Source organism: Reyranella sp. CPCC 100927 (assembly GCF_007859315.1).
In the GTDB taxonomy this organism is placed as follows: domain Bacteria; phylum Pseudomonadota; class Alphaproteobacteria; order Reyranellales; family Reyranellaceae; genus Vineibacter.
The window spans coordinates 56,021-97,526 of record NZ_VOHA01000025.1 but is presented as its reverse complement, the minus strand read 5'-3'; the positions used below and the strand labels follow the sequence as shown (position 1 = coordinate 97,526).

The window sequence follows — 41,506 nt, the reverse complement described above, 5'->3', positions numbered from 1 at the left end:
CTTCGTCGCCGATACTCGCTGCTCGATTCCCCTTGCGAAACGGGGGCCGTCCACACATGACAGTCTGGTCGGACTACCGCAAGAGGCTCACCAGTCCTGTTCGTTCCAGTTCATGTCCTCGAACGCCATGGGATCGGCCAGTAGCGCCTTGGCCGCTGCGAGGTCGCCGGCCCGCACCTTCAGCTTGACGCCGCCGACGGCATCACCCAGGCCGCTCGTGGCCATGGCGACATCGACCATCACCGACGGAATGCCGTTGGTATCGAGCAGGCCCCGCGCCATATAGGCCTGCGTCGCATCATTGAACGTCTCGAGCAGGACGAGTTCGTCACTGCGCACCGGCGCGTCCACCATTCCCCTTGGCTCTCCGTCCTTTTACTCGACCATCACGGGTTCGGGCGGCGCCGGCGGCTTTTCGGCTGCCGGCGGCGGGAAGTCGAAGACCAGCTTGTCGTCTTCGACCCGGATCCTGACGATGCCGCCGTCCTTGAGTCGGCCGAACAGGATCTCGTCGGCCAGCGGTTTCTTGACGTGCTCCTGGATGATGCGCGCCAGCGGGCGAGCACCATACAGGCGGTCGTAGCCTCGGACCGCCAGCCACTTGCGCGCTTCATCGGAAAGCTCGAACAGCACGCGGCGGTCAGCCAACTGCGCTTCGAGTTCGGCGATGAACTTGTCGACCACCATGCCGACGACTTCAGAGCCCAGGTTGGCGAACTTGATGATGGCGTCGAGCCGGTTGCGGAACTCGGGCGCGAACAGCCGATTGATGGTGTCGTCGTCCTCGTCCTGACGGACCTCGCGGCCGAAGCCGACCGGCGCCCGGGCGAGATCGGCGGCACCGGCATTGGTGGTCATGCACAGGATGACGTTGCGGAAGTCGACATTGCGGCCGTTGTGGTCGGTCAACTTGCCGTAGTCCATGATCTGCAACAGGATGTTGAAGACGTCGGGATGCGCTTTCTCGATCTCGTCGAGCAACACCACGCAATGCGGGTGCTGGTTGACCTGATCGGTCAGCAGGCCGCCCTGGTCGAAGCCGACATAGCCCGGCGGCGCGCCGATCAGGCGCGACACGCTGTGCCGCTCCATGTACTCCGACATGTCGAAGCGGATCAGCTCCAGGCCCAGCAGCTTGGCGAGTTGGCGCGTCACCTCGGTCTTGCCGACGCCGGTAGGACCGGCCAGCAAGTAACTGCCGATCGGCTTCTCCGGCGCCCGCAGGCCGGCCCGCGCCAGCTTGATCGCAGCCACCAGCTGCTCCACGGCGCGGTCCTGGCCATAGACGACGGTCTTCAGGTTACGCTCCAAGTGATGGAGCATCTCGGTGTCGTCCTTGGACACGCTCTTGGGTGGGATGCGCGCGATCTTGGCGACGATCTCCTCGACGTCGATGACATCGATGATCTTCTTGCGCTGGTCCTCGGTCTTCAGCATCTGCGCCGCGCCGACTTCGTCGATGACGTCGATCGCCTTGTCGGGCAGCTTGCGATCATTGATGTAGCGGGCCGACAGTTCGACAGCGGCCTTCACCGCTTCGTCGGTGTAGCTCACCTTGTGGTGTTCTTCGTAGACCGGCTTCAGCCCTTCCATGATCTTGATGGCGTCGCTCTGCGTCGGCTCCGGCACATCGATCTTCTGGAACCGCCGCACCAGCGCGCGGTCCTTCTCGAAGTGATTGCGGTATTCCTTGTAGGTGGTCGAGCCGATGCAGCGCAGCTCACCGCTCTGCAGGCTGGGCTTCAGCAGGTTGGAGGCGTCCATGGCGCCGCCGGACGTCGCGCCGGCGCCGATCACGGTGTGAATCTCGTCGATGAACAGGATCGAGCCTTCGCGCGCCTTGAGCTCGGTGAGTACCGCCTTGAGCCGCTCCTCGAAGTCGCCACGGTAGCGCGTGCCGGCCAGCAACGCGCCCATGTCGAGCGCGTAGATGATGCAGGCCTTCAGCACGTCGGGCACGCTGCCTTCGACAATGCGTCGAGCCAAGCCTTCGGCGATGGCGGTCTTGCCGACGCCAGGATCGCCGACATAGAGCGGGTTGTTCTTCGTGCGCCGGCAGAGGATCTGCATCGTGCGCTCGACCTCGAGCTCGCGTCCGATCAGCGGGTCGATCTTGCCGTCGCGGGCCTTCTGGTTGAGGTCCACGCAGTAGGCCTGCAAAGCCTCGCCACCGTCCTTCACGACCTTCTCCGCCCCCGAGGACTCCTCTTCGGCACCGCGCACGCGACGGCTCTCGCCACGCCCCGGTGTCTTGGCGATACCGTGGCTGATGAAGTTGACGGCATCGAGCCGCGACATCCCCTGCTGCTGCAGGAAGTACACGGCATGGCTCTCGCGCTCAGAGAAGATCGCCACCAGCACGTTGGCGCCGGTCACTTCTTCACGGCCAGACGATTGGACATGGATGGCGGCGCGCTGCACGACCCGCGAGAAACCCGCGGTCGGCTGCGGATCGCCGACGCTGTCGGTGACCAGGCCGGCCAGTTCGTTGTCAACGTAGCGGCCGAGATCCCGGCGTAAGCGCTCGAGATCGACACTGCACGCTTTCAGCACCGCCGTCGCGTCGGCATCATCCATCAGCGACAGCAGAAGATGTTCCAGGGTCGCGTATTCGTGCCGGCGCTCGTTTGCCAGGCGCAGTGCGCGATGCAGGCTCTGTTCCAGGTTCTTCGACAGCATTTCTCGGGACTCCCGGCGCAGAAGCGCCCCTAACCTACTCCTTTTCCAGCGTGCACTGCAGCGGATGCTGGTGCTTGCGGGCCAGATCCATGACCTGGGTCACCTTGGTTTCGGCGACCTCGTAGGTAAACACACCACAAATGCCCACACCCTTTTGGTGGACATGCAGCATGATGCGGGTCGCTTCTTCCCGGTTCTTGCTGAAGAAGCGCTCCAGTACGTGAACGACGAACTCCATCGGTGTGTAGTCGTCGTTGAGCATCAGCACTTTGTACATCGACGGCTTTTTGGTCTTGGGCTTGGTCAGCGTAACCGTGCCGGTGCCGGGCCGACCCTGCTGGTCCCCGCCGTCGCCATCACCATCGCCGTCCCGACGCGGCGGCTCGCCGGTCATTGCCAGCCCCGCCAGCCATCCGTGCTCCAGCGCGTCTTGCCTACGCCATCCGTCCAACATCACATCGTCCGATGCCACGATCGTTTCACCACGTCCCCAGACATAGGTATCGTAACCGGCGCCGGAAAGGTGCCGTCGACGGCGGACCATCATAGCGCGATACGCCGCCTCGCCCAACCGGTTCCGATATTACTGCAATTCCGCGATCCGTTCGCAAGCGCAGTGACCGCAACGCAACCGTGCTCAATAATCGCGCAAGCCTTCCCGGCCCACCGCCAGGCGCCATTGCCGGGCGCGGTCACCGCGGAAGATTGCCGGCGGCAGATCCTTGGGCGCGGCAACCGGCACGCCGGTCTTGTCGGCGGCAAACACAGCCTGGGCGAAACGCACGCGCGCGAACTTGTCCGTTGGATAGTGATAGGCCGCGAAACCCCAGCGGCCATTGCGGCAAGACGCGACGGTCCACCAGTAGTCGTTGGATGGCAGTTCCAATCCGGCCGGCGGCGGTCCGAAACCACCGCTCTCGTTCAGCAAGGCCGTCAATCGGGCAACGTCGGCCGCTGCCAGGCGCGTTTCGGCCCGTTTGGCCCGCCACGGATCGAGCAGCCCATTGACGTCGCGCACGTCGACACGGGCGAGATTGCCGAAATCGGACAGCACGCGAGCAACCAGCGTGGCGCTGCCATCGACCTGCAGCGCCACATCATAGGAACGGGCCTGCTCGTTGAAGGTCTCGTTGTTGGACCCGACTTGCTCGCCCCAGACCGCGTTGTACACCAGCCGGATGTGATTCAACCCACCCGCGGCGCAGCGCTCCCGAATGTCGGTACCCCCAACATAGCGGAACCAGTAGAAGCTGCGCGTCAAGGGATTGTCGACCTTGGGCTCGAATCTGGTCTGGCCCCAGGCCAGCGCCGGTATCGCCCCAAGGGCAGCACCAAGCAGTAGACGGGCGATCCTGCCAACCATCTCGACCTCCGGAGAACGACCAGACCCAATGTTGCAGAGCCATTTCGGCGTAAAAGCGGCGCGTCGTAAGCCATTGGTGCGACTTCGTTATTGCGACGCCTAAGCAATTCATTTAACGTGTCAGACAAGCGCCCAGGGCGTTGTCGAGAAGTCATATTCTATAGTAGCGGGTTGTAAATCATGTTGGTGCCGCGTACCGCTGGCGTCTGGCTGCTTCCTGTCGCACTGGCATCGGCGCTGGCGTTTGCCATTTCCCTGATGGCATCCCCGGTCGAGGCACAGACGCGCAAGACCGTCCGGCCCGCCGCAAAAACCAACGCCAAACAGCATACCAAGAAACAGTATACCAAGCGCGCGCTGCCGCGTCGTGCCGCAGCGGCCTCCGCTCCTGCTCCGGTCGCCGCCAATCCCAACGTCGTGGGACGCGACGCCATGCTGTTGATCGATGCCGAAGGCGGGCGTGAGCTTGAAGCGCACGCCGCTGACGATCTGCGGCATCCGGCGTCGCTGACCAAGATCATGACGCTCTACCTGACCTTCGGGGCGCTCGATGCTGGCCAGCTCAAATTGAGCGACCGCCTGACGGTGTCGGTCCACGCAGCCAGTATGCAGCCATCCAAGATCGGCGCCCCTCCCGGCAGCCCGCTGATGGTCCGCGATGCGATCATGGCGTTGATCACACGATCCGCCAACGACGCCGCCGTGGTGCTGGCTGAAGCGATCAGCAGCGACGAAGACTCCTTTGCCCGCCTGATGACCCAGAAGGCTCGCCAGCTGGGCATGAGCAGTACGGTCTTCCGCAACGCCTCGGGCCTGCCTGACACCTATCAGGTCACGACAGCCCGCGACCTGGCCCGTCTGGCCCAGGCCATGTTGCGCGACTTCCCGCACTACTATCCTCTGTTCGCGACCCGCGCCTGGCCGCTGGGCCGTCGGATCCTGACCAATCACAACCGTATGCTGGCGAATTACCCCGGCGCCGACGGACTCAAGACCGGCTACATCAACGCTTCCGGTTACAATCTCGTGATGTCGGCAGTGCGCGACAATCGCCGCCTGATCGGCGTCGTACTGGGCGGCAACAGCGTCGGTGAGCGCGACGTGGTCATGGCCGACATGATGGATCGCGGCTTCGATAAATGCCGCGGCCTGGGCGTTCCGGCCTGGCGGCAACCGTCGCAGCCGGCCTCGGCGCGCTATACCGCGATCAACTTCACACCCGGCGCGGCGCCGACCGAGCCGCAGTCCCAGGTGGCGCGCTCCTACAACCCGCCCAACGGCAGCCGGTCGATCGCCGACGTGGTGGGTGAGCAGGCGGCACCGACCACCGCGCGGCCGGCGCTCGCCATGACGAGCCCGCCCCCGCCTCAAGGCAGCCAGGCCGCCGACACGCCCGGTGGCTGGGCGATCCAGCTCGGCAACACCTATCCGACACGCCCAGCGGCCACGACCGCGCTCCGCACCGCACTGACCCGGCTGCCCGAACTGCGCAACGATGCGCGGCTGGCGGTCGATGCGCTGAAAGGCCCGCGCGGCCAGGTCACTTATCGCGCCCGCCTGGCCAATCTCGACGAGAGCGACGCCGCGCGCGGCTGCCGCAAGCTGAAGACGGCCAAGGTGTTCTCCTGCACGCCTGTGGCCGCTGACGTCCGCTGACGGATCAACGGGACGCAGCGGCTGCGGCTGCGTCCCGCCCGCCCTTGATCAGGGCGGCGAGGAATTTTTCCTTATGTTCCGCCTGCCACACGGCTAGCGACCATTCCGTATCGGTTGGCTTGAAAGCACCCGGCATCGGCTCGAACACGAAGACCGCCCGCGGCCCGCGCTCGGGAAAATCGGCAAAGGTCCGGACCAAGGTGTAGCGCGGCCCCTCGTAGGCGCCCAACCGCTCGCTTTCGGCCTTGGTGACACCGTCCAGGGTCAAGCCGTCGACCGCTCCGTCAGCGTCACGCAAGACGATCGGGTAGCTGCCCTCACGGATCGCAGTGCGCCGATAGCCGCGTAGAACCGCCGGTTTCAGCGCGGCTGCCACGACAGGTCGGCCCAGAACGCGCGCCAGCACATCGCGATCCATCAGCGTGCCATAGAAAAAGAAACGCATGTCCCACCGCTCGCTATGCTGCGGCCACGTCCGCGCAGCGACACCAGAAAACCCTCAAAGCAGCGGAGTCGCAACCACTGATCGCGAGTCCGCATCGCGGGCAGCGCCAGGCAAAGACGTGACGGCGCAGCCGGCGTGGCGCTTCCGGCCGCCGCGCCGCACCAGCCAGACGTTGGTCTTGTTTAGTGTCCGGCCGAGGGGTTGTCCGGCATCGCGACACCGCTGGCGGCCAGTGCCGCCTTCACAGCGTCCTTCAACCGGCCAAGACCTGCCGCATCCTTGGCTTCACAGCGCGCGACCAGCACGGCCTGGGTATTGGACGCGCGCAGCAGCCACCATCCGTCCGCCGTGCTCACCCGTACGCCATCGATGTCGGAGAACGTCGCGCCCGCCTTCTGCAGACCTGCCTTCACTTCGTCGACCACCTTGAACTTGCGGTCCTCGGCGCAATCGAAGCGCAGTTCCGGCGTGTTCACCGGCTGCGGCAGCGCATCACGCATCTGCGCCAACGACTGGGCCGACGTGGCCACGACATCGAGCAACCGCACGCCGGCATAGAGCGCATCGTCGAACCCGTACCAGCGGTCGGCGAAGAAGACATGGCCGCTCATCTCACCGGCCAAGGGCGAGCCCTCCTCGGCCATCTTCACCTTGATCAACGAATGGCCGGTTTTGTACATCATCGGTTTGCCGCCGGCGGCAGCGACCTCGTCGAACAGGACCTGGCTGGCCTTCACGTCGGCGATGATGGTGGCTCCCGGCCGTTCCTTCAGCACATCGCGCGCCCAGATCGCCAGCAACTGATCGCCCCACAGCACGCGGCCCTGCCCATCGACGGCGCCGATGCGATCACCATCGCCGTCGAAAGCAATGCCGAGATCCGCACCCTTCTCGCGCACCGCGGCCTTCAGATCCTCGAGGTTGGCTTCGACCGTCGGATCGGGATGGTGCGCCGGAAACGATCCGTCGACCTTCTCGAAGAGCACGGTGTGCTCGCCGGGCAGCCGCGCAATGACGTCACGGATCGAGACACCGACCGCGCCGTGGCCGGTGTCCCACACGACCTTGAGCTTGCGGCCCGGACGGACATCGCGCACGACCCGCGCGGCGTAAGCATCCAGCACCGACCGCTCGGTCAACCCGCCGCTGCCTGTCGCCACGTCACCCTTTTCCGACATGCTTCCCAGCGCCTGGATATCGGCGCCGTAGAACGGCTTCTTGCCGAGCATCATCTTGAAGCCGTTGTAGTTTGCCGGATTGTGCGATCCGGTGATCATGATGCCGCCGTCGGCATTGAGTTCGTAGACGGCGAAATAGAGCATCGGCGTCGCGCACAAGCCGATGCGCACCACGTCCACCCCGGCTGACCGCAATCCCTCGGCACAGGCCTGTTGCAGTTCGGGCGAACTCAGCCGACCGTCATAGCCCAGCGCCACCGTCTTGCCGCCGCCGCGCACCACCCGTGTACCGAACGTGCGGCCGATGGCGCGGGCGTCGGCAGCATGCAGCGTCTGGCCGACGATGCCCCGGATGTCGTACTCGCGCAGGATGGTCGGGTCGAAACGATGGACGGTCATTGCGCGTAGATCCTCTGTGCTGAACGTCACACGATACGAAGCGCGGACACGTCCGCGCGGAGAGCCGTTTCTAGTCGATCCTCGCGTCAGGCGCTGTGGCGAGGCTGTGGCCGGCCGATGCACTCATAGGCAAAGCCCATGTCACGCATTTCCACCGGATTGAAGACGTTGCGCAGGTCGACGACAACGGGCTGACGCAGAAGCTGCTTCAGCCGCTTCGGATCGAGGGCGCGGAACTGCGTCCATTCGGTCAGCACGACCAGGCAATCCGCCCCTTGTGCCGCGTCATAGGCGCTGTCCTTGAACGTGATCCCTTTCAGCAGCCGCCCCGCCTCGCCCATCGCCGCCGGATCATAGGCCTGGATCTTCGCCCCGGCGGTGACCAGCGTCGGCAGGATGTCCAGCGACGGCGCATCGCGCATGTCGTCGGTGTTGGGTTTGAACGCCAATCCCAGCACGCCGATCGTCTTGCCGGCCACCGAGCCGCCGCACGCCTCGACCACGCGTTGAGCCATGCGCTTCTTGCGCTCGGTATTCACCTGGATGACCTGCTCGACGATGGTCACCGGAGAACCCGCCTCGCGCGCCGTGTAGGCGAGCGCCAGCGTATCCTTGGGGAAGCAGGAGCCGCCGTAGCCCGGTCCCGGATGCAGGAACTTGCGGCCGATACGGCCATCCAGGCCGATACCCCGTGCCACGTCGTGCACGTCGGCGCCGACCTTCTCGCACAGATCGGCCATTTCATTGATGAACGTGATCTTGGTGGCGAGGAACGTATTGCCGGCATACTTGATCAGTTCGGCTGTCTCCAACGTCGTGAACACCATCGGCGTCTCGATCAGATAGAGCGGCCGGTAGATGCCGCGCATGACCTCGCGCGCCCGTTCGCTCTGCGTGCCGATCACGATCCGATCGGGCTTCATGAAATCCTCGATCGCGGCACCCTCGCGCAGGAACTCGGGGTTCGACACGACGTCGAACTCGGCATCGGGCCGCCGCTCGCGCACGATGCGGCTCACTTCGCGTCCGGTGCCGACCGGCACCGTCGACTTGTTGACGATCACCGTGTACTGGCGCATCGCATCGGCGACCTCGCTGGCCGCAGCGTAGACGTAGCTGAGGTCAGCGTGGCCGTCGCCGCGACGGGTCGGCGTGCCGACGGCGATGAACACCGCATCGGCCGTCGCCACCGCCTGGGCCAGATCGGTCGTGAACGTCAGGCGGCCGGCGGCGCGGTTGTCCTCGACCAGTTTGTCGAGGCCGGGCTCGTAGATCGGAATCCGGCCTGCTTCCAGTGCTGCAATCTTTTCCTTGTCCTTGTCGACGCAGACCACGTCGATACCGAACTGCGAAAAGCACGCGCCGGAAACCAGTCCGACATAGCCCGTGCCAATCATCGCAATACGCATGAAGTCCCCCCAAAACGACGGATCCGGCCGGATCCTGTCGATCTATGATTTAAGCAAAGAAGCAAGAAGCGCGCGTGACTCCTGAGCGATATCGGGCCGCGCCAGCGACACCGCCGCGTTGGCCTCGAGAAAGCCCAACCGGTTGCCGCAGTCGTAGCGCGCGCCACGGTAGCGCATGGCGTGGAACGGGCTGCGGCCGATCATGTGCGCCATGGCGTCGGTGAGTTGGATCTCGCCGCCGGCACCGGTCTCGTGTCGATCGAGGTGATCGAACACTTCGGGTAGCAGCACATAGCGGCCGATGATCGACAAGGTCGACGGCGCCTCGGCCGGCTTGGGCTTTTCGACCATGCCGGTGACCTCGGCGACGGAGCCGTCGTCGTTGCGGGTCGCCACAATGCCGTATCGATTGGTCTGTTCGCGCGGCACGTCCATGACGGCGATCACGCTGCCGCCGGTTTTCTCGTGCTGGGCGACCAGTTGGGCCGTGCAACTCGGTTGCGACAAGGTCAGTTCATCGGGCAGCAGGACGGCAAACGGCTCGTTGCCGATCCACGACCGGGCACACCATACGGCGTGGCCAAGACCCAGCGGCTGCTGCTGGCGGGTGAAGATGGCGTTGCCCGGCTTGATGGTGGCGGCCCGGGTGTGCTCGAGTTCGGCCTGCTTGTTGCCGCGCGCCGACAGCGTCGCTTCCAATTCATAGGCGTGGTCGAAATGGTCCTCGATCACATGCTTGTTGCGCCCGGTCACGAAGACGAATTCCTCGATGCCGGCCGCCCGGCACTCCTCGACAGCGTACTGGATCAGCGGCCGATCGACGATCGTCAGCATCTCCTTGGGGACGGCCTTGGTCGCCGGCAGGAAACGGGTGCCGAGACCGGCGACGGGAAAGACGGCTTTGCGAACACGGGCCATACCAGATCCAATCCAGCTGTTTCCGAGCAATTTCAATATTCTAACTCGCATCTCTCAGCATTCACTTGAGAGCAAGTCAGAACCCGCGCCATAGACCAGCAGGGTGCGGCAAGAGCAAGGCGCGATCCATATGTTTTCAGGGACTTGGGGCCGCCTGTCGAGCGGGACGTGATACCGCCGTCGACAATGGTCCGCCAGTCGCCTACTCGCCCAGCAATACCTGCCGGGCCCGGTTGATCTTGGCCGCCAGCCAGTCCGACCCGCCGCGGTCGGGATGGTTGAGCAGCATCAGCTTGCGATGGGCGGCCCGGATATCATCGGCCGTCGCGCCGGCCTTCAGGCCGAGGACTGCCAACGCTTCCTCGACGCTCATATCGGTCCGAGGCCCATGGTCGGACGCGCCAGCGGACCCGCCATCGCGGCTGGCGTCGCCGCCCGGCCGCTGGCGCCAATCCGGGCCAAAACGACGGTCGAGATAGGCTTCCAGGACCCGCACCGAGTCGGTGTCGGTCGCGCATTCCACCCGCAACGCCACCAGCGCCGCCTCCGCCAAACTGTCCAATGCCCGTCCCGCTTGAGTGCCCTGCAGCACATGGCCGTTCATGGCGCCGGAAGCATGGTCGAGCGTCATCTCCAGCCACGCCGTGCGCACGGTCGAGACGCCGTCGCCGGCAGCCGATTGCGTTCCCGGCGAGCCCCACCCGGCGCCCAGCCCCTGCGTCGCCCGGCGGCGGCGCCACCACCAGAACAGGAACGGCAGCGCGAACGGCGCGAACTGCAGAAACAGCAGCGGGTTGCGGGCCAGGATGGCGAGCACCAGGCCGCCGCCGGCGATTGCGGCCGAGCCCAGGGCAACCCGCCGCACGTTACCCGCCAGCGCTGCCGGATTGGCGTTGGCAAACCAGCGCAGCACCAGCACCAGACCGATCAGGAGCAGCAACCCGAGGAACAGCTGCGGCATGGTCGCCCTACCCTGGTCCGCTCAACGGCGTGCGTCGGTCAGACGCAAGGCCGTCACCCGGTGAAGCTCGACATAGTCCGCCATGGCCCGTTCGCCGCCGGCAGCGTAGGCCGCGACCGCGCCCAGCAACCGGCGCAGTTCATCCGGACTGGCGGCGTCGAACCGGCAATGTCGCCCGTTGGTCAGCGTAGCGAACTGGGCGAAGGCTCGCGTGGCCAGCGCATCGTTGCCTTCCTGGAACAGGAATGCCGGCACGCCCAGCAGGCCGAGTTGCCCGGCCAGTGCCGCCACCGCATCAAGCTGCTCCTCGAAGCAGTCGCCCACGAACACCAGCGCATCGAGCTTGCGCCGCCGTGTCTCCTCGGCCGCGAAGGCGAACACGCGGCCGATCTGGGTATTGCCGGCCAGGCACGCGACACGCGCCATCAGCCGTGCCAGTTCGACGCCATCCGATGTCCATTTCGAGGCCTTGAAATCGTCGAAGCCACGATAGAACGCCAGCCGCACATCCAGCCCGCCCAGGGCGTCGGCGGCGACGAACATCTCGCCCTGGATGCGGGCGGCGCGGTCCCAGGTCGGCTCGCGGCTGGCCGTGGCGTCCATGCAGAACAGGAGCCGTCCCCGGCCACGCGCGGCACCGGCCGTCGCCGGAAGCGATCGTGCCTTGTCAAGGAACGTGGCGACGGCATCGGCGCCATCGCGCCTGACTGGTATGGACGGCTTGCGGTCGCCACCCGGCATCGGTTTTTGGCCCTCCGTTACCCTCAATATGGTAAGTGCATACCGCGCGCGTCCAGTGCGTCAGAAAATAACGAATTGAGGGAACCCCGCCGGATGAGCGCCCCTGGCGCGTCGACGCCGACGCTGATCACGCTGCTGCGAGTCTACATCCCGTTCGCCCTCGCCTATGTGCTGTCCTACCTGTTCCGCTCGGTCAACAGCGTCATCTTCCCCAGCCTGGAGCACGACATTCCCGAGCTGACGGCCGGTGATCTCGGCTTCCTGACCAGCATGTATTTCCTCTTTTTCACGGCCATCCAGATACCGCTCGGCGTAATGCTCGACCGCTATGGCCCACGCCGCGTCCAATCCGGGCTGGTCCTGTTCGCGGCGCTGGGCTGCATCGTCTTCGGTACCGCTGCTTCGGTCGCCGGATTGGCGGGCGGCCGTGCCTTGATCGGACTGGGCGTCGCCGGCGGCCTGATGGCAGCGATCAAGGCCATCGCCATCTGGTATCCGCCGCAGCGCTGGTCGCTGATGGTCGGCTTGCACATGGCGGCCGGCGGTCTGGGATCGCTGGTCGCCACGCACCCGGTCGAGGCGGCGCTGGGGCTGGCCGGCTGGCGTCACGTGTTCTTCGGTCTGGCGGCGATCACGGTCGCCGTCTCGGCTCTGCTGTTCTTCGTCGTGCCCGAGCGCGACACGCCCGTGGCCTCGGCGCCGATCGGCACGCAGTTCCGCGTCGTCGGCCGCATCATGCGCGACGGCTATTTCTGGCGCCTGGCGCCGGTGGTGGCCTTGCAGCAGGCGGCCTTCTTCGCCTTCCAGGCGCTGTGGGCCGGTCCCTGGCTGCGCGACGTCGTCGGCCTGGACCGCAGCGCCGCGACCGGCCAGTTGTTCTGGCTGGCTGTCGGCATGACCGTTGGCTTCGTCATCACGGGCTGGGGCGCCGGCGTGCTTGCCCAGCGCGGCATTCCCTATGTCGTGACCGCCAACGTGGCGCTGGCCCTGTTCCTTGTCATCAACGCCAGCCTGATCGTCACCGGCTGGTGGCGTGGCGCGCCCGCACTGCAGGTGACGGCAATGATGCTGGCGTTCGGCTTCGGCGCCGCCGTCGGCATCATCTACTTCACGCCGATACAGCACGCCTTTCCCCTCGAGCTGTCGGGTCGCGCCACGACCAGCCTCAATTTCGTGGTGTTTCCCGCAGTGCTGCTGGGCCAGTGGGGCCAAGGCAAGATCCTCGACCTGTGGCCCAAGACGGCAACCGGCTACGCCCCGGAAGGCTATGCCGCGACGGCGTTCATCTTCGTGGCCCTGCAGGCCGCCGGCCTGCTCTGGTTCCTGCTCTCGCCGGCGCGACCTGCCATCGAACGCCCGGCTTCAGACCTTACCAGCCCGGTCGATCAGACGGCGGCGAGGTAGTGCACGCTGAAGAGTTCGTCCGGATCGGTCCAGGTCTGCGCACGAATGAAACCAGTCGGCGCCGCCAGCGCGTCCACATCACCCAGACTGTACTTGTATGAGTACTCCGTGTGGATGCGCTCGCCGGCCTCGAAGAAAAAGCGCTGGCCCGCCACGACGATGGACTGGCTGCGCAGGCTGCGGATGTAGATCTCGATCCGGCCTTCGTCGGAATTGTAGAACGCGTCGTGTTCGAAGGCGCCGATATCGAAATTGGCGCCCAGCTCGCGGTTCATGCGCGTCAGCAGGTTGAGGCTGAACGCTGCCGTCACGCCGGCCGAATCATTGTAGGCCGCATGCAGCATATCGGGGTCTTTCTTGAGATCGGCGCCCACCACCAGCGCGCCATCATCGCCCAGCAGATGGCGCGCGTTGACCAGGAACGCCTGCGCTTCATGCGGCTCGAGGTTGCCGATGGTCGAACCGGGAAAGAAGCCCAGTTTGGCGGCACCGGCTGCACCCGGCAGCCATGGCAGCAAGGGCAGTTCCATATAGTCTGCACAGACCGGCACGATCGCCAAAGCGGGGTAGTCCGCCCGCAGGCGCCGGCAGGTCGCTTCCAGATGTTCACCGGAAATATCGATGGGCACATAGGCCGACACATCGGCCAGACCGTCCAGCAACAGCCTGGTCTTGACGCTCGATCCGCTGCCGAACTCGACCAGCTGCCGTCCGGCACCGGCGCGCGCCGCGATCTGGTGCACGCCATCGCGCAGGATCGCGATCTCGGTGCGGGTCAGATAGTACTCCGGCAATTCGCATATCGCGTCGAACAGGGCCGAGCCCTGCGCGTCGTACAGGAACTTGGCGGGTATGGCGCGCGGCCGCTTCGACAGCCCGGCCAGCACATCGGCCTCAAAAGTGCCGTCGCTCGCCGTTCGGCCGATTTTCAGAGGCAGACCGGAATACATCACACGTCCTCCGCCAACCTGATTCCACCGAACATCCAGCGCGCGTCCGGCGGAAAGAAATTGCGATATGTGATTCGGATATGGCCCGGCGGCGTGACCACGGCACCGCCCCGCAGGACCATCTGGTTGGCCATGAACTTGCCGTTGTATTCGCCCACTGCGCCCTCGGGCTCGCGAAAGCGCGGATAAGCGACATAAGGGCTGGCGGTCCATTCCCAGGCGTCACCGATCATCTGCTGCGGACCGGTTCCCTGGGGCGCCGGCAACGGATGCAGGATGCGCTCGTCGCCCAGGTTGCCGTCGAGCGGCCCGTTGCCGGCGGCATGTTCCCATTCGGCTTCGGTGGGCAGGCGTCGGCCGGCCCACTTTGCGTAGGCCGCGGCTTCAAAGAAGCTGACATGGCAAACAGGTTCGTCCATGGCCAAGGGCCGCTGGCCGTTCAACGTGAAGACATGCCAGCGGCCACCGATGTCTTCCCAATAGAGCGGCGCCGTCCAGCCCCTGGCATTGACGGCAGCCCACCCCTCGGACAGCCAGAACTCGGCGCGTCGATAGCCGTCGTCTTCGATGAACTGGACGAACTCGCTGCAGGTCACCAGGCGCGATGCCAGGGCAAAGGGCTCGAGCCATACGCGATGGCGTGGTCCCTCGTTGTCGAAGGCGAAGCCGTTGCCTGCATGTCCGATCTCGACCAGGCCACCCTCGAAGCGTGTCCACGCCACTGATGCGATCGGCGCTTCGGGGCGCGACACCCCTGGTTGATATACCGGGCGCAGCGGATTGACCGAGAGCACGTGCTTGATATCCATCAGGATCAGCTCCTGATGCTGCTGCTCGTGATTGAGGCCGAGTTCGAGCAGGTCCCACAGTTCGGGATTCGCCAACCCGTCGTCGCGCACCATCAGTTCGCCCATCGCGCGATCGACATAGCGACGGTACCGCAGAATATCCTCGACCCCCGGGCGCGACAGCAGACCGCGCTGCGGCCGCGGATGACGGGCGCCGACGGCTTCATAGTACGAGTTGAAGAGATAGCCATAGCGCGGGTCGTACGGCTGATACGCCGGATCGAAGCGCCCCAGGATGAAGGTCTCGAAGAACCACGTGGTGTGGGCCAGATGCCATTTCGTCGGACTGGTGTCCGGCATCGACTGAACGGTCTGATCTTCCGCCGACAACGGCGCGGCCAGCCGTTCGCTGTAGCGCCGAATCGCGGTAAACCGCGCCGCCAGGGCGGCACGGCTATCCTGCCGGCTGGGGTGATCCTCTACGACAGCCGGCACGTCTTTCTCCGCTGAGCCGCTTGCTGGTCAGGTCGCAACGCTGCCGAAAAACAGCGGTTCCACGGCGATGCCGCGTGACGTGATATGGGTTGCCGCCGGTCGCAAGGTGATCTGAGCCTTGCGACCGATCTTCGTCCGTCCGTATCGGACATACGAACCTCTGGCCGTCTCGACAGAACAAATAAGGTCCCTTTCCCATCTGGAATCAACCTCGTTTCCACCCTCGCCGAAGAGTTGATCACGGGAATCGACTGCGTACGAATGTACTGACCGATACCTGACATGCTTTGGCGGGGAACTTTCGCACATTGGTTACCGTTGCCTGACGGGAGCGGTTGCGACGGCCGGTGCGTCGCGAACAGGTGGGCCTGATGTCGGTATCGTTGATTCTCCTGATCATCCTGATTCTGCTGCTGATCGGCGCCGTGCCGGCATGGCCGTACAGTCGCGGTTGGGGTTACTACCCGTCCGGCTTCTTCGGCGTGGCGCTGGTGGTGATCCTGATCTTGCTGTTGATGGGCCGGATCTAGCGGACGCTTTGGTACGACCGCCCGCCGTGCGAGACTGGGCACGCATCGCAGCCGTTGCTTGGGATCCGTCATGCCGATCTGCGAAGCCGACCCGTGGCGGCTGCAGTACTTCGAGTCCGTCGCCTGTCCGGCCGACGTTCTGATTCCCACCGAAGACGCTGACGCGTGGTCGTGGTTCCCGACGCATCGCTGGGTCTACGACAAGCTGGCGGTCGCGCGCAGCCAGGGCCTCGATGCAGCGCCCCACGGCGTGACGCCGCCCTCGTTTCCCGTGTTCTCCAAGCCGATCTACAACCTCAAGGGAATGGGCGTCGGCAGCCGCGTGCTGACCTCAGCCGACGCCTACAACGCTGCTTATGCGCCAGGGCACTTCTGGATGACCCTGCTGGAAGGCCGCCACGTCAGCTCGGACGCCGCCGTGGTCGACGGGACCGCGCGCTGGTGGCGCCATACGACCGGCGCACCGGCCGGCGACGGCACGTTCGATCACTGGACCGTACACGCGGCCGGCGACGATGCGATCGAGGCCTGGTGCGGCGATTGGGCTGCGCGCCATCTGCGCGACTATACCGGCATGGTGAATTTCGAGACCATCGGCGGCCGCATCATCGAGATCCATCTGCGCTTTGCCGATCAATGGCCCGACCTCTATGGTCCCGGATGGGTCGAGGCTGTCGTCCGACTCTACGCCGCCGGCGCATGGAGATTCGACGACGTCCAGCGACGCGACGGCTTCAGCGTCGTACTGTTCGGTCCGCATGGCCAGCGCTATCGCCATCCTCCACCGACCCTGGTCGCAGAGATTCTCAGCATGCCGGGCGTGCTAAGCGTGCAGACGACGTTCCACGAGGATCTGCCGCCCGACCGGCATGCCATGCCGCCGGGCGGCTTCCGATTGGCGATCGTCAATTGTGACGACCTCGCCGCCGGCTCGGCTGCGCGCGACCGTCTGCGCCGGTATCACGGCCTCTGAAAGCGCCTGTGCCCGCAGAAAACATCCGCCCGACATCCTTCACCTGAAGGACGACGGTCTCGCTGAGCAGGCGTATCCTGCCGTCACGCTTTGAGCGCATCCAATGCGGAGCGTGACATGCCCAACCATGCTGCCGGTGCTCTTTGTCCCGCCATCGCTGAACTCCAGTCGGCACTGCGTGGCATTCCAGACATGGCCGGCGTGGCGCTTGGTACGATCCGGCACGACGGCAGCCGTCACACGGCCGGCCTCGCCATCGATATCATGCTGCACAGCCGGCGGCCGGCCGAAAAAGCCAAGGCAGACCGCATCATCGCCGCCCTGATCGACATGCATCCACAGATGCAGTGGTTCGATCTGATCTATACGGATTGGAACCCCGACGGCACGCCGTTTTACTTCCATATTCCCGGCAACCGGCTCTATGCCGGACGCCATCTGCAGAAGTCAGCGGTGGGCGCGCAGACCGGCGCCGCGCACGTCAATCACATCCATCTCGACTGGTGCAACTATCGCATGCGGATCGAACCGCACGAGAGAACGTACGTCTACGACTGGCCGCCCGAGGCGAGGCGAACCGGTTTCGGTTATCCCTTCATGGCGACTTACGCCACCGCCACGTCGTAGGGAGCAGCGCCGGACTCAGCCAGCATCTGCGCTTTCGTCCGCGGGATCACTGGGTGACGATTGATCCGTCGGCTCAGCGTCCGTTTTCTGCTCGACCTCGACGCGCAGCGGCAGGTTCAGCGCCGCCAGCAGGTCGCGGACTTCCTGCCGCGCCGCGACATGCGACATGGTCATGGCGATGCCGGTCTTCTCCTCGCGCAGATCCAGCAAGGTCAGGCCCTTGAGAAACAGTTCGCGATAGATCACGCGTTCGGCGAGACCCGCGGCCAGGCGATAGCCGATGCGCTTGGCCAGCGACTCCAGTACGGTGCCCATGTCGCGCTTGTTGCGCGCCGCGATCGCCGACAGGCGGTTACGCATGACCAGCCAGTCGACTGGCCTGCCGCCGCTCATCGCCCGCAGTTGCCGCTGCTTCCAGACGGTCTCAGCATAGATGCTGGGCCGCACGACCTTCAGCGTCTCGGGATCGACGCGCGCCAGCAGGTCGAGATCGACGAAACTGTCGTTGAGCGGTGTCACCAGGGTGTCGGCATAGGTGTGGGCATGGCGCGACAGGAACGTGTCGCTGCCCGGCGTGTCGGCAACGAGATAATCGCAAGTCGGCAACAGGTCGGCGAACGCCGCGTCCAGCCGCTGCCGTTCGTCGGCCTCGATATCGGAGCGTACCGAGAGCGTGCTGGGCAGCACGGCGCGATGGTCCGGCAACGGTGTCGCAAGGCCCTTGGCGTTGGCCCACGTACGCCGATTCTCGACATAGCGCGTCAGCGTGCCCTGGCGGGCATCGACATCGATCACGCCCACGCGCGCGCCCTCGCGCAACAACGCCACGGCGATGTGCATGGCCGCCGTCGACTTGCCGGAGCCGCCCTTCTCGTTGCCGAAAACGATCACATGCGCGCGCGGTGCACCGCCTGGCGCCTGCGCCTGAACGATGCTGGGATTCGCGGCCGGACGGAACGCGGCGAGAAAGGGCGCGGTGGTTACACTCATCGAGGGGGCCTCACCGACCGGTCTAATGCCGATCTCCTGGCCCGATTGTTACACCGATCGCCGCCGCGCGGCGAGTCGCGGGGTGGGGACAACTTGGCCGTCATTCGACACTGGTACCGAAGGTCCAGTCGGGCTCTGCTAGCTGTCCGGATCTCGCGCGCTGTGCACGATACGAAGAATCACGACTTCCTGCTTTGCATCGTCGATCGTGTAGAACACAAGATAGGGATACCGAATGACCGGCAGCACGCGCACATGCGGTAGGCTGGTTCGCCGATACATGTAGGGAAACGCGGCGAGCAATTCGATGGACCGCGTGATGCGTCGGGCGACGATCCCGGCGGCTTTCGGGTTCCGATGCGTGATGTAAGCATGGATCTGTTCGAGTTGAGCGAGAGCCTGCGTCGTGTAGCGAACCTTCACAACCCGAGACGCGCAAACACGGCGGCAACGTCTTCGTCGCTTGCCAATTCACCGCGTCGGACTTCGTCCAGTGCCTCTTGGAGATCAGCCCGCTCTTCTGCGGAGAGCTCATAAGGCTCGCTCTCCAGCGCACCCATCTGTTCTAGAATTTCAGCCGCGGCGTCCTGCCGATCTGCCGGCCATTGCCGTACAGCCTCAAAGACCTTCTCCAGCCGCCGCGAGATATGGCTCATGGGTGCACCTTCCAGAGCAGTATAGCACAAACGGGTTCAAGCCGATGACAGTTTCCGCCTGATACCCCGCTGATACACGTCCGGATCATGGCGCTCCATGAACAGCGTCGGCTTGATCAGGGGCGACCAGCCGTACTTCTCGTACAGCCACGGTGCGGTGTTGGTTGCCAGCAGCCAGCGGCGCAAATCCTGAAGGTCGGGATGAGCGTGCACGGCGTCCATCAGCAGGCGTGACAGCCCCTGCCCGCGCAAATCGGCATCGACATAGACGTCGTTCAAATAGGCGAACGTCGCGCGATCCGTCGTCACGCGCGCGAAGCCGCGCTGGCGGCCCTCGCTGTCCAGCAACGTGAAGCACAGCGAGTGCTCCAGCGACCGCATCACGACCTCGCGCGGTATGTTCCGGGCCCAGTTCGTCTGCGTCGACAGGAAATGATGCAGCGTATCGAGATCGACGTCAGCCCGATCCGCGCTGACGCGAAACCCGTCGGTGCTCATGCCGGGCGGATCCACACCGCCGTGTCATGGAACACGGCACCGCCGTTGGGCCAACCGGGATCGGCACTCGTGATGGCGTTGATGCCGATCTTGCGCTCGAAGTGCTTGTTGGGCCAGATGCCCTCGACCACGACCACGCCGCGCTGCTGGCCGGCCTGCGGCATCACATGGACCAGCACGCTGCCGCGCTCGTTGCCCAGCACCACCCGATCACCCTCGGCAACGCCCATTGCGGTGCAGTCGTCAGGGTTCATCAGCACTGTCGGCCGCTTCTCGCGCGCCAGCGACCCCGGCGTCTCGGTGAAGGTCGAGTTCAGGAAAGTGCGGGCCGGCGCCGCGACCATCCGGAACGGTTTGTCCGCGGTGGCATTGTCGATCACGTCGAGATGATCGGGTAGCTCGGGCATCTCCCGCCAGCGTCCGCCGAAGCGCGACCAGTCAGGGCTGAAATGGAACTTGCGGTCGGGATTCTCGAAGCCGTCGAGGAAGTGCGCGGTCTCGAATGGCAGCGCCATGTCCTGGCCGCCCTTGGCATGGTTGGTCTCCGCGTCCCACATGCCCGAGAGCCGCAGGGTCTCGTCCATGATCTCCCACACCGTCATGTCGAAGCCGCGATGCTCGGCCCCCAGCCGCTTGGCCAGGCCGCAGATGACATCGTGGTTCTGGCGGCTCTCGGCATAGGGCTCGATCACCTTCTTGGTGACCTGGAAGTAGGTGTGGCCGCTGGCGGTATAGAAATCCTCGTGCTCGAGGAACGTGGTTGCCGGCAGCACGATATCGGCGAACGCCACCGTCTCGGTCGGCAACTGCTCGTGCACGCACAGGAACAGGTCTTCGCGCGCCAGCCCCTTGTGCACCAGGTTCAACTCCGGGCAGACCATCGCCGGATTGGTGTTCTGGATCAGCATCGCCGTCACCGGCGGCCCGCCGTTCAGCGCTCCGGGATCGTTGGTCAGGATCGGCCCCAGGCGCGACTGATCGAGATCGCGGATCGAGGGGTCGACGCAATCCAGACCCTCGATCAGGGTGCGGTTCAGCGGATACATGCCCGTATGGCCGTAGAGCGCACCGCCACCCTGGTACTTCCAGGCGCCGGTCACTGCCGGCAGGCAGGTCACCGCGTGCATGTTGGCCGCACCGTTTCGCGAGCGGCTGAAGCCGTGATGGCAGCGGATGAACGCCTTCCTGCTGCCGCCGTAGAGCCGCGCGAAGGCGACGATTTCCTCGACGCTCAATCCGGTGATCGCCGACGCCCAGGCTGGCGTCTTCGTCTTCACATGGGCGGCGAGGTCGTCAGGGCGGTCGGTGTACTGCCGCAGGTAGTCCCAGTCGGCGAAGCCCTCGGCGAACAGCACATGCATCACGGCGCAGGCCAGGGCCCCATCGGTACCCGGCCGAACCGCCAGGTGCATGTCTGCCTTCTCGGCGGTGCCGGTGCGATACGGATCGACCACGACCAGCGTCGCGCCGCGCTTTCGCGCCGCCATCGCGTGGTGCATGACGTTGACCTGGGTGTTGACGGGATTGCCGCCCCAGATCACCACCAGGTCGGAATGCTCGTCGACTTCGCGGAAGTCGGCGCCGCGCTTGGCGCCAACACCGGCGATCCAGCCGGTGTCCGACAAGGTCACGCAGATCGTCGAGAACCAGCGCGAGTATTTCATCGTATGGCGCAGCCGCTGGATGCCGTCGCGCTGCACCAACCCCATGGTGCCGGCGTAGAAATAGGGCCACACGGTCTCAGTGCCGAACTTCGCCGCGCGCTCGGTGAACTCGTGCGCCACGATGTCGAGCGCCTCGTCCCAGCCGATACGCTTGAACTGACCGGAGCCCTTGGGGCCTACCCGTTTCATCGGGTACTGCAGCCGATCCGGATGGTGCACGCGCTCGCTGTAGCGCGCCACCTTCTCGCAGATCACGCCTGCGGTATAGGTGTTGCGCTTGGAACCGCGTACGCGGCCGATGGTACGGTCATCCAGCCGCTCGACGTCCAGCGCACAGGTGCTGGTGCAATCATGCGGACAGACGGACGCGACAATCTCGGTATTGGACTTGGCGCGCGCGGCGCCGCCATCGGGGGCCATGGTCGGAACGCTCCTCTCGTGCGCCGGCACGATAGCGTCAGACCGCCGGTGGCGGAAGCGCCGTCATATAACCGATTGATTGTATTGTCGCGATTGTCCCCGCAGGAAAGGGGAAAAGAGAGAGATTCCGGCCCCCGTCACCCCTTCCAGTCGCGCGCGACTTTGCGCACCTGTTCGGCATCAAACTGGTTGATGCAGTCGATGAAGCTGTCGGTGACGAGTTCGCCCACGGCGGGCGCCGAGGCGATGACACCCTCCTGCTTGAGCAGGTCGACGTAGCTCTTGAAGCGCACCTGGTCGATGACGCCATACCGCTTCTGTGGCGGGAAACCGAGATCGTAGGTCCTGGCCGTGCTGATGATCTCCGGCAGGCCGTTCTTCATCGCCTCCGCATCGGTGGCGCCGCGCCTGGCCGCCGGCGACACGTTCCACCACATCCGGGTGGCCGCTTCGGGATTGGTCAGCATGAAGACGACCGACTTGGCGAAACCGCGGCCGAAGCCGCAGATGTCATCGCGCCGCGCCGCGATCGCCTTGTCGGACGCGAACATGCCGCCATTGCCCAGCGTGGCCAGGGTCGGGTGCTTGAAGTAACGGAACTTGTAGCCAGCGCGCTCGAGGCCGAAATAGATGCCGTCGAAGAGCCCCAGCGCCTGCACGTTGTTCGACTGCAGGGCGGCCATCGCCTGATCCATGACGCCGACCGGCACCAGCGTGTCGGGGCCCGGCTCGATCCCTGCCGCCCGCAGAATGGCACGCACCACCGGCACCGCCGCGCTGCCGAAGTTGGAGACGCCGATCTTCTTGCCCTTGAGATCCTCGATGCGCTGGATCGGCGAGCCTTCCGGCACGGCGATGTAGTAGATGAGCTGGTTGTTGGTGGCGAAGAAGATCTTGCCGCGGATGCCCTTCTCGTAGCCGTTGATCGACGGCTCGACCGTGATCATCGCCGCGTCGGCCTGGCCGGCGGCCGCCAGTTGGGTGGCTTGCGGCGCGCCGGAGGAGTAGCGGATCTCGACGTCGAGACCGTCCTCTTTGAAGAATCCTGCCTGCTGGCCGATGTAGATCGGCGCGAAGGCGACGTACGGCACCGGCGCACCGCCCTGAACCGCGAACTTCTTGAGCTGGGCCGCGGCCGGCGCTGCCATGGCCCAGGCCAGGCTGGCCACAGTCGCCAGTCGACCGATGGTCCCCCATGATGGATTCATGCTTCCCTCCCCCCTTGAATTGGATCGCCTCAGCGATCGAAGCCGAACAGCACGGCTGGATTGTCGACCAGGATCATGCGCTTGATCGCCTCGCTGGCGGTGTAGCTGTAGAGCAGCTCCAGCAGGTCGCCATCGTTCTTCATCTCCTGGTCTTCGGTGACCAGCGGATGCGGCCAGTCCGATCCCCAGATCACGCGGTCCGGCGCAACGTCGATGTAGGATCGGGCGTAGGGAATGGCATCACGCCACGGATGGCCTTGCCGCGAGGCGCGATCGCCGTTGGACAGCATCATCCACCAGTTGCCCTGCTGCATCAGGTCGCGCACCAGGCGCATGCCGGGCTGTGTCACCGGCCGGCCGAAATCGGGGAATGCCAGATGATCAACCACCGCCTGAGTCTTGATCGTGCGCAGGATCGGTTCGATCGCCAGCAGGTCCTCGCCCGAGGCGTTGAACTTCACGAACCAGCCCATGTCCTGGGCTCGCGCGATCGAACGCTTCAGCGTCTCAGGGCTGGGTACGATGTTCAGGACCTTCAGGTAGTTGAAGCGGATGCCGCGCACGCCGCCGTCGTGCATGCGCTGCAGGTCGGCGTCGCTCACCGTGTCGTCGATCACGGTGATGCCGCGGTAATTGGGGCCCGCTGTCTTCAGGCCGTCGAGCAGGATGCGGTAGTCCTTGCCGTAGGCCGTCGACTGCACGATCACGCCACGCTCGATACCCAGCGCCTTGTGCATGCGCAGCGCAGCGCCGATCGTCGCTTCGGGTGTGTGGTAAGCCGCGCCAGGGCGGATCGGATACTGGTCGGCCGGCGCGAAGATGTGGAACTGGCTGTCGCAGCTTTTGGGCGGTGGCAGAGGTGAGGGTGTTTTCGGGTTGGGATCGAACACCCTGAACTTCTGCATCGGCTTCAGCTGCATATTGGCCAGATCCTGCATCACTGTCTCCTGTTGGCTCAGCCGATGACGGCGGTCACGTCGCATTGAATGAGGGCCGGCGAGTCGCCGACAACGGGCAAGGCATGCCGCGCCGGCCGGTTGTCGGCATCCGGGAAAGCCGCGAGCCAGGCTTTGTTCAGCACGTCACGCTGCGTGACGTCCTTCAGCCACACCGTCATCTTCACGATGTCGTCCATCGTGCCGCCGCCCGCCTCCACGATGCTGCGGACATGCGCGAACATGTTGCGGCATTGCGTTTCCAGATCCGCCGGCAGCGTGTGGGTGTCGGGATCCACGCCATGGATCACGCCGGACATCAGCAGATTGCCGACGCGCGCCGCATTGGGGATCGGGTTGACGTGCTTGAAGCCGGGAATCTGGATGCTGTGTCGTCTGCTCACGGATCGTCCTCCTGGATGGGGATCGGTGCGCCGGCCGGCACTTACACGCCAGACGGATTCTCGGAGTCAGCCCAGAACACCAGGCGCTTGGCGACCAGGCGCGTGATGGCGTTGAGCGCAATGCCGATCAAGGTGAGGATGACCAGCATCGAGAACACGCCGACAACGTCCATGACCGCCTGGCGCTGCACGATCTCACTGCCCAGCCCCTGCGTGCTGCCGATGAATTCACCGACGACGGCGCCGATCACCGAGAACACCATCGAGATGTAGATGCCCGCCATCAGATAGGGCATGGCGTTGGGCACGCGAACCTTGACGAAAATCTGCCACGGCGAGGCGTTGATGGCGTTCATCAGCAGGATCTGGCGCGGATCGATATTGCGAAAGCCGGCCGCCGCGTTGACCAGGATGGGAAAGAAGTCGATCAGCGCCACGATCACGATCTTGGATTCGATGCCCATGCCGAACCAGATGATCAGGATCGGCGCGATCGCCACTTTCGGGATGGTCTGCAGCGCGATGATGTAGGGCGACAGCACCCGGTCCAGCAGCGGCACCAGCGCGATGGCCGCTCCGAGCGCGATGCCGAGGATGGCCGCAATGGCGAAGCCGACCAGGATCGCCGTCAAGGTATAGAGGGTCGCGACGTGCACGCGCGGCAGCATCGCGTCCTCGACCACGCGCAACGCCACGTCGGTCGGTGCCGGCAGGACGAACGCCGGCATCAATCCGCGGTTCACGGCCAGTTGCCAACCGCCGAACAGGGCCACAAACAACATCAGCGACAGCAGAAAACCGCCATCGAAGCGTCGGACCAATCGCGTGAACAGAGTCTCGCCGGCCCGCACGCCATCCAGTGTTGCGTGCACGCTCATGACTCAAAGGTCTCCCGTAGCGGTGAACAACTCGCGGATGTGCGCGGCGTAGCGGATGAACCTGATATCGCCGGAAATCTGCAACGTGCGCGGACGCGGCAGGTCGATGTCGATGATCTCGGCGACCCGCGAGGGCCGGGTCGTCATCACGATGACGCGGTCCGACAGCAGCACGGCTTCGGGGATCGAATGCGTGATGAAGAGCACGGTCTTGCGGCTGCTGCTCCAGATCCGCTGCAGCTCCAATGTCATGCGCTCGCGCGTGAGCGCATCGAGCGCGCCGAACGGCTCGTCCATCAGCAGCAACGCCGGATCGTTGACCAACGCCCGCGCGATCGAGGCCCGTTGCTGCATGCCGCCGGACAGTTCGCCCGGATACTTGTCATCGAAGCCGCGCAACCCCACCAGCTCGATCAGGGCTCGCGCCTGCTTCTCGCCGGCCGCGCGATCGCCCCGCGCCACCTCGATCGGCAGCATCACGTTCTGCAGCACCGTTCGCCACGGCAACAGCACGGCGTCCTGGAACACCATGCCGAGATCGGGCCGCTTCTGGCCGCTCGGGATGCCGTGGTAGGCGATCGTGCCGCCGGATACCGGCAGCAGGCCGCCGATCATCTTCAGCAGCGTGGTCTTGCCGCAGCCCGACGGCCCGACGATCGATGTGAACTCGCCGCGTCCGATCTCGAAGGAGACGCTCTCCACAGCCTGCACGGAACCGCCGGCGCGCGCGCCATAGGTCTTGGCGACGTTCTTGAGCATGATGAACGGCGGCCGCGATGCGTCCACCGTGGGCGCCCGGTATCGCGCCAGCGAATCGGCGATCATCCCTGCCCTTTGGGCATGTCGTTTCCTCCGTTTTTTGAAACTATATCGATCGATCGATCGAATTGCAATGGACTGTCGTCCGCGCACCGGACGGCAGCCTCACGTGGCGGTGATGTTGTCGTCGTTACGCGCTGGTGGTCGCGTTCGGCCGACGCTTGCCGGAGGGTGATCGCCTGGCACCGGACAGCCCGGTACCGTTGGGTGTCGGATACAAGCGAGCGGCCGACGCTTTCTTCCCGGGCCGGCTCGGCGTGCGGATGGCCGTGACCAGGAACGGGATCACGTGTTCGAAGAATTCGTTGCCGTGGCGTATGTCGTAGCGGCCGCCGGACACGTCGCGCAGGCGGCTGACGTAGGTCATGCTGTAGAGCAGGATGGCCAGCATACAGTGCCAGCGCCAGTAGATATCGGCTTCCGCCACTTCAGGCAGCAGCCCCTGCAATTCATCGATCACCTGATGCTGAAAGTCGTCGTAGAACTCCGACAGCATCGAACGCCCGGCGTCGCTGGGATCCAGTCCGATACGCGCCAGAATGCGCACGAAGTCGACCGACTCGCGATCGCCCGCAACGAACCATTCGATGGGCGCGAAATAGGTGCGCACCAGTTCTTCCAGGCGCTGCTCCGGCGGCACCCCGCGCACGTCGTCCAGCAGTTTCAGCCGCGCCTGGATCTGCGGCACGGCGCGCCGCACGAAGATCGCATGCAGCAGGGCTTCCTTGGTGCCGAAGTGATAGTTGATCTGGGAGATGCTGACCTTGGCTGCCGCCATGATGCCGCGCAGTGACGTGCCGTCGATGCCGTTCTCGGCGAAAAGCCGCTCGGCAGCGTCGAGGATGCGCAACCGCGTCGGCTCGCCGGCCTTGGTATTGCGGCCCATGGCCACCGGCCCGTTAGGCTTGATCTTTTTCATGGTGCGCCTGTCTTCATCACGCTGCGTCCCTGCCCTTCTGTCCGCGTGCATCACAGGCAGATAGCGCAATCGGTCCGGAGCGACAATCTTGATCGATCGTTTGAAAGAAAATACGGTGCGCCGCAACAGGCGGACCGCATCGGTCGCCGCCATCCCGGGAGGAACACAGCATGCCGCACTATCTGGTGATCGCTTACGACGGTACCGACGCCGATGCGCAGAACCGCCGCATGGCGGCGCGGCCGGCCCATTTCGAAGGCATCAAACCGATGCTGGAGAGCGGCGAAGTGGTGTCCGGCGGTGCGCTGCTGGATGACGCTGGCAAGATGATCGGCTCGGCCATGATGGTGAACTTCAAGGATCGTGCCGACCTCGACGCCTGGCTGAAACGCGATCCCTACGTGACCGGCAACGTCTGGCAGCGCATCGAGGTGAAGCCGATGCAGATCGCCGGCGCGCCGAACCGCTGAGCGAACGGCACCCGACAGCCTATGCAGATCGCCGCAGACACTTGCGCGCCGTTCATGCTCAAATGACGCGCGCAGGGTCCAGCAGAGGTCGAGCAGATGTTGCCGTTGGGCGTACCGTATGAAGAGGCGCAGCGCCGGTTTCAGTGGCGCATCGCCGACCGCTACAACATCCGCCGCCAGGTCTGTGAGCGCCACCCGCCGCAGGCGCTGGCCATGATCGTCGAAAACGCCGACGGCTCGGTACGGACCTGGAGCTTCGGCGATGTCCTGCGCGGCAGCGCCCGGGTCGCCAATGCCTTGACCGGCCTGGGCGTCACCAAGGGCGATCGCGTCGGCGTGTTCCTGTCGCAGAGCGCCGAACTCGCGGTCGCTCATGTCGCCTGCTACGGCATGGGCGCCGTGGCCTTGCCGCTGTTCACCCTGTTCGGCGAGGAAGCGGTCGAGTATCGCCTGGCCAACGCCGGTGCCTGCGTCGTCATCACCGATATGTCGCAGCTGCCCAAGGTACTTTCGGCACGCCCGCGCCTGCCGGCGCTGAAGCACGTGATCGTCATCGGCGCCGGCAAGCACGCCGCCGACTTCCTGGACTACGATACCCTCCTCTCAAGAGCCTCGGACTCCTTCACCACCGTCGACACGCATCGCGAGGACCCGGCACTGCTGGTCTACACGTCGGGCACTACGGGCCAACCCAAAGGCGCCCTGCACGCGCACCGCATGCTCGAAGGCGTGATCCCGGCCATGCAGCAATGGGCCGATTTCTGGCCACGCGGCAACGAGGTGCTGTGGACGCCGGCCGAATGGGCGTGGATCGCCGGTCTCTACGACGCGCTGTTCCCGGCCTGGTACTTCGGGACCCCGGTCCTGGCGCACCGCTTCACCAAGTTCGATCCCGAGAAGGCATTCCACCTGCTGCAGAAGCATCACGTCAGCGCCAGCTTCATCCCGCCCACGGCACTCAAGATGATGCGCCAGGTCGAAACACCGCGGCAGCGGTGGAACTATAACGTGCGCACTGTCTACACCGGCGGCGAAGCGATGGGCGAAGAGCTGCTGCAGTGGGGCCGCGAGACCTTCGGTTGCACGCTCTCGGAAGGCTACGGCCAGACCGAGATGAACCTGATGACCTTGAACAGCCCCAACTGGTTCGAGGTACGCGCCGGCTCCTGCGGCCGGGCCTGCGTTGGCCGGCGCATCGCCGTCGTCGATTCAGCCGGCAATCCGCTGCCGCCGGGCGAGGAAGGACAGCTCGCCGGATGGCGCCACGATCCGGTGGTGATGCTGCAGTATTGGAACAATCCCGAGGCGACGCAGAAGAAGTACGCCGGCGACTGGCTGCTGACCGGCGATCTCGGGCGTCTGGACGAGGACGGCTATCTCTTTTTCAAGAGCCGTGACGACGACGTGATCACCTCGGGCGGCTACCGCATCGGCCCGGGCGAGATCGAGGAATGCCTGATCAAGCACCCGGCCGTGGCCATGGTCGGCGTCGTCGGCGTGCCCGATCCTGTGCGCACCGAGATCGTCAAGGCGTTCATCCAGCTGCGGCCCGAGGTGTCGCCGTCCGATGCGCTGAAGGCCGACATCGCGGGCTACGTGAAGACACGGCTGGCGGCCCACGAGTATCCGCGCGAGGTCGAATTCGTCACCGACTTCCCGCTCACCACCACCGGCAAGATCATGCGCCGCGAACTCAAGCGCCTGGATGCCGAACGCAAGGCGGCCGCCAAGGATTAGAGAACACTCCCCAAGGTCGATCCGTCACTCCTTGACCGGAATTCGGTAAGACATTATCTTACATACATGAAAACAACGGTTTCCTCAAAAGGGCAGATCGTGTTGCCCGCTGAACTCCGGCTGCAGGACGGCATCGAGGCTGGCCAGGAATTCGATGTCGAGCGTCTCGATCGCGGCGAGTATCGCCTCAAGCGCCGTTCTATCCCACCCAATGAAGGCGTGGTTGATTGGCTCCTTGCATGCCCTGAGAAGGGTTTCTTCGTTCCTATCGACTCAGAGTCTACCGACACGCTGTGAGATACCTCGTCGACGCCAACGTTCTCAGCGAGCCGACGAAGCCAGTACCCAATCTTCGGGTGATCGATTGGCTTCGGCAAAACGAACGTGAGATTGCCGTTGATCCCATCATCCTCGGCGAGGTGCGGTTCGGCATCCTCCTTCTGCAGAAGGGCAAAAAACGCACGCGGCTTGAGCAATGGTTCAATGCAGGTATTCAGCGTCTCCACTGTTTGCCCTGGGAAGCCGATACAGGGCTCCGATGGGCTGAGTTGCTCGCTCATCTCCGCTCTTCTGGGCGGGCAATGCCAATCAAAGACAGTCTCATTGCCGCCACGGCGCTCGTCCACAGCCTGACCGTTGTCACGCGCAACCGCAGCGACTTCGAGAAGGCTGGCGTCAACATTGTTGACCCCTTTGCAATCTGACTCGATACCCGTCCATGCGTATCGCGCCGATCACTCCGGCGGCACGAGGAGAATCCGGCCCTGCACGCCGTGTCGTTCGAGCGCTTCGTGCGCCGCAGCGGCGTCGCGCAGGGCGAAGAGCGTGTACGCCGGTGGCACCAGCACGCCGCGCCTGAGATAGTCAGTGATGGACGCCATGGCACGGCGCAGTGCGGCGCTATCGAGGCTTTCGGTCGAATAGCCGGTCAAGGTCACGTCATAGAGATAGTCGGTGTCGAACGCGACATGGTGGCCGCCGACCGATCCTACGAGGCAAAGCGTGGCGCCGGACCGCAGGGCTGCCACGTAAGCGCCGAAGCCCGCCCCGGCGACGGTATCCAGGATGCCATCGAGGCTCGCCTCGCCCAGCGCGCCCGCCGCAACCGCGTCGGCGTCCACGGCATCGACCGCGCCCAGCCCGCTGACATAGTCGGCCTGGCTGGTGCGCGAGACGATGGCGACCACATCGGCGCCCTGCGCCCGCGCTATGCCGATGGCGGCCGAGCCGACGCCGCCCGCCGCACCGGTGACGGCGATCCGCCGTCCGTCGAGGCTGCCCAGCTTGCGCAAGCCCTCGAACGCCGTGACGCTCGCCAACCCCAGGGCCGCGACCGCGTGGACATCCAGGTCGGCGGACACTGGCGCTGCCGTCGCTGCCGGCATCGTGGCGAAGGTGGCATAGCCGCCAGGCCGCTCGGCGCGCACGCCGCCGAAGCCCTGCATCATGGTGATGATGCGATCGCCGATGCGGAAGTCCGACACCGCGGCACCGGTTGCCACCACCTCGCCCACGACCTCCAGGCCGGGAACGTAGGGAAACGGGTCGTCCCCACGAATGCGCCAGGTGCCGACCCGGATCTCGAGATCCGAGTGATTGACGGCGGACGCCAGGCTGCGCACGCGAATGTCGCCGTCCGCCAGCGCCGGCAGAGTCACTCTCTCAAGCTGCAGGACCGCGGGCGGACCGTACCGACGCATGACGATAGCATCGCCCTGACCTTGGTCCGACATATCGGGCCTCCCTGCTGAGACCACAGCATATCGCCGATCACGGCGAGCATCACAACGGCGCCGCCGATGCACGTCATCAGCCGCGGCGTCTCGCCGAAGGCAAGCCAGACCCAGATCGGCGCCAGCGGCGTATCCAGGGCGCTGATCAGGGCCGCTCGCGTCGCCGCGATCAGCCGCGTGCCGAGCGTCAGCAGCAGCAGGCCCAGCCCGAACTGGGTCGTACCGAACAGGATCAGGTACACCAGATCCATGCCGGCCGGCATGCTGGGGCTGTCGATCACGAGAACGGCCGGCGCCACGGCGAAAGCCGAGAGACATGTCGCCGGCAGCATCGGCGTGTCACGCTTGTGGCGGACGATCACCATCATCGCCGCAAGCAGGACGGTCATCGCCAGCGCCAGCATATTGCCCAGCATGTGCCCGGCCGGCATTCGGGTCTCGAACATCAGAGCCACGCCGGCCAATGCCGCGACGCTGGCAACCAATGTCGCCGGACGCTGGCGTTCGCCCGTCCACAACCACGCCAGCGCTGCCGTGACGAACGGCGCCGTCGCGCCGATCACCATCACGTCGGCCACACTGCTCAGCCGCAAAGCGTTGATGAAGCAGATCGTCGCCGCCGTCGAACAGGCGGCAGCCAGCAGGCCGATCCATCCGATGGACCGCACCGTGGCCCAGACCCGGCCGCGATACTGCCAGGCGATGCATGCCGCCAGGAAGCCGCCGGCAAACAGGCCACGCCAGAACAGCACGGTCCAGGTATCCAGCGCGATCAGGCGGGTGAACAGGCCGGCGGTGCTGTACGCGGCGGCGGATGCCATAATCAGGAACATCCCGATGGACGTGTCGTCCCTGGGCGCGACCATGGTGGTCCTCCATCGATGGGACCGGATGGATAGACCGTGGCTCCTGACAACGTTTTGTCAGTAGTATCGACCGCCGCCCTCGGAGGCTCTCGACATGCGCCGCGCCGACCGGCTGTTCGACATCCTGCAGATCCTGCGCTCCGCCCGCCGGCCGCTCACCGCCGCGGCGCTTGCCGCCGAGCTGGAAGTCACGGTGCGCACGGTCTATCGCGACATCGCCACCCTGCAAGCCCGCCGCATTCCCATCGAGGGCGCTGCCGGTATCGGCTACCTGCTGCGCCGCGGCTTTGACCTGCCACCGCTGATGTTCACGGCCGAGGAAGTCGACGCCATCGCCGTCGGCGCCCGCCTGGTGCGCCGCCTGCGCGATCGCAAGCTGCAGCAGGCTGCCAACAACGTCCTGTCCAAAGTGATGGCTGTGCTGCCCGAAGATCTGCGTCCGCCGATCGAGCAGCCTGCGTTCTATATTTCCGATGGCGATGCCGTGACACCCACCGGCGTCGATCTCGCCGCCGTGCGCGGCGCCATCCGCGCGCAGCGCAAGATGCGCATCACCTATGTCGACGACAAGGGCAAGCGCAGCGAGCGCACCGTCTGGCCCATTGCCATGGCCTATTACGTCGATGTCACCTTGATTGCCGCGTGGTGCGAACTGCGCGCCGACTACCGCCACTTCCGCGTCGATCGCGTCGCGGCCTCGTCGGTACTGGAGGAGACATTCCCGGCCGACAACGGCCGGCTGATGGCCGAATGGCTGGCACTGCGCAAGGAACGGCCCGACGCCGTGCCCTGACGAGGGCATGCCGGCATGGCATACGCCTTCAAAAATCTTTCATGGACGCAACGGGGCCCCCGATAAATATTGCACTCGGGTACAAATAGTGCCCTGCGCGGCAGACCGGACGTGCGACCAGCCTGCCGCGCGTGATGCCTTGGCACGACGGGGTGAGCCATGGCGGGCCAGTTTCTTGTGCACGTCGATTTCAGCTTCGTGCGGGGCGACGTCATACTCGAACGCGACAGCAAGGACTGGGCTGTCGCCTATGCCGGTTTGGCAAATCGCGCCGGCTGGGATCAAGGCAAGCTCGGCTGGTGGGAATGGAACACCTCGCGCGACGCCTGCATTCTCTTCGACAACCGTGCCCAGAAGAGCCCCGGCGTGATGGCGACCGTCGGGCTCACTGCCGGCAACAGCCCTTTCATCGCCGTCAGCCTGTTCGGTTTCAATCCGCAGGCGGCAACATTCGGGTACGCCGGACAAGCGGCGTGGGGATCCGACTACGGCAAGGGTCTCAACGGTGCGCCGCGCGGTGAATGGGAGATCGTCGCCAAGCCGGAGGACATGGCGTTTGTTCGTGCCGAGCTGATCAAGCTGCAGGCCGAAATCGAAACCGAGTATGTCGATGCCGCAATCGACGTGATCGGTATCGCCGACCCCACGCCCCTTTCGGATCTCTATGGCGCTACGCGCAGCATCCAGAAGAGCGACTATGTCGGCGCCGCCCTGAGCCTCGTCTCCGTCCTGCCGTATCTCGGCGATCTCGCCGGCAAGACCGCGAAGGGTTTGCGGATCGCCAAGAAGCTGTCCGACCTCTATGCGCGCCTGCGCCGGGTCATGCACATCCTCCAGGTACTGGAGGAAAAGGCCCTGCGCGCCCGCAAGGCAGCGCGCGAGGCCATGGAGCGTGCCGAAGCCATGCGCCGCAAGGCCCAGCGGGAAGCGGCCCAGGCGGAGCAAAGGATCAGGCGCGCTTTCGTGGAAACCGTCCAGAAGCGCTATGCGCAGGTTGCCCGGGCGGCGGGTTGGCGTGCCGACGACCTGGCGCGCGCGTGCGAGTGGTGCAAGTTCAGCGTGCCGCCAAAGCTGGTCGTTGCCCGCAAGCGCAACCCCACGGCTTTGAAGTTCGACGGCGCGCCGGGCTACACACCCAAGCCACCGGAAATCAAAAGCCTCAAATCGGCCAAGAGCGGTCCACATGAGGGGCTGTATGTCAGGCCCGATCTCGACGAGATCGAACGAACGCTGGGCAAGCGCAAGCGGCTCGATATGGAAGACGAGCTTTGGGACCTGGAGCGGAAGGGCTTCAAGTTCGGGCCCGACGGTGTGCTCAAGGACAAGGCAGGCAACAAGGTATTCTCCGACATCGACTTCATGAGCATCACCAACGTGCCGCCGGGACGCGCCGCGACGGCCTGGGGCGGCCGTCTGGCCGAGAACGATGACCCGTTCTACGTCGGCTGGATCAACGACCTGTTCTTCCAGGGACGCAAGAACAAGCAGCACGGCAACCAGGACCGGTTCACCAAGAAGGTCAGCGACGCCGCGCAGGACGTGAATGTGAAGCCGGGCCGCGCGCCCGATGCCGACGAGTTGCGGGCGCCTGACGCCTTCCTGGTGATCGGGCCGGACGGCGTCGCGCGCAATGTCAGCTGGGCTGAGTTGAAACGCATCTACGCCGAGTACGGCATCCACAACCCGTACACCGGCTTGTAGTTCAGCCAGCGCCGGACGGCCGTCTCCTACAGTAACCCCAGCCGTTTCAGCTCGGCTGCCATATCGGGCGGCACGTCGGCGGTGTCGCCGGCGCGCAGGTCTGACGGCACCAGTTCGTCCTCGTAGTAGCGCCAGCCTTGAAAGGCACGCATGGCCTTGGGCGCCGTCGGAACCACCGTGCGCCGGACCTTGATGCGGCAGAACTTGTCCCCGTCAGCGTCGCGGTCCTCGTCGAGGCCGACCAGTTCCTGCCGGCACCGCACCACGCCGCGGATCACCCAGTACAGCGAACCGCCATCCAACAATGCGTCGGATCGGCGTGGCGTGTTGCGGGTGAAGACCCAGTGCGGCGTGCCCGGCTTCTGCCGGCGTTCCTTGCGGCGCTTGTCCTGGAGCTTCTTCAGATGCGCGATGTCGTCGACTCCGACGGCGAGCTTGATCAGATGAAGGGTCATGTCCGTGTGAAAACGTGTGCGGCAACCTGCTTAGCAAAGGGTGCCGCCGGCGGCGACAACGCCCTGCACGGTCATCCACAAGGACGTCATCACAAGGGCCTTCACCCCGCGAGCCGGATGTGCCGGAATCGTGCAAAGCGTGTTGCAGGAACAGCACGGCTTTGAGGAATTTCGCCAGGTCTCCGTGCTGACGTGCCGCTGACACAATCCAGCCACGGTTCGACGATATTTGGACTATTGTTTCCCATGTGTATCTGCTTGCCTCATATTCTTCCAACAAACGCTTCGGCGAGCGATCACTTTTCTTTTAGATATCAACCCTGTAGGCTGTGCCGCACACGCCTCCTGCGTCGTACACCAAGCCCTTCCGCAGCCCCTCGCGGAACGGCCTGCTCAAGGTGATGGCCATGAAGAAGACCACCGCAGCCCTCCTCGTCACCGTTGCCGTCCTCTCGGGCCTCGGCGGCTACGTCATCGGCCACCGCGCCGATCCGTTCGACGTCGCCACCGCCACGCCGCCGGTGCCGGCCGCCAAGCCGGCGCCGAAGCCGCCTGAGACGAAGGCGGCCGATGCGGCGCCCAAGCCGGCACCGACACCTGCCGCGGCGCCGACACCGACACCAACGCCGATCCCGTTCCGCTTTGCGCGCATGACCTTGAGCGCCGACGCGACACCGGAAGCCTGTCTGCACTTCTCCGAAATGCTCGATGACAGCGGGCGGGTGAAGTACGAGGACTATCTGGCCATCGAACCGCAGATCAAGCCGGCCGTGGTCGTGCGCCAGGAGCGCATCTGCCTCAACGGGCTGGCCTACGGCACCAACTACACTGTCGAATTGAAGGCCGGCCTGCCGGCCAAGGGCGGCGCCAAGCTCACTTCAGGCGAAAAGGTCGATGTGGCGCTGGGCGAACGCCCGGCATCGGTGGGGTTCCAGGGCAAGGGCTATATCCTGCCGCGGGAGACCGCCGGCGGCGTGCCGCTGACCACGGTCAACGTCTCGAAGGTCTACGTGCAGGTCTACCGCATCAGCGAGCGCATGGTCTCGCAGGTCGGGCGCAGCGCCTCGATCTTCTATGCCGACGATGACGAGGCTTTCGGCGAGAACCGCCGCGAGTTGCAGTCCTACGCCATGGACGCGTTCCGCAAGAAGACCGGCACCTTGCTGTGGTCGGGCACGATGGAAGTGCGCAACGTCCAGAACAAGGCGGTGACGACGGCCATCCCGGTGCGCGAGGTCGTCAAGGACTGGAAGCCGGGCGCCTACGTGGTGGTGGCGTGGAATGCCGCCGACGGCACGCTCGACGAACTGCTGAGCCGCGAGAACGAGAACTTCGACTACGACAAGTACTATGAGCGCCGCTTCGCCACGCAGTGGCTGATCGACACCGACATCGGGCTCACGACCTTCACAGGCAGTGACGGGCTGACGGTGTTCGCGCGCTCCTTGAACACGGCGCAGCCGGCGGCCGGCGTCGAACTGACCCTGATCACGCGCAACAACGAGGACATCGCCAAGCTCACCACGGACGCGCAGGGCAAGGCGCATTTCCCCGCCAACCTGCTCAACGCAAAGGCCGCGGCCGAGCCCGTCATGGTGATGGCGTTGGATCGCGGTCGTTCCGATTTCAACCACATCGACATCAAGAAGGCCGCGTTCGACCTCAGCGACCGCGGTGTCGAAGGCCGTCCCGTGCCCGGCCCGGTCGATGCCTTCCTGTACACCGAGCGTGGCGTCTTCCGGCCCGGCGAGACCGTGAACATCATAGCGCTGATCCGCGACCGCGCCGCCAACGCCGTCGAGGGTGTGCCGGTGACCATGGTCGCCAAGCGACCCGATGGCGTCGAGTACCGGCGCGCCGCGCTGCAGATGCAGGGCGCCGGCGGTCTGCACTGGCCGCTGGAGCTGACGCGCACCGCGCGGCGCGGCAAATGGTCGGTCGAAACCTATCTCGATCCCAAGGGCGCGCCGGTCGGCCGCGTCGAGTTCGCAGTCGAGGATTTCATCCCGCAGAAGATCAAGGTCGAGCTCGCGGGTCCCAAGGCCCCCGTCGGTCGCGACGCTGAAGTGACGATCGATATCGGTGCCGACTTCCTTTATGGCGCCCCCGCCGCCGATCTCGAGGGCGAAGGCGAGATGACCGTCAAGGTCGATCCGGCCCCCTTCCCCGCCTTGCCCGGCTACGTGTTCGGCGATCTGGACGCGAAGTTCGGCCCCGAGATCATCAAGCTTGACGTGCCGACGCTCGATGCCAAGGGCAAGAGCCGCGCCACGGCCATCTTCGACGACAAGATTGACCACCTGGCGCCGCTGCTGGGCGAGACCCGCATCTCCGTGCTCGAGCCCGGCGGTCGTCCGACGTCTGAAACGCTCACGGTCCCGATTCGCACCCGCAAGGCCTATGTCGGCGTACGTCCGGCGATCGGCGATCGCGAACTGCCGCCATGGTATGGCAAGAAGGATTTCTCCTTCTTCGTGCCGGAGGGCCACGAGGCTGCCTTCGAGGTTGCCGCCGTCGACGCCAACGGTAAGCGCATCGCGCGCCCGGGTCTGCAGTGGCGCATCGAACGCATCCATCGCACCTACCAGTGGTTCCAGGACCAGGATGGTCGCTGGCGCTGGCAGGACAATGACCGCGCCGCGATTGTGTCGGAAGGCACGCTCGATGTCGCCGCTGATCGCCCGGCCACTGTGCGCGGCACCTTCGAATGGGGCCGCCACCGCCTGGTCGTGGTCGACGCCGACAACGATACCCGCACCGTCATCAAGTTCTATGTCGGCTGGGGCTCATCATCCGACGAGCGCGATACGCCGGACACCGCCGGTGTCGTGGCCGACAAGAAGGCGTATGCACCAGGCGAAACGGCCAAGGTGCGCATCGAGGCGCCGTTCGCCGGCGAGGCACTGCTGGTGCTGGCCAGCGACCGCATCCTCGAGACCCGCATGGTGAAGGTCGCCGCCGGTGGCTCCACCCTGGAGATCCCGGTCTCGGCCGACTGGGGTGCCGGCGCCTACGCGCTGGTCACCGCCTATCGGCCGCTGCAGCAGCAGACCACCGACCGCACGCCCGTGCGCACGGTCGGCCTGGCCTGGCTCGCCATCGACCCCGGCCCGCGCAGCCTGCAGGTGCAGATCGGCACGCCCGAACGCGTGGCGCCACGCCAGCGCGTCGTGATGCCGGTCAAGGTCGCCAACGCCGGCAACAGCGAGGTGTTCGTCACCCTGGCCGCCGTCGACGAGGGCATCCTGCAGCTCACCAAGCACAAGACGCCGGCGCCGGTCGACTACTACTTCGGCAAGCGCATGCTGGGCGTTTCCATGCGCGACGACTACGGCAAGCTGCTTGATCCGCGCGCCGACTTCATGGGCCAGCTGCGCAGCGGCGGTGACGGCGGCGGCGGTGCCGGGCTGGACGCCGTGCCGATCAAAATCGCCTCGCTGTTCTCCGGCGTGGTGAAGCTTGACGCCAACGGCGAGGCGCGCATCGCGCTCGATGTGCCCGACTTCATCGGCCAGGTCCGGCTGATGGTGGTGGCGTTCGACAAGACCCGGGTCGGTGCCGGCGAGAAGCGCCTGTTCGTGCGCGACGCCATCACCAGCGACCTGGTGCTGCCGCGCTTCCTGGCGCCCGGCGATGACAGCCGCGCCACGATCTCGCTGCACAACGTCGAAGGCAAACCCGGCGACTACAAGGTGCACCTGACCGCCACCGGTCCGATCAACGTGACCGGCGGCGACAAGACCGTCGCGCTGCCCGCCAACAAGCGCGAGCAGTTCAGCATGCCGATCGTGGCGCGCGAAACCGGCATCGGCACGGTGACCTTGGCGATGGAAGGCCCCGGCGGCTTCAAGGTGACGCGCGACTGGCAGATCGAGGTGCGGCCGACCCAGGCGCCTATCACCAAGCAGTTCGCCGTATCGCTGACAGCCGGCAAGGAGCTGACCGTCGACCGCGAGGCCGCCGCCGACTTCCTGCCCGGTACCGCCAATGTCGCGGTGGCGGTCTCGGCCCTGCGCGGCTTCGACGTCGCCTCGATCCTGCGCTCGCTGGATCGTTACCCGTTCGGCTGCCTGGAGCAGACGACCAGCCGCGCCCTGCCGCTGCTCTACTTCAACGACGTGGCGTTGCTCGGCGCCCAGCGCGAGGACCGGGCCATTGCACGCCGCGTGCAGGACGCCGTGTTCAGCGTGCTCGATCGCCAGGCGTCGGACGGCGGCTTCGGGATGTGGGGCCCGCAAAGCTCCGCGGCCGATCCGTGGCTGCAGGTCTACGCCTTGGACTTCCTGATGCGGGCGCGCGAGAAGGGCTTCGTTGTGCCCGAGACACCCTACCGGCGTGGCCTGCTGTGGTTGCAGCGCACCGCCGAGAAGATGACGCCCAACGCGCAGGCCTATGCCTGGTACGTGCTGGCGAAGGCCGGTCTCGCCGACCCCGGTCGTGTCCGCTACTTCCAGGACACGGACGGCGACAAGATCGCCGGCGCGCTCGGTCGCGGGCATCTGGCGGCGGCGCTGACCCTGGTCGGTGAGCGCGGCCGCTCGCAGAACCAGTTCCAGCTCGCCATGGCCAATGTCGGGCAGAAGCCGAAGGACGACTACTACGGCACGCCGCTGCGCGACCTCGCCGGCCTGATCTCGCTGGTGCCCGATGCCGATCAGCGGCCGGCGCTCGCGCGGTTGACGGCGCTGATGCTGGAGCAGAAGCGCCTGGAGGACCGCTGGACCACGACCCAGGAGAAGGCGTGGATGCTGATGGCCGCCCACGCCACCCTGCAGGGCGGCAGCGGCAAGCTCGATCTCTTGGTCGACGGCCAGTCGGTGAAGCCTGAGCGCGATCCGGCCGCCTTTGATGTCGACGTCAAGGCCGGCAAGAAGCTCACGGTCAAGAATGCGGCCGCGGGCGAAGTGTGGGCCACGGTCTCCGTCCGCGGCGTGCCCACGCAGCCACTGCCGGCCGAGCAGAAGGGCCTGCAGCTCCATCGCCAGTACCTGACGCTGGACGGCAAGCCGGCCGATCTCGCCAAGGTGCGCCAGAACGATCGCCTGATCGTCGTGGTCTCGGTCGGCAACGTCAGCAAAACGTATCGCGAGGTCGCGTTGCTCGATCTGTTGCCGGCCGGGCTCGAGATCGAGGGCGTGCTGCCGCAGGAGAATGCCTACAAGTTCCTGCCCAAGCTGTCGTCGGTATCGACCACCGAAGCGCGCGATGACCGCTTCTTCGCCGCCTTCACCCTGGGTCGGCGCAACGCCAGCGACGCCATGCGCTTCTGGTACAACGAGGAAGACCGCTCGGGCGTGCAGCTCGCCTACATCGTGCGTGCGGTCACCCCGGGCACCTACGCGCTGCCCGCGATCCAGGCCGAGGACATGTACGACCCCGAAACCGTCGCCCGCACCGCCGGCGGCAAGCTGACCGTGCTGGCCCGCTAGGGGAGCGGCCCATGTTCGGCTGGTCGTCCTCACCCCTTCTCCCCGCGAAGGCGGGGAGAAGGTGCCCCGAAGGGGCAGATGAGGGGCCTCCCCCTTTGGACCGCGGGCGTCCACGCCCGCATCGGCGCGCCGGCGCCGACAGTCTTTCACTCTCCGCTTCGCTCCGAGCGAGTGCGGGCGTGGACGCCCGCGGTCCAAAAAAGACCCTCCGTATCGTCCGTACGCTCGTGGTGGCATCGCTCGCCGCCGTCGGCAGCCTGCTTGCGCTCGACCGTATCTGCCCACCCGACCTGTCGCGCTATGAAGCGCGATCGGTCGAGGTGCTCGATGCTGACGGCCGCCTGCTGCGAGCGTTCACCGCGGCCGACGGCCGCTGGCGCCTGAAAGCGACACCCGACGACGTCGACCCTGTCTATCTGAAACTGCTGAAAGCCTACGAGGACCAGCGCTTCGATTCGCATCCTGGCGTCGATCCGCTGGCCACCGCGCGCGCCGCGCTGCAGTACGCGTCGCGCGGGCGCATCGTGTCGGGCGCCTCGACGCTGTCGATGCAGGCCGCGCGCCTGCTCCAGCCGCAAGCCAAGCGCTCGTTCACGGGCAAGGTCGTGCAGGCGGCACGCGCCCTGCAGCTCGAATGGCGCTACTCCAAGGACGAGATCCTTTCGATCTATCTCACGCTGGCGCCGTTCGGCGGCAATATCGAGGGCGTGCGCGCCGCATCGCTGTCCTATTTCGGCAAGGAACCCAAGCGTCTGACACCGGCCGAGGCGGCGCTGCTGGTCGCCCTGCCGCAATCGCCCGAGCGGCGTCGGCCCGATCGTTTCCCCGATCGCGCCCATGCCGCGCGCGACATGGTGCTGCAGCGCGTGCACGAGCGCGGCGCGCTGGATGCGCAGGCTCTCAGCGAGGCCCTGGCACAGTCGGCCCCGGACCGCCGATTGGCGCTACCGCGCCTGGCGCCGCACCTCAGCCAGATGCTGGCCAGCGCCACGCCTTCCGAACGCGCCATCCACACGACGATCCGCCGCGAGATCCAGAGCACCGCAGCGCGCCTCGCGGGCGAGGAACGCGCCCGCGCCGGCGACGACAGCAACATCGCCATCGTCGTCGTCGACAATCGCAAAGGCGCGGTCGTCGCCTGGCATGGCGGCGACGTCGACGCGCGACAGGGCTATGTCGACCTGGTGCGCGCCAAGCGCTCGCCTGGTTCGACCTTGAAGCCGTTCATCTACGGTGTCGCCTTCGACGATCGCGTCGCCAACCCGGAGACCCTGGTCGACGACACGCCGATCCGCTTCGGCGAGTGGATGCCGCGCAACTTCGATCGCGATCACCAGGGCACGCTCACCATCCGCCGTGCGCTGCAGCAGTCGCTGAATGTGCCGGCTGTCGCGGCACTGGACCGCGTCGGTGCT

The 41,506-nt window shown here is 65.6% G+C and carries 39 protein-coding genes (1 of these 39 only partly in view); 13 read left to right on the top strand and 26 right to left on the bottom strand.

Annotation, left to right across the window (positions count from 1 at the left end):
* Positions 1–87 precede the first annotated feature (87 nt).
* From FQU96_RS36090 to FQU96_RS36075, 4 genes are all read right to left on the bottom strand, one after another.
* A complete protein-coding gene (locus FQU96_RS36090; RefSeq protein ID WP_146546265.1) occupies positions 88–354 on the bottom strand; it encodes a putative signal transducing protein in 267 nt (88 codons plus the stop codon).
* 21 nt (positions 355–375) lie between these two features.
* Positions 376–2,679 carry an ATP-dependent Clp protease ATP-binding subunit ClpA gene (clpA, locus tag FQU96_RS36085; protein WP_146546264.1) on the bottom strand — a complete coding sequence of 768 codons (2,304 nt, stop codon included), beginning with the start codon at positions 2,677–2,679 and terminating at the stop codon, positions 376–378.
* A gap of 34 nt (positions 2,680–2,713) precedes the next feature.
* Positions 2,714–3,073, bottom strand: coding sequence for an ATP-dependent Clp protease adapter ClpS (gene clpS, locus FQU96_RS36080; protein ID WP_178130980.1), 360 nt, complete (start codon positions 3,071–3,073; stop codon positions 2,714–2,716).
* 243 nt (positions 3,074–3,316) lie between these two features.
* Positions 3,317–4,042: a hypothetical protein gene (locus FQU96_RS36075; RefSeq protein ID WP_146546263.1), complete on the bottom strand. Its 726-nt coding sequence runs from the start codon at positions 4,040–4,042 to the stop codon at positions 3,317–3,319.
* 180 nt (positions 4,043–4,222) lie between these two features.
* Between FQU96_RS36075 and FQU96_RS36070 the strand changes: the two genes are divergently transcribed.
* On the top strand, positions 4,223–5,698 hold the full coding sequence (locus FQU96_RS36070) for a D-alanyl-D-alanine carboxypeptidase family protein (RefSeq protein ID WP_146546262.1): 1,476 nt from the start codon (positions 4,223–4,225) through the stop codon (positions 5,696–5,698).
* Between the two features lie 4 nt (positions 5,699–5,702).
* On the opposite strand, the gene FQU96_RS36065 is transcribed toward FQU96_RS36070, so the two are convergent.
* The 6 genes from FQU96_RS36065 to FQU96_RS36040 form a co-directional block, all read right to left on the bottom strand.
* Entirely contained in the window at positions 5,703–6,143 is a 441-nt protein-coding gene (locus tag FQU96_RS36065; protein ID WP_146546261.1) for a gamma-glutamylcyclotransferase family protein, read from the bottom strand.
* 182 nt (positions 6,144–6,325) lie between these two features.
* Positions 6,326–7,720 (bottom strand): phosphoglucomutase/phosphomannomutase PgmG, encoded by a 1,395-nt coding sequence (pgmG, locus tag FQU96_RS36060; protein WP_146546260.1) that lies wholly within the window; start codon positions 7,718–7,720, stop codon positions 6,326–6,328.
* Positions 7,721–7,806: 86 nt separating this feature from the next.
* The gene (locus FQU96_RS36055; protein ID WP_146546259.1) at positions 7,807–9,129 is read right to left on the bottom strand and encodes a UDP-glucose/GDP-mannose dehydrogenase family protein; all 1,323 of its coding nucleotides are present in this window, start codon (positions 9,127–9,129) and stop codon (positions 7,807–7,809) included.
* Positions 9,130–9,171: 42 nt separating this feature from the next.
* Positions 9,172–10,047: a UTP--glucose-1-phosphate uridylyltransferase GalU gene (galU, locus tag FQU96_RS36050; protein ID WP_146546258.1), complete on the bottom strand. Its 876-nt coding sequence runs from the start codon at positions 10,045–10,047 to the stop codon at positions 9,172–9,174.
* A 202-nt stretch (positions 10,048–10,249) separates the two neighbouring features.
* The gene (locus tag FQU96_RS36045) at positions 10,250–11,008 is read right to left on the bottom strand and encodes a molecular chaperone DnaJ (RefSeq protein WP_146546257.1); all 759 of its coding nucleotides are present in this window, start codon (positions 11,006–11,008) and stop codon (positions 10,250–10,252) included.
* Between the two features lie 21 nt (positions 11,009–11,029).
* Complete coding sequence (locus FQU96_RS36040; RefSeq protein WP_146546256.1) at positions 11,030–11,749, bottom strand: VWA domain-containing protein; 720 nt, start codon at positions 11,747–11,749, stop codon at positions 11,030–11,032.
* A 93-nt stretch (positions 11,750–11,842) separates the two neighbouring features.
* Between FQU96_RS36040 and FQU96_RS36035 the strand changes: the two genes are divergently transcribed.
* A complete protein-coding gene (locus FQU96_RS36035) occupies positions 11,843–13,153 on the top strand; it encodes an MFS transporter (RefSeq protein ID WP_146546255.1) in 1,311 nt (436 codons plus the stop codon).
* On the opposite strand, the gene egtD is transcribed toward FQU96_RS36035, so the two are convergent.
* Positions 13,135–14,103, bottom strand: a complete 969-nt coding sequence (egtD, locus tag FQU96_RS36030) for an L-histidine N(alpha)-methyltransferase (RefSeq protein ID WP_146546254.1) — start codon at positions 14,101–14,103, stop codon at positions 13,135–13,137. The genes FQU96_RS36035 and egtD overlap by 19 nt on opposite strands.
* Positions 14,103–15,386 (bottom strand): ergothioneine biosynthesis protein EgtB, encoded by a 1,284-nt coding sequence (egtB, locus tag FQU96_RS36025; protein WP_146546253.1) that lies wholly within the window; start codon positions 15,384–15,386, stop codon positions 14,103–14,105. The genes egtD and egtB overlap by 1 nt, the downstream gene beginning before the upstream one ends.
* Positions 15,387–15,757: 371 nt before the next feature.
* On the opposite strand from egtB, the gene FQU96_RS36020 reads away from it, so the two are divergent.
* The 3 genes from FQU96_RS36020 (at position 15,758) to FQU96_RS36010 (ending at position 17,516) form a co-directional block, all read left to right on the top strand.
* Positions 15,758–15,916 carry a DUF3309 domain-containing protein gene (locus FQU96_RS36020; protein WP_146546252.1) on the top strand — a complete coding sequence of 53 codons (159 nt, stop codon included), beginning with the start codon at positions 15,758–15,760 and terminating at the stop codon, positions 15,914–15,916.
* A gap of 70 nt (positions 15,917–15,986) precedes the next feature.
* Positions 15,987–16,889 carry a hypothetical protein gene (locus FQU96_RS36015; protein ID WP_146546251.1) on the top strand — a complete coding sequence of 301 codons (903 nt, stop codon included), beginning with the start codon at positions 15,987–15,989 and terminating at the stop codon, positions 16,887–16,889.
* A 117-nt stretch (positions 16,890–17,006) separates the two neighbouring features.
* Entirely contained in the window at positions 17,007–17,516 is a 510-nt protein-coding gene (locus tag FQU96_RS36010; RefSeq protein ID WP_146546250.1) for a hypothetical protein, read from the top strand.
* Between the two features lie 15 nt (positions 17,517–17,531).
* Here the strand turns inward: FQU96_RS36010 and FQU96_RS36005 are convergent, their stop codons facing one another.
* From FQU96_RS36005 to FQU96_RS35955, 11 genes are all read right to left on the bottom strand, one after another.
* A complete protein-coding gene (locus tag FQU96_RS36005) occupies positions 17,532–18,506 on the bottom strand; it encodes a division plane positioning ATPase MipZ (protein WP_146546249.1) in 975 nt (324 codons plus the stop codon).
* A gap of 138 nt (positions 18,507–18,644) precedes the next feature.
* On the bottom strand, positions 18,645–18,929 hold the full coding sequence (locus FQU96_RS36000; RefSeq protein WP_178130978.1) for a type II toxin-antitoxin system RelE/ParE family toxin: 285 nt from the start codon (positions 18,927–18,929) through the stop codon (positions 18,645–18,647).
* Entirely contained in the window at positions 18,926–19,162 is a 237-nt protein-coding gene (locus tag FQU96_RS35995; RefSeq protein ID WP_146546247.1) for a hypothetical protein, read from the bottom strand. The genes FQU96_RS36000 and FQU96_RS35995 overlap by 4 nt, the downstream gene beginning before the upstream one ends.
* Before the next feature lie 36 nt (positions 19,163–19,198).
* Positions 19,199–19,660: a GNAT family N-acetyltransferase gene (locus FQU96_RS35990; protein WP_146546246.1), complete on the bottom strand. Its 462-nt coding sequence runs from the start codon at positions 19,658–19,660 to the stop codon at positions 19,199–19,201.
* Entirely contained in the window at positions 19,657–21,744 is a 2,088-nt protein-coding gene (locus FQU96_RS35985) for a molybdopterin-dependent oxidoreductase (protein WP_146546245.1), read from the bottom strand. Before FQU96_RS35985 ends, FQU96_RS35990 begins: the two co-directional genes overlap by 4 nt.
* A gap of 137 nt (positions 21,745–21,881) precedes the next feature.
* Entirely contained in the window at positions 21,882–22,952 is a 1,071-nt protein-coding gene (locus FQU96_RS35980) for an ABC transporter substrate-binding protein (protein WP_146546244.1), read from the bottom strand.
* A 29-nt stretch (positions 22,953–22,981) separates the two neighbouring features.
* Complete coding sequence (locus FQU96_RS35975) at positions 22,982–23,890, bottom strand: amidohydrolase (RefSeq protein ID WP_178130976.1); 909 nt, start codon at positions 23,888–23,890, stop codon at positions 22,982–22,984.
* A 17-nt stretch (positions 23,891–23,907) separates the two neighbouring features.
* Positions 23,908–24,291 carry a RidA family protein gene (locus tag FQU96_RS35970; RefSeq protein ID WP_146546242.1) on the bottom strand — a complete coding sequence of 128 codons (384 nt, stop codon included), beginning with the start codon at positions 24,289–24,291 and terminating at the stop codon, positions 23,908–23,910.
* Positions 24,292–24,332: 41 nt separating this feature from the next.
* The gene (locus FQU96_RS35965; RefSeq protein WP_146546241.1) at positions 24,333–25,169 is read right to left on the bottom strand and encodes an ABC transporter permease; all 837 of its coding nucleotides are present in this window, start codon (positions 25,167–25,169) and stop codon (positions 24,333–24,335) included.
* A gap of 3 nt (positions 25,170–25,172) precedes the next feature.
* The gene (locus FQU96_RS35960) at positions 25,173–25,994 is read right to left on the bottom strand and encodes an ABC transporter ATP-binding protein (protein ID WP_146546240.1); all 822 of its coding nucleotides are present in this window, start codon (positions 25,992–25,994) and stop codon (positions 25,173–25,175) included.
* Between the two features lie 124 nt (positions 25,995–26,118).
* Positions 26,119–26,907, bottom strand: a complete 789-nt coding sequence (locus tag FQU96_RS35955; RefSeq protein WP_178130974.1) for a TetR/AcrR family transcriptional regulator — start codon at positions 26,905–26,907, stop codon at positions 26,119–26,121.
* 170 nt (positions 26,908–27,077) lie between these two features.
* Between FQU96_RS35955 and FQU96_RS35950 the strand changes: the two genes are divergently transcribed.
* The 4 genes from FQU96_RS35950 (at position 27,078) to FQU96_RS35935 (ending at position 29,818) form a co-directional block, all read left to right on the top strand.
* The gene (locus tag FQU96_RS35950; RefSeq protein WP_146546238.1) at positions 27,078–27,377 is read left to right on the top strand and encodes a YciI family protein; all 300 of its coding nucleotides are present in this window, start codon (positions 27,078–27,080) and stop codon (positions 27,375–27,377) included.
* 96 nt (positions 27,378–27,473) lie between these two features.
* Positions 27,474–29,114, top strand: a complete 1,641-nt coding sequence (locus tag FQU96_RS35945; protein WP_146546237.1) for an AMP-binding protein — start codon at positions 27,474–27,476, stop codon at positions 29,112–29,114.
* A gap of 66 nt (positions 29,115–29,180) precedes the next feature.
* On the top strand, positions 29,181–29,411 hold the full coding sequence (locus FQU96_RS35940; protein WP_146546236.1) for an AbrB/MazE/SpoVT family DNA-binding domain-containing protein: 231 nt from the start codon (positions 29,181–29,183) through the stop codon (positions 29,409–29,411).
* Positions 29,408–29,818 carry a type II toxin-antitoxin system VapC family toxin gene (locus tag FQU96_RS35935; RefSeq protein WP_146546235.1) on the top strand — a complete coding sequence of 137 codons (411 nt, stop codon included), beginning with the start codon at positions 29,408–29,410 and terminating at the stop codon, positions 29,816–29,818. The genes FQU96_RS35940 and FQU96_RS35935 overlap by 4 nt, the downstream gene beginning before the upstream one ends.
* Before the next feature lie 30 nt (positions 29,819–29,848).
* On the opposite strand, the gene FQU96_RS35930 is transcribed toward FQU96_RS35935, so the two are convergent.
* Together FQU96_RS35930 and FQU96_RS35925 are read right to left on the bottom strand one after the other, a co-directional pair.
* On the bottom strand, positions 29,849–30,847 hold the full coding sequence (locus FQU96_RS35930; protein WP_146546234.1) for a zinc-binding dehydrogenase: 999 nt from the start codon (positions 30,845–30,847) through the stop codon (positions 29,849–29,851).
* On the bottom strand, positions 30,769–31,713 hold the full coding sequence (locus FQU96_RS35925) for a DMT family transporter (RefSeq protein WP_146546233.1): 945 nt from the start codon (positions 31,711–31,713) through the stop codon (positions 30,769–30,771). The genes FQU96_RS35930 and FQU96_RS35925 overlap by 79 nt, the downstream gene beginning before the upstream one ends.
* A gap of 94 nt (positions 31,714–31,807) precedes the next feature.
* On the opposite strand from FQU96_RS35925, the gene FQU96_RS35920 reads away from it, so the two are divergent.
* Together FQU96_RS35920 and FQU96_RS35915 are read left to right on the top strand one after the other, a co-directional pair.
* Positions 31,808–32,506 carry a YafY family protein gene (locus FQU96_RS35920; RefSeq protein ID WP_146546232.1) on the top strand — a complete coding sequence of 233 codons (699 nt, stop codon included), beginning with the start codon at positions 31,808–31,810 and terminating at the stop codon, positions 32,504–32,506.
* Positions 32,507–32,665: 159 nt separating this feature from the next.
* A complete protein-coding gene (locus FQU96_RS35915; protein WP_146546231.1) occupies positions 32,666–34,207 on the top strand; it encodes a hypothetical protein in 1,542 nt (513 codons plus the stop codon).
* A 26-nt stretch (positions 34,208–34,233) separates the two neighbouring features.
* On the opposite strand, the gene FQU96_RS35910 is transcribed toward FQU96_RS35915, so the two are convergent.
* Positions 34,234–34,662: a DUF1489 family protein gene (locus tag FQU96_RS35910; RefSeq protein WP_146546230.1), complete on the bottom strand. Its 429-nt coding sequence runs from the start codon at positions 34,660–34,662 to the stop codon at positions 34,234–34,236.
* Between the two features lie 407 nt (positions 34,663–35,069).
* On the opposite strand from FQU96_RS35910, the gene FQU96_RS35905 reads away from it, so the two are divergent.
* A complete protein-coding gene (locus tag FQU96_RS35905) occupies positions 35,070–40,091 on the top strand; it encodes an alpha-2-macroglobulin (protein ID WP_146546229.1) in 5,022 nt (1,673 codons plus the stop codon).
* Between the two features lie 179 nt (positions 40,092–40,270).
* On the top strand, positions 40,271–41,506 hold the 5' portion of the coding sequence (gene pbpC, locus FQU96_RS35900) for a penicillin-binding protein 1C (protein ID WP_255468760.1). Its footprint extends 927 nt past the window's final position; 1,236 of the gene's 2,163 nt are visible here — the first part of the coding sequence; it begins with the start codon at positions 40,271–40,273; its stop codon lies beyond the right edge, outside the window.

Bases quoted from the DNA above. Each gene is read 5' to 3' on its own strand.
- FQU96_RS35975 (WP_178130976.1), bottom strand. From the start codon at position 23,890: ATGCAGGATCTGGCCAATATGCAGCTGAAGCCGATGCAGAAGTTCAGG.
- FQU96_RS36010 (WP_146546250.1), top strand. From the start codon at position 17,007: ATGCCCAACCATGCTGCCGGTGCTCTTTGTCCCGCCATCGCTGAACTC.
- FQU96_RS36070 (WP_146546262.1), top strand. From the start codon at position 4,223: ATGTTGGTGCCGCGTACCGCTGGCGTCTGGCTGCTTCCTGTCGCACTG.
- FQU96_RS35960 (WP_146546240.1), bottom strand. From the start codon at position 25,994: ATGATCGCCGATTCGCTGGCGCGATACCGGGCGCCCACGGTGGACGCA.
- FQU96_RS36035 (WP_146546255.1), top strand. From the start codon at position 11,843: ATGAGCGCCCCTGGCGCGTCGACGCCGACGCTGATCACGCTGCTGCGA.
- FQU96_RS36075 (WP_146546263.1), bottom strand. From the start codon at position 4,042: ATGGTTGGCAGGATCGCCCGTCTACTGCTTGGTGCTGCCCTTGGGGCG.
- FQU96_RS36040 (WP_146546256.1), bottom strand. From the start codon at position 11,749: ATGCCGGGTGGCGACCGCAAGCCGTCCATACCAGTCAGGCGCGATGGC.
- FQU96_RS35905 (WP_146546229.1), top strand. From the start codon at position 35,070: ATGAAGAAGACCACCGCAGCCCTCCTCGTCACCGTTGCCGTCCTCTCG.
- FQU96_RS35945 (WP_146546237.1), top strand. From the start codon at position 27,474: ATGTTGCCGTTGGGCGTACCGTATGAAGAGGCGCAGCGCCGGTTTCAG.
- FQU96_RS36065 (WP_146546261.1), bottom strand. From the start codon at position 6,143: ATGCGTTTCTTTTTCTATGGCACGCTGATGGATCGCGATGTGCTGGCG.
- FQU96_RS35925 (WP_146546233.1), bottom strand. From the start codon at position 31,713: ATGGTCGCGCCCAGGGACGACACGTCCATCGGGATGTTCCTGATTATG.
- FQU96_RS35995 (WP_146546247.1), bottom strand. From the start codon at position 19,162: ATGAGCCATATCTCGCGGCGGCTGGAGAAGGTCTTTGAGGCTGTACGG.
- FQU96_RS35950 (WP_146546238.1), top strand. From the start codon at position 27,078: ATGCCGCACTATCTGGTGATCGCTTACGACGGTACCGACGCCGATGCG.
- FQU96_RS36045 (WP_146546257.1), bottom strand. From the start codon at position 11,008: ATGCCGCAGCTGTTCCTCGGGTTGCTGCTCCTGATCGGTCTGGTGCTG.
- FQU96_RS36005 (WP_146546249.1), bottom strand. From the start codon at position 18,506: ATGAGTGTAACCACCGCGCCCTTTCTCGCCGCGTTCCGTCCGGCCGCG.
- FQU96_RS35955 (WP_178130974.1), bottom strand. From the start codon at position 26,907: ATGAAAAAGATCAAGCCTAACGGGCCGGTGGCCATGGGCCGCAATACC.
- FQU96_RS35940 (WP_146546236.1), top strand. From the start codon at position 29,181: ATGAAAACAACGGTTTCCTCAAAAGGGCAGATCGTGTTGCCCGCTGAA.
- FQU96_RS36090 (WP_146546265.1), bottom strand. From the start codon at position 354: ATGGTGGACGCGCCGGTGCGCAGTGACGAACTCGTCCTGCTCGAGACG.
- FQU96_RS36055 (WP_146546259.1), bottom strand. From the start codon at position 9,129: ATGCGTATTGCGATGATTGGCACGGGCTATGTCGGACTGGTTTCCGGC.
- pgmG (WP_146546260.1), bottom strand. From the start codon at position 7,720: ATGACCGTCCATCGTTTCGACCCGACCATCCTGCGCGAGTACGACATC.
- egtD (WP_146546254.1), bottom strand. From the start codon at position 14,103: ATGTATTCCGGTCTGCCTCTGAAAATCGGCCGAACGGCGAGCGACGGC.
- FQU96_RS35990 (WP_146546246.1), bottom strand. From the start codon at position 19,660: ATGAGCACCGACGGGTTTCGCGTCAGCGCGGATCGGGCTGACGTCGAT.
- FQU96_RS35985 (WP_146546245.1), bottom strand. From the start codon at position 21,744: ATGGCCCCCGATGGCGGCGCCGCGCGCGCCAAGTCCAATACCGAGATT.
- clpA (WP_146546264.1), bottom strand. From the start codon at position 2,679: ATGCTGTCGAAGAACCTGGAACAGAGCCTGCATCGCGCACTGCGCCTG.
- FQU96_RS35915 (WP_146546231.1), top strand. From the start codon at position 32,666: ATGGCGGGCCAGTTTCTTGTGCACGTCGATTTCAGCTTCGTGCGGGGC.
- FQU96_RS35980 (WP_146546244.1), bottom strand. From the start codon at position 22,952: ATGAATCCATCATGGGGGACCATCGGTCGACTGGCGACTGTGGCCAGC.
- FQU96_RS35920 (WP_146546232.1), top strand. From the start codon at position 31,808: ATGCGCCGCGCCGACCGGCTGTTCGACATCCTGCAGATCCTGCGCTCC.
- FQU96_RS35965 (WP_146546241.1), bottom strand. From the start codon at position 25,169: ATGAGCGTGCACGCAACACTGGATGGCGTGCGGGCCGGCGAGACTCTG.
- FQU96_RS36015 (WP_146546251.1), top strand. From the start codon at position 15,987: ATGCCGATCTGCGAAGCCGACCCGTGGCGGCTGCAGTACTTCGAGTCC.
- FQU96_RS35910 (WP_146546230.1), bottom strand. From the start codon at position 34,662: ATGACCCTTCATCTGATCAAGCTCGCCGTCGGAGTCGACGACATCGCG.
- clpS (WP_178130980.1), bottom strand. From the start codon at position 3,073: ATGACCGGCGAGCCGCCGCGTCGGGACGGCGATGGTGATGGCGACGGC.
- galU (WP_146546258.1), bottom strand. From the start codon at position 10,047: ATGGCCCGTGTTCGCAAAGCCGTCTTTCCCGTCGCCGGTCTCGGCACC.
- FQU96_RS35930 (WP_146546234.1), bottom strand. From the start codon at position 30,847: ATGTCGGACCAAGGTCAGGGCGATGCTATCGTCATGCGTCGGTACGGT.
- FQU96_RS36020 (WP_146546252.1), top strand. From the start codon at position 15,758: ATGTCGGTATCGTTGATTCTCCTGATCATCCTGATTCTGCTGCTGATC.